At 61.1% G+C, this 57671-nt stretch carries 55 protein-coding genes (1 of these 55 running past the window's edge); 28 read left to right on the forward strand and 27 right to left on the reverse strand.

What is annotated here, in order from left to right; all coding sequences use genetic code 11:
• Nucleotides 1–623, forward strand: a 623-nt coding sequence (locus TU80_RS33145) for a DUF2515 family protein (RefSeq protein WP_057005693.1), incomplete at its 5' end; no start/stop codon positions are given.
• Nucleotides 620–1234, forward strand: a complete 615-nt coding sequence (locus TU80_RS25740; RefSeq protein WP_046486556.1) for a hypothetical protein — start codon at nt 620–622, stop codon at nt 1232–1234. The genes TU80_RS33145 and TU80_RS25740, both read left to right, overlap by 4 nt.
• 240 nt (nt 1235–1474) lie before the next feature.
• Here TU80_RS25740 and gspD read toward each other — a convergent pair whose 3' ends face one another.
• The 18 genes from gspD to TU80_RS25820 form a co-directional block, all read right to left on the reverse strand.
• Nucleotides 1475–3604 carry a type II secretion system secretin GspD gene (gspD, locus tag TU80_RS25745; protein WP_057005739.1) on the reverse strand — a complete coding sequence of 710 codons (2130 nt, stop codon included), beginning with the start codon at nt 3602–3604 and terminating at the stop codon, nt 1475–1477.
• Nucleotides 3605–3609: 5 nt separating this feature from the next.
• Complete coding sequence (locus tag TU80_RS25750; protein ID WP_046382760.1) at nt 3610–4128, reverse strand: general secretion pathway protein GspN; 519 nt, start codon at nt 4126–4128, stop codon at nt 3610–3612.
• Nucleotides 4125–4724 (reverse strand): type II secretion system protein GspM, encoded by a 600-nt coding sequence (gene gspM / locus TU80_RS25755; protein ID WP_017847564.1) that lies wholly within the window; start codon nt 4722–4724, stop codon nt 4125–4127. The genes TU80_RS25750 and gspM overlap by 4 nt, the downstream gene beginning before the upstream one ends.
• Nucleotides 4699–5697, reverse strand: coding sequence for a type II secretion system protein GspL (locus TU80_RS25760; RefSeq protein WP_057005694.1), 999 nt, complete (start codon nt 5695–5697; stop codon nt 4699–4701). The genes gspM and TU80_RS25760 overlap by 26 nt, the downstream gene beginning before the upstream one ends.
• Complete coding sequence (locus TU80_RS25765; RefSeq protein ID WP_057005695.1) at nt 5694–6395, reverse strand: hypothetical protein; 702 nt, start codon at nt 6393–6395, stop codon at nt 5694–5696. Before TU80_RS25765 ends, TU80_RS25760 begins: the two co-directional genes overlap by 4 nt.
• Nucleotides 6392–7000, reverse strand: a complete 609-nt coding sequence (locus TU80_RS25770) for a type II secretion system protein GspJ (protein ID WP_057005696.1) — start codon at nt 6998–7000, stop codon at nt 6392–6394. The genes TU80_RS25765 and TU80_RS25770 overlap by 4 nt, the downstream gene beginning before the upstream one ends.
• Nucleotides 6997–7329, reverse strand: coding sequence for a type II secretion system protein (locus TU80_RS25775; protein WP_017847568.1), 333 nt, complete (start codon nt 7327–7329; stop codon nt 6997–6999). The genes TU80_RS25770 and TU80_RS25775 overlap by 4 nt, the downstream gene beginning before the upstream one ends.
• The gene (locus TU80_RS25780; RefSeq protein ID WP_057005697.1) at nt 7326–7751 is read right to left on the reverse strand and encodes a prepilin-type N-terminal cleavage/methylation domain-containing protein; all 426 of its coding nucleotides are present in this window, start codon (nt 7749–7751) and stop codon (nt 7326–7328) included. Before TU80_RS25780 ends, TU80_RS25775 begins: the two co-directional genes overlap by 4 nt.
• A 7-nt stretch (nt 7752–7758) precedes the next feature.
• Nucleotides 7759–8169, reverse strand: a complete 411-nt coding sequence (gspG, locus tag TU80_RS25785; RefSeq protein WP_156422917.1) for a type II secretion system major pseudopilin GspG — start codon at nt 8167–8169, stop codon at nt 7759–7761.
• A 20-nt stretch (nt 8170–8189) separates the two neighbouring features.
• On the reverse strand, nt 8190–9392 hold the full coding sequence (gene gspF / locus TU80_RS25790; RefSeq protein ID WP_057005698.1) for a type II secretion system inner membrane protein GspF: 1203 nt from the start codon (nt 9390–9392) through the stop codon (nt 8190–8192).
• The gene (gene gspE / locus TU80_RS25795; protein ID WP_057005699.1) at nt 9389–11098 is read right to left on the reverse strand and encodes a type II secretion system ATPase GspE; all 1710 of its coding nucleotides are present in this window, start codon (nt 11096–11098) and stop codon (nt 9389–9391) included. The genes gspF and gspE overlap by 4 nt, the downstream gene beginning before the upstream one ends.
• A 387-nt stretch (nt 11099–11485) precedes the next feature.
• Nucleotides 11486–13876, reverse strand: coding sequence for a TonB-dependent receptor (locus TU80_RS25800; RefSeq protein ID WP_057005700.1), 2391 nt, complete (start codon nt 13874–13876; stop codon nt 11486–11488).
• Between the two features lie 176 nt (nt 13877–14052).
• Nucleotides 14053–14340 (reverse strand): cyd operon YbgE family protein, encoded by a 288-nt coding sequence (locus TU80_RS25805; RefSeq protein ID WP_057005701.1) that lies wholly within the window; start codon nt 14338–14340, stop codon nt 14053–14055.
• Complete coding sequence (gene cydX / locus TU80_RS32080) at nt 14337–14459, reverse strand: cytochrome bd-I oxidase subunit CydX (protein WP_017847575.1); 123 nt, start codon at nt 14457–14459, stop codon at nt 14337–14339. Before cydX ends, TU80_RS25805 begins: the two co-directional genes overlap by 4 nt.
• 22 nt (nt 14460–14481) lie before the next feature.
• On the reverse strand, nt 14482–15618 hold the full coding sequence (gene cydB, locus TU80_RS25810; protein WP_057005702.1) for a cytochrome d ubiquinol oxidase subunit II: 1137 nt from the start codon (nt 15616–15618) through the stop codon (nt 14482–14484).
• Nucleotides 15611–17182, reverse strand: coding sequence for a cytochrome ubiquinol oxidase subunit I (locus tag TU80_RS25815; protein ID WP_057005703.1), 1572 nt, complete (start codon nt 17180–17182; stop codon nt 15611–15613). Before TU80_RS25815 ends, cydB begins: the two co-directional genes overlap by 8 nt.
• A complete protein-coding gene (cydP, locus tag TU80_RS33150) occupies nt 17179–17355 on the reverse strand; it encodes a cytochrome oxidase putative small subunit CydP (RefSeq protein WP_017847578.1) in 177 nt (58 codons plus the stop codon). The genes TU80_RS25815 and cydP overlap by 4 nt, the downstream gene beginning before the upstream one ends.
• Before the next feature lie 159 nt (nt 17356–17514).
• The gene (locus tag TU80_RS25820) at nt 17515–18846 is read right to left on the reverse strand and encodes a sigma-54 interaction domain-containing protein (RefSeq protein ID WP_057005704.1); all 1332 of its coding nucleotides are present in this window, start codon (nt 18844–18846) and stop codon (nt 17515–17517) included.
• A gap of 242 nt (nt 18847–19088) precedes the next feature.
• On the opposite strand from TU80_RS25820, the gene TU80_RS25825 reads away from it, so the two are divergent.
• The 5 genes from TU80_RS25825 (at nt 19089) to TU80_RS25845 (ending at nt 25068) form a co-directional block, all read left to right on the forward strand.
• Nucleotides 19089–19967, forward strand: coding sequence for an MBL fold metallo-hydrolase (locus tag TU80_RS25825; RefSeq protein ID WP_057005705.1), 879 nt, complete (start codon nt 19089–19091; stop codon nt 19965–19967).
• Nucleotides 19968–20022: 55 nt separating this feature from the next.
• Entirely contained in the window at nt 20023–21693 is a 1671-nt protein-coding gene (locus TU80_RS25830; RefSeq protein WP_057005706.1) for a bifunctional protein tyrosine phosphatase family protein/NAD(P)/FAD-dependent oxidoreductase, read from the forward strand.
• Between the two features lie 28 nt (nt 21694–21721).
• Nucleotides 21722–22528 (forward strand): sulfite exporter TauE/SafE family protein, encoded by an 807-nt coding sequence (locus TU80_RS25835; RefSeq protein ID WP_057005707.1) that lies wholly within the window; start codon nt 21722–21724, stop codon nt 22526–22528.
• 397 nt (nt 22529–22925) lie between these two features.
• The gene (locus TU80_RS25840; RefSeq protein WP_026140102.1) at nt 22926–23159 is read left to right on the forward strand and encodes a hypothetical protein; all 234 of its coding nucleotides are present in this window, start codon (nt 22926–22928) and stop codon (nt 23157–23159) included.
• A gap of 352 nt (nt 23160–23511) precedes the next feature.
• Nucleotides 23512–25068 carry a methyl-accepting chemotaxis protein gene (locus tag TU80_RS25845; RefSeq protein ID WP_057005708.1) on the forward strand — a complete coding sequence of 519 codons (1557 nt, stop codon included), beginning with the start codon at nt 23512–23514 and terminating at the stop codon, nt 25066–25068.
• Nucleotides 25069–25094: 26 nt separating this feature from the next.
• Here the strand turns inward: TU80_RS25845 and TU80_RS25850 are convergent, their stop codons facing one another.
• The 4 genes from TU80_RS25850 to TU80_RS25865 form a co-directional block, all read right to left on the reverse strand.
• The gene (locus TU80_RS25850) at nt 25095–26468 is read right to left on the reverse strand and encodes an MFS transporter (RefSeq protein ID WP_057005709.1); all 1374 of its coding nucleotides are present in this window, start codon (nt 26466–26468) and stop codon (nt 25095–25097) included.
• Between the two features lie 83 nt (nt 26469–26551).
• Complete coding sequence (locus tag TU80_RS25855) at nt 26552–26884, reverse strand: NIPSNAP family protein (RefSeq protein WP_057005710.1); 333 nt, start codon at nt 26882–26884, stop codon at nt 26552–26554.
• Nucleotides 26884–28632 carry an FAD-dependent oxidoreductase gene (locus TU80_RS25860; protein WP_057005711.1) on the reverse strand — a complete coding sequence of 583 codons (1749 nt, stop codon included), beginning with the start codon at nt 28630–28632 and terminating at the stop codon, nt 26884–26886. The genes TU80_RS25855 and TU80_RS25860 overlap by 1 nt, the downstream gene beginning before the upstream one ends.
• 115 nt (nt 28633–28747) lie before the next feature.
• The gene (locus tag TU80_RS25865) at nt 28748–29587 is read right to left on the reverse strand and encodes an SDR family NAD(P)-dependent oxidoreductase (protein WP_079444311.1); all 840 of its coding nucleotides are present in this window, start codon (nt 29585–29587) and stop codon (nt 28748–28750) included.
• Nucleotides 29588–29791: 204 nt separating this feature from the next.
• Here TU80_RS25865 and TU80_RS25870 point away from each other — a divergent pair, with 204 nt between their 5' ends.
• From TU80_RS25870 to TU80_RS25945, 16 genes are all read left to right on the forward strand, one after another.
• On the forward strand, nt 29792–30685 hold the full coding sequence (locus TU80_RS25870; protein ID WP_057005712.1) for a helix-turn-helix domain-containing protein: 894 nt from the start codon (nt 29792–29794) through the stop codon (nt 30683–30685).
• A 114-nt stretch (nt 30686–30799) separates the two neighbouring features.
• Complete coding sequence (locus tag TU80_RS25875; protein WP_057005713.1) at nt 30800–31792, forward strand: SphA family protein; 993 nt, start codon at nt 30800–30802, stop codon at nt 31790–31792.
• A 15-nt stretch (nt 31793–31807) separates the two neighbouring features.
• Nucleotides 31808–32989 carry an MFS transporter gene (locus TU80_RS25880; RefSeq protein WP_057005714.1) on the forward strand — a complete coding sequence of 394 codons (1182 nt, stop codon included), beginning with the start codon at nt 31808–31810 and terminating at the stop codon, nt 32987–32989.
• 45 nt (nt 32990–33034) lie between these two features.
• Nucleotides 33035–34480: a carotenoid oxygenase family protein gene (locus TU80_RS25885; RefSeq protein WP_057005715.1), complete on the forward strand. Its 1446-nt coding sequence runs from the start codon at nt 33035–33037 to the stop codon at nt 34478–34480.
• Nucleotides 34481–34712: 232 nt separating this feature from the next.
• Nucleotides 34713–35564 carry a fumarylacetoacetate hydrolase family protein gene (locus TU80_RS25890; protein ID WP_057005716.1) on the forward strand — a complete coding sequence of 284 codons (852 nt, stop codon included), beginning with the start codon at nt 34713–34715 and terminating at the stop codon, nt 35562–35564.
• A 3-nt stretch (nt 35565–35567) separates the two neighbouring features.
• The gene (locus TU80_RS25895) at nt 35568–36380 is read left to right on the forward strand and encodes an IclR family transcriptional regulator (RefSeq protein WP_057005717.1); all 813 of its coding nucleotides are present in this window, start codon (nt 35568–35570) and stop codon (nt 36378–36380) included.
• 30 nt (nt 36381–36410) lie between these two features.
• Nucleotides 36411–38057 carry a bifunctional 3-(3-hydroxy-phenyl)propionate/3-hydroxycinnamic acid hydroxylase gene (locus TU80_RS25900; protein ID WP_057005718.1) on the forward strand — a complete coding sequence of 549 codons (1647 nt, stop codon included), beginning with the start codon at nt 36411–36413 and terminating at the stop codon, nt 38055–38057.
• A gap of 22 nt (nt 38058–38079) precedes the next feature.
• Entirely contained in the window at nt 38080–38928 is an 849-nt protein-coding gene (locus TU80_RS25905; protein ID WP_057005719.1) for a VOC family protein, read from the forward strand.
• 71 nt (nt 38929–38999) lie between these two features.
• A complete protein-coding gene (locus TU80_RS25910; RefSeq protein ID WP_057005720.1) occupies nt 39000–40478 on the forward strand; it encodes an aldehyde dehydrogenase family protein in 1479 nt (492 codons plus the stop codon).
• Nucleotides 40479–40549: 71 nt separating this feature from the next.
• Nucleotides 40550–41548 carry a helix-turn-helix domain-containing protein gene (locus TU80_RS25915; protein WP_057005721.1) on the forward strand — a complete coding sequence of 333 codons (999 nt, stop codon included), beginning with the start codon at nt 40550–40552 and terminating at the stop codon, nt 41546–41548.
• Between the two features lie 453 nt (nt 41549–42001).
• On the forward strand, nt 42002–43033 hold the full coding sequence (gene pstS / locus TU80_RS25920; RefSeq protein ID WP_057005722.1) for a phosphate ABC transporter substrate-binding protein PstS: 1032 nt from the start codon (nt 42002–42004) through the stop codon (nt 43031–43033).
• 74 nt (nt 43034–43107) lie between these two features.
• A complete protein-coding gene (gene pstC, locus TU80_RS25925) occupies nt 43108–44073 on the forward strand; it encodes a phosphate ABC transporter permease subunit PstC (protein WP_046382745.1) in 966 nt (321 codons plus the stop codon).
• Nucleotides 44073–44966 carry a phosphate ABC transporter permease PstA gene (gene pstA, locus TU80_RS25930; protein WP_026140105.1) on the forward strand — a complete coding sequence of 298 codons (894 nt, stop codon included), beginning with the start codon at nt 44073–44075 and terminating at the stop codon, nt 44964–44966. Before pstC ends, pstA begins: the two co-directional genes overlap by 1 nt.
• A gap of 76 nt (nt 44967–45042) precedes the next feature.
• Nucleotides 45043–45804, forward strand: a complete 762-nt coding sequence (gene pstB, locus TU80_RS25935; protein WP_017847588.1) for a phosphate ABC transporter ATP-binding protein PstB — start codon at nt 45043–45045, stop codon at nt 45802–45804.
• A 104-nt stretch (nt 45805–45908) separates the two neighbouring features.
• A complete protein-coding gene (locus TU80_RS25940) occupies nt 45909–46610 on the forward strand; it encodes a hypothetical protein (RefSeq protein ID WP_057005723.1) in 702 nt (233 codons plus the stop codon).
• Nucleotides 46607–47242: a hypothetical protein gene (locus TU80_RS25945; protein ID WP_169850792.1), complete on the forward strand. Its 636-nt coding sequence runs from the start codon at nt 46607–46609 to the stop codon at nt 47240–47242. Before TU80_RS25940 ends, TU80_RS25945 begins: the two co-directional genes overlap by 4 nt.
• A gap of 232 nt (nt 47243–47474) precedes the next feature.
• On the opposite strand, the gene TU80_RS25950 is transcribed toward TU80_RS25945, so the two are convergent.
• The gene (locus TU80_RS25950) at nt 47475–48374 is read right to left on the reverse strand and encodes a LysR family transcriptional regulator (RefSeq protein ID WP_046382743.1); all 900 of its coding nucleotides are present in this window, start codon (nt 48372–48374) and stop codon (nt 47475–47477) included.
• 277 nt (nt 48375–48651) lie between these two features.
• Here TU80_RS25950 and TU80_RS25955 point away from each other — a divergent pair, with 277 nt between their 5' ends.
• Nucleotides 48652–49773 carry an amidohydrolase family protein gene (locus TU80_RS25955; RefSeq protein WP_057005724.1) on the forward strand — a complete coding sequence of 374 codons (1122 nt, stop codon included), beginning with the start codon at nt 48652–48654 and terminating at the stop codon, nt 49771–49773.
• Between the two features lie 406 nt (nt 49774–50179).
• On the forward strand, nt 50180–50449 hold the full coding sequence (locus TU80_RS25960; RefSeq protein WP_046382741.1) for a DUF2790 domain-containing protein: 270 nt from the start codon (nt 50180–50182) through the stop codon (nt 50447–50449).
• Between the two features lie 167 nt (nt 50450–50616).
• On the opposite strand, the gene TU80_RS25965 is transcribed toward TU80_RS25960, so the two are convergent.
• The 4 genes from TU80_RS25965 to TU80_RS25980 all read right to left on the reverse strand — a co-directional run bounded on the left by TU80_RS25965 (nt 50617) and on the right by TU80_RS25980 (nt 54635).
• Nucleotides 50617–51759, reverse strand: a complete 1143-nt coding sequence (locus TU80_RS25965; protein WP_046382740.1) for an FAD binding domain-containing protein — start codon at nt 51757–51759, stop codon at nt 50617–50619.
• Nucleotides 51760–51811: 52 nt separating this feature from the next.
• Nucleotides 51812–52924: an alkene reductase gene (locus TU80_RS25970; protein ID WP_057005725.1), complete on the reverse strand. Its 1113-nt coding sequence runs from the start codon at nt 52922–52924 to the stop codon at nt 51812–51814.
• A 37-nt stretch (nt 52925–52961) separates the two neighbouring features.
• On the reverse strand, nt 52962–53606 hold the full coding sequence (locus tag TU80_RS25975) for a DsbA family oxidoreductase (protein ID WP_057005726.1): 645 nt from the start codon (nt 53604–53606) through the stop codon (nt 52962–52964).
• Nucleotides 53607–53717: 111 nt separating this feature from the next.
• The gene (locus tag TU80_RS25980) at nt 53718–54635 is read right to left on the reverse strand and encodes a LysR family transcriptional regulator (protein WP_057005727.1); all 918 of its coding nucleotides are present in this window, start codon (nt 54633–54635) and stop codon (nt 53718–53720) included.
• Between the two features lie 235 nt (nt 54636–54870).
• On the opposite strand from TU80_RS25980, the gene TU80_RS25985 reads away from it, so the two are divergent.
• The 3 genes in view from TU80_RS25985 to TU80_RS25995 are tightly spaced (each overlapping or abutting the next) and all read left to right on the forward strand, a layout consistent with a single transcriptional unit that may run on beyond the window.
• Complete coding sequence (locus TU80_RS25985; protein ID WP_057005728.1) at nt 54871–56145, forward strand: c-type cytochrome; 1275 nt, start codon at nt 54871–54873, stop codon at nt 56143–56145.
• Entirely contained in the window at nt 56142–56606 is a 465-nt protein-coding gene (locus TU80_RS25990; RefSeq protein ID WP_017847599.1) for a (2Fe-2S)-binding protein, read from the forward strand. The genes TU80_RS25985 and TU80_RS25990 overlap by 4 nt, the downstream gene beginning before the upstream one ends.
• A protein-coding gene (locus tag TU80_RS25995) for a xanthine dehydrogenase family protein molybdopterin-binding subunit (protein WP_057005729.1) crosses the window boundary here: on the forward strand, nt 56603–57671 show its 5' portion. 1187 nt of this gene lie beyond the right edge of the window; the window shows 1069 of its 2256 coding nt (coding positions 1–1069); it begins with the start codon at nt 56603–56605; its stop codon lies beyond the right edge, outside the window. The genes TU80_RS25990 and TU80_RS25995 overlap by 4 nt, the downstream gene beginning before the upstream one ends.

A 57671-nucleotide genomic window follows, 5' to 3' on the forward strand; every position in this document is an offset into this window, starting at 1 on the left:
CGAGCGTGCAACAGCTTTATCAACATGTGTACGAGATGATGGCGATGGGCAATACCACGCTGTTTTTGGATGTGTTTCCGTTGCATGCGTTTTATAAGGAGCGGGGGTTGGGGTTGCTTGAGACCTGTCTTCGGTCGCGCAAGAATATTTATGACAAGGCTCAGCCACCCGTGCTATGGCCCATCGGAAACGAGACACTAGAGTTTGGTACGAATCACAGTGAAATCCTGAAAGCTTTCGAGGCAATTGAAGCTGGCAATATCGCCAAAAGTGTTGAGTATCTCGCTGACCACGAACAAAGAAACATCCTTCAGCCAGCCATGTATACCGACCAAAAGCTGGTAGCCCTGCTGCGTAGTAACCATCTTTCCTATGTCACAGGCATACCGTCCGGGGCCGCGCAAGCCATTGAGCTAACGCTGGCAAATCAATGCCGCCCCGTCGAAGATGATCGAACCATTGAATTCAGCAACAGCCCTATCGCTAACCTGGCCGATATCGATCAACGCATGGCCTTCGTGCTCAAGGCTGCGGCGAAATTTGATGCACTGCTGCGTAGCAATGAGCGGCAGCGAATCGAACAGGCGCTAGAAGACATCGCTGAAGACCGGGGTGTCCGATGAGCCGGATCACGCAGATCGGTTGGCGACGTGTTGGGCTAGGACTGATCGCTGTCGTACTTTTCTTAGGGTTAGCGATACGTCTCGGCACCGATGAACCGGAGATTGCATTGACGCCTGGCGAACCCTGGGAAGATATGCGCCAGCGCTCCAGCGCAAAGATTGGCCCAGCCATTCCGGGGCATCACTGGTTCAGGGCGCCCAAATCCGATGCCCGACTGCGGCTCGTAGACCCTCAATATGGATTCATAACTCCTTTGGCCCGTTTCTTCACGATAGGCTTCGATGATGAGCAAATCGATGGCATCCGCATGTCCCCTCAAATCGAACCGCTATTGCTCGATGACACGCTTGAAATCGTGCTGGACTTACAGGAACAGTGGCGCAAAGGTGGCTGGACCCCCATCCATATAAAAGACGACCCACCCTTCGCCGACACCCCTCAATGGCGTGCCCGCTTGCGGAACGTGAACCTGGGCGGTACGTCCTATTGGCAAGCGGCGGACAAATACCAAGTGATGATGGTGGTCAATCGCTTCAAGGACGTTCGACATCCCACTGAAGAACGCTATCTCATCAAGCTGCACCTGGCCGCGCCGTGGATACCGCAATGATCAGATACCCACTTTGGCGCCGGCGAACCGAGGGTTGCTTAGACGCCCGGCTGCGGCTCGTAAAGCCTGAATATGGATTCGTGCCCCCAGGCTCGCTTCTTCACAGTGAGCTTCGAGAGTAATGGAAGGGTCAGCAGTGTCCGCATTTCCCCTCAGGTCGAACCGCTTTTTGCTCGATGACACGCTTGAAGTCGTACCGGATTTACAAGAGCAATGAAGCGGCATTTTGACCGCGCGCCTTCAGTTCGCTGGCCGCAGCAGCTGCATCTGCTGGCGATAGTCATCCGTCACCTGCCGCGCCTGGCTGCTGCTGGTGATCACCTTCGGCGTAATCAGCACAATCAACTCAGTGCGGTCCTTGGATTTGCTGGTGTTGCCGAACAACCAGCGCAGGCCGGGGATTTTCCCCAGGTACGGCACGGCACTGCCGCTCTCGCTGTTGTCCTGTTTGATCAACCCGCCGAGCAATACGGTCTGCCCGCTCTGCACGGCGACTTGCGTCGAGACTGAACGCGTGGAGATACGCGGATTCACCGGCGTGTCGCTGCTGCCGGTCTGGTTCTCGGCATCGCTGACCTGCTGCTGGATATCCATGTACACCAGGCCGCCCGGATTGATGCGCGGCACCACGTCCAGAATCACCCCGGTCTGCACGTATTCGACGCTGCTCAGGGTGGTGTCGGCATTGCCGGTGTTCACCGTGGTCTGGCTGATAGGAATGTTGTCGCCCACCTGGATCTGCGCCGGCTGGTTGTTCATCACCACCAGCGACGGCGCCGACAGCACCTGGGTGCGGCCGTTGGTTTCCAGGGCATGCAAGGCCACTTGCAGGTTGGAACTGACGAAGGAATAGAACAACGAATCCGACGCCCCCAACCCTGCCCCGCCACCGCCCAACGCGCCCTGGCTGCCGGAGGCGTTGGCGACTGTGGTGCTGGTGGAATTGCCGGCCAGGCGACCGAGGTACCACTGCACGCCAAGGTCCAGTTCACCGGTGAGTTTGACTTCGAGGATGCGCGTCTCGATCTGCACTTGCAGCGGCGGATTGTCGAGGCGTTTGATCGCGGTTTCGATCTCTTTCCATTGCGCCGGGCGGGTACGCACCAGCAGTTGGTTACTGCTTTTTTGCGCGGTGATGCGGGTGCCGGCTTCGAGGCTTTTATCCGGTGCCGGTTCGGACGCTTCGGCGACGGGCTCGGGCTCGGGCTCGTCGGCAGGCGGCGGCGTGTTCTGCAGGCCACCGGTATTGTTGTTGAGCGATGACAACGTGGTGGTGCGCAACCCCGGCGCGACCTTGGCCGGCGTATCGTCCTTGATCGCGCCGTTGCCGTAGATCTGCCGCAGGTACTTGGCCAGGTCCGAGGCCTTCATGTTGCGCACGTCGTACACATACATCTGCGGCTCGTTGCCGCCGCCTTCGTCGATGGTGCGAATCCAGTCACCCACCTCGCTGAGGTACTGCGGCTGGGAAGAAATCGCCACCACCGAGTTGGTCCGCTCGATCGGCAGAAAGCGCAGCATGCCCGCCAGCGGCATGCCGCTGTCCGGGCCGAACATGGCTTGCAGCTCGGGCATCAGCTCGGCCACCGACGCGCGTTGCAAGCCAAATACGCCCACCGACATGCCCTTGAGCCAGTCCACATCGAAGGTGTCGATGGTGGCCTGGTAGTTGGCCAGTTCTTCCGGGGTGCCGGCCAGACTCAGCACATTGCGCGCCGGGTCCACCAGCAGAAAAGCGTTTTCGCGGGCGAACGGCTTGAGCAGTTTCTGCATCTCGGTGGCGGAGATATAGCGCAACGGAAACAGCCGCGCCGACAGGCCGTTGGACGGTGGCGCCAGGTTCATCTGCGGCACCAGCTTGCCCGCCACCGCCTGGTTGGCCGGCAGGATCACGTAGCGGTTGCCCTGTTTGATCATGGCGTTGTCGGTCCAGGACAACAGGGTTTCCAGGATCGACAGCGCCTGCTGTTTGTCCACCGGCTTGGAGGTGGAAAAGCTGACATTGCCTTTCACGCCTTGGGCGATGCTGTAGTTCTCGTGCAACAGGTCGCCCATCACGCTGTTGATCACCGCTTCGATCGGCTGGTCGGCGAAGTTGAACACGATATCGCCGCCCTGCTCTTTCGCCGGCAGGCTGGCGCTGGGTGGGCGCACGAATTGCTGGCTGCCCCGTCTCATCTGGCGTTGGGGCGCTACCTTCGCCGCGGGCTGCGGGCTTTGCGCGGCGGGCACCTCACTCGGCGGGCGTTGCACGCCGGTGCCTTGCATGGCTTCGTGGAGTAACGCGTCGTCCGCGTCGAGGCGGTCGGGCAGTGAGCCACAGCCGCCCAGGGAGACGGCGGTAGTCAGGCAAAACAACGAGGTGCGCAGATCGATCAAGGGAAGGGCTCGCGAGGCAGAGAAATCGGTGGCCGGGTCGACGGCGGCGGCAAACGCTTGGCGTACAGGTTCAAGGTTTGCGTGCGGCCGTCCAGGGTGAAACGGGCGGATTGCGGCGTGAGGTGGTCCAGGCGCCAGCCGTTGGGCAGCACCTGGCCCAGGCGTACCGTCAGCGGGCGGCCGTCGGCCTGCTTGAGCATCGCCATTTGCAGATTGCCGGTGATCAGGATGCCGCTCAGGGTCAGGTTGGCCAGGCTGCTGGCCTGGGTGTTGCCGACGGCGCGATCGGGGCTGCGATCCGCGCTGAACAACGGGGTTTGCCAGGTGCCGGCGAGGCTGTCCAACGTCACGCTGGGGGCGACTTGCACCCGCGCAGAGGAATGCCCGCGCACCGCCGGTTCGGGCAGCCACTGCGGCTCGTCGCCGATGCTGCTCAGGATGAACGCCATCAACAGGCCCAATGCCCCGACCAGGCCGAGCAAGCCCCATTCCAAGGGGCGCAAGACACCGATCATCGGGCCACCTGCGGTTGCAGGTAACCGCGCACCAGCACCTGCACCACCAACTGCCCCGCCCCGCCGCTGGCCGGCGCCTGTTTGCCACGGCGGATGCGCAGCTCATCGACGAACAGAAACGGCGGCTGGTATTCCAGCTCATGCAGGATCGCGGTCAGCGGTTCGATGGCGCAATCGAGGGTCAGGCTGACCTGCACCTGTCGATACGGTTCGCCGTCGTCCTGCTCCGGGGTGATGGGTTTGCGCTGGGTCAGGCTGCAGCCGCCGCCGAGGTTGGCGTGGCGGCTGATCAGATCGGCGAGGCGTTGCATCAGGTCGGCGGCGACCCCATCCGGGTCATCCCCCGGCAGCAGGCTGGTTTGGCTGGCCGGGTCCTGGCGAGCCTGCTCCAGTTGCTCGCGCAGCGCATCACCCTGGCGCAACACGCCGGCATAGCGTTGCTGCTGTTCGCGCAGTTGTTCGGCCTGTTCGCCCATGGCACGCAAGGGCCCGGCGAACCAGCTGTCGATCAGCAGCCAGTACGCCGCGCCGAGCACCACGGCCAGGATCAGCAACGCCGTGCCACGGCGTTCACGGGGTGTGAGGGGTCGGCGCATCGGCGGCCTCCGGGCGAAGGTGGGCACGCAAGGCAAACTGATCCTTGCCGCTGCGCGCATCGGGTTGAATCACGCCTTCGAACTGCGCATTGTCCAGGCGGTGACAGCCTTTGATCCGGGTGATCAGGGCGCTGGCCTTGGCGCTTTGGCCGGAGAAGGCAATCTCGCTGCCCTTGATGTCCAACTGGTCGAGCCAGGTGTCGGCGGGCAGGCATCGGGTGAGGTCGTCGAGCAGCGCCACCAGCGGCGGCTGGGCCACCTTGCGCCGGGTCAGGTACTGCACCGCGCCACGGGTGGCGAGCAGTTGCTGACGCAGCGCATGCACCTCGGCGACCTGGGCCTTTTGCTGCTGGACGCTGTCGTACATGGTGTCGAGCACGCGCTGGCGGTCGTTGAGCCACAGCAACATCGCCGCAATCAGCAACGCGCCGCACAGCCACGGCAAGCTGCGTTGCAAACCCTTGCCCGGCGGACGCGGACGCGGGCGCAAAGGCGCGGGCAGCAAGTCGATGCCCAGGTCGCCGACATCCACGCGATGCGGCTGCAGGCCGAGGGCGGCGCAGTCGCTGAGGATCTGATCGAGGCGCTCGCGCAGGATCGCCACCAGCGTCACCTGCAGTTGGGTCGGCGTGCGCCGTTCCTGGCGCGCGACGAAGTACAGCCGGTCGGCCTCGAACGGCGTGTAGCGATCCAGTTCATAGCCGACCACGGCGCTGAGGTTGCGCGCAGCGGCTACGGGCAAGTGGATGGTTTGCAGCAGCACCGCGTCGGCCGCGAGCACCAACACATGCCGCGCATTGCCCGGCGCCGACGCGACCGGCTCGCTCAACGGCCAGTGCCAGCGCTGCTCGGGCGGCTCGCGCAACGCCAGCCACGCCGGCACACACACGCGCAGCTCCGTGAGCCACAGGCGCCAACCTTGTTGCAGCAGGCTGCCACGCCAATAACGGGCGATGGGTTCCAGTCGATTCATTCTTGCCAACGCAACACCCGGTAGGGTTGTGCGCCGTCCTCCGTTGGGCTCAATAAAACCGTGACTTGCAGGCGTGCTTCATAGCCGCCGGGGCGTTGTGCGCGGCTGTCGACCACCAGCACCTCGCCAGGGTCGGCGCCCTGTGCGCTCTGCTGCGGCAGGTTGAGGGCCTGGCGCATCAGCGCGCTGGCGAACGCCGGAGCGGGCCGATCCAGGTCGCTCCACAAGGTGAGCTCGGGCAGCAATTGGCGGTACAGCGCCTGGCTCATGCCGGGCAATTGGCGCACTTCTTCGAGCACGCGAAACGGCGCCAGCCCCTGCTTGCGCCGTGCGTCCAAGGCCTTGGCCACCTGCGCGGCCTGGGCCGGGCTGGCGCCGCAGGCCAGGGCCAGACGCGTGAGGTCGTGCGCCTCGGCGTTGACCAGGTACAGCTTGCCGCGCTCACTGCGCAGGCTGACGTGCAACTGCGCGTCATCGAAGGTCAGGAGCCTTTCACGGCCGTCGGCGATCCAGTGCCGATCGGCCATCGCCAGGGCGACGCCGGCTTGCGCTGCGAGCTCCGTCTGGGTGTGCTGGCGATGCCACAGCGCCTGGCGACTTTCCAGCTGCACCCAACCGGCCAATCCACCCAGCAACACACTGAGCAAGGCCAGCACCCACAGCACCAGCAGCAGCGCCGCCCCGCGTTGCCGCCTCATTCGCCCGACGCTCCGCTGGCCAGGTTCAAGCGCAAGGCAATCACCTGAGTGACCCACGGCACCGGCCCGTCGACATGCGCGGCGATCCGCACCGCAGCGGGCAAGCGCCGGGGCCACGGCCACTGGTCGATCCATCCGGTGGGTTGGCCCAGGGGCGATACGCCGCGATAACTGAAGCGCAGCGCCGCAAGGTTCGTCAGCAGCACTTGCGGCGCATCGCGGGAAGCATCGGCCTGCCGTTCCAACCGCGAGAACCCCACCTGCAAATCCTCGGCGACCCGTTGCAGGGTGAAGCGCTGAATCCCGCCGCCGAGCACACCGGGCAGGGTCGCGACAAACTGCAGACGCTCGGGCTCCCCTAAGAAAAACCCGGCGCTCTGGCGGTCGTCTTCGCTGACATCCAGCGGCAACGCCTCACTGATCGCGGTGCGCAGGAACTGCTGGGCGGCGCGCATTTCGTCCAGGCTCACGGTGTACTGTTGGGCCTTGACCACCGCGCGATTGGCGCCGAGCAACGCACCGCTGAGCAGCACCAGCAGCACCGCGAGCAAGCTCAGCACCACGAGGATTTCCAGCAGAGTGAAGCCCTGCTCGCGGCGCCTCACTGGCGCACCTTCAGAGTGCTGAACCGGGCCTGGCGCGGCCCCTCGCTGACGATCAGGTCGAGACGATACAGATGGGCTTGCTGACGCACGCAGGTCAGTTGCCAGTGGATGCCGTCCAGCGCGCCCTGGCTGACACCTTCGACCAGGCGCCCCGCTGCTTCCTGGTCCAGCACACTGAGGGCGGCATGGGTCAGGCGGTCGCTGTGAGCCGCTTGCGCCAACGAGCGCGCGCTCTGGCCGAAGGCGACCAGCAGCACCGTGCTGCACACCGCCATCAACGTCAGGGCGGCGAGCATTTCCAGTAACGTGAAACCGGCCTGGCGCTTCATGGCAGCGCCTTGGACTGCACGCTGCCGGTCAGCCAGCCAACGTCGATGCGCCAACGCCGGCTGCCGTTGGCCAGCAGCAGATGGCCGCCGGTGGAACTGCCGTCGGGATAGAACTCTACGGCGGCGCCGACCTGTTCGGCGGTATGCACGGTGACCTGCAGCTGCGGCGGCCAGGCGTGCGGGGCGCGGCCCGGGGCCTGGAAGGTCAGGCGCTGCAGATCGAATTCGGTCCTGGCCACACGCGCCTCGACAATCGCCGCGGCCCGCGTGGCGCGCAGGGCGTCGACCATCTGCCCGACCACGCGGCGCTCGTTCGCCGCCTGCACGGCCTGGCGCACACCGAGCCCCAACAAGCCGACAGCGAGGCTGATCAACAGGATGACCACCAGCATCTCCAGCAAGGTAAAGCCGCGTTGGGGCATCGGCGGGTTATTCCCAGTTACCCAGGTCGGCGCTGTAGCCGTCGCCACCCGGTTGGCCGTCCTGGCCGTAGAAGATCAGGTCGAAGGCGCCGTGTTCGCCCGGGAAGCGATAGCCGAATGCATGGCCGAACGGGTCTTTCAGCTCCGACAGCTTGGCATACGGCCCGGCCCAACTGCTGGCGTTGCCGGGCTTGTCCACCAACTGCTGCAGGCTGTTGGGCGGTGAGCCGACATCCAGGGCGTAGCTGTCGATTTTCATGCTCAGGCTGGCCAGTTGCGCCTTGCCCGCACCGTACTTGCCCTTGTCCACATTGCCACCGACCTGGCGCACCACGATGGTCGCGACAATGCCCAGCAGCACGATTACCGCGAGCATTTCCAGCAGGGTGAAACCGCTTTGACGGCGTTGAGTTCTCATCGATCGGGTTCCTTGAAGGTTCATATATGGCTGGTCAGGCTCATCAGCGGCAGCATGATCGCCAGCATGATCACGGCCACCAGCAGCGCCATGACCACGGTGAGGGACGGCACCAGCGCGGCGAGCAGGCGCTCGATGCCGCGCCTGGCTTCGATGTCGAAGATGTCGGCGACTTTGAGCAGCATGCTGTCCAGCTCACCGGCCTGTTCGCCGACGTCAATCATTTGCAGGGCCAGGTCGGGCAGCAGCGGTTGCGCACCGAACGCACTGGCCAGGGTGCCGCCGCCTTTCACCGACTCGGCGGCCTCGGCCACTTGGGCTTGTAACGCGCGGTTGGTGCAGACCTGCCGGGCGATGACCAACGCAGGCAACAAGGCCACGCCGTTGCTCAGCAAGGTGCCCAGGGTGCGTGTCAGGCGCGCCGCTTCGACCCGCTGCAACAGCGGGCCGAGCACGCGCAGGCCGAGCAGGCGGCGGTCGTAGCGGTCGCGGCGCCGGGGGTCGCGCAGGCGTGCCGCCAGGGTGCCCAGCGCGACGCTCGACCCGGCCAACAGCAGCAGGCCGTAGGCGCCGAGGAATTGGCCGAGGGCCAGAATCACTTCGGTGATCAGCGGAATCGGCACGTCCAGGTCCTGGAAGATCGGCACGAACTGCGGCACCACATACGCCAGCAACAACGCCAGGGAGCCGAGCACGCCGACCACCAGGAACGCCGGGTAGATCAGCGCATTGATCACCTCGCCGCGCAGCCGCTGGCTGCGTTCGAGGTAGTCGCTGAGTTGGCGCAGGGTGCTTTCCAGCGCGCCGCCGGCTTCACCGGCACGCACCATGCTCAGGTACAGCGGGGAAAAGGTGCTGCCCTCTTCTTCCAGCGCGGCGGATAACGGTTTACCCGCCTTGACGTGGTCACGGATACGCTCGATCAGTACACGCACTTGAGGCTGGCCGGGCTGCTTGAGCAGCAAGCCCAGGGAACGTTCCAGCGGCTGACCGGCGCCGAGCAACGTCGCCAACTGCTGGGTGAAACTCACCAACGCCGCGCCCGTCAACGGCCCCCGCCGCAAGGCATGGCGCAGGCCCTGGCGGCCGGCGGCGTCGATCTGCAACAGCAGCCAGCCGCGCTTGTGCAGGATCGCGATGGCGGCGCTCTGATCCTTGGCTTGCAGCGTGCCGCGCTGGGTCACGCCCTGGCTGTCGAGGGCACGGAAGGTGAACAGACTCACGCGCCCTCACCACGGGTGACGCGCAGCACTTCTTCCAGCGAGGTGACGCCCGCCACCGCCTGGCGCAGGCCTTCCTCATGCAAGGTGCGCAGGCCCGCACGTCGGGCGGCCTGCTCCAACGTCGCGGCATCGGCGTGGCGCATCAGCAGGCCGCGCAGTTCGTCGTTCATCACCAGCAATTCGGTGATCGCGCTGCGGCCGTGGTAGCCGCCTTCGGCGCCGGGGCGATAGAGCAAGATCGGGCGCTCATCGGTGAAACGCTGCAGGCCATGTTCCTCGATCAACTCCGGCGGCGCTTCGAAGGCGACACGGGTCGCCGGGTCCAGGCGCCGCACCAGGCGCTGCGCGAGGATGCCGCTGACGGTCGAGGCGATCAGGTAACTTTCCACGCCCATGTCCAGCAGGCGCGTGATGCTCGCGGCGGCGCTGTTGGTGTGCAGGGTGGAAAGCACGAGGTGGCCGGTGAGCGACGACTGGATCGCGATGCGGCAGGTTTCCAGGTCGCGGATCTCGCCGATCATGATCACGTCCGGGTCCTGGCGCACGATGGAGCGCAGCGCGCCGGCGAAGTCCAGGCCAATGGCCGGCTTGACCTGGATCTGGTTGATGCCTTCGAGCTGGTATTCCACCGGGTCTTCGACGGTGATGATCTTGCGCTCGGCGCTGTTGAGCCGCGCCAGTGCGGTGTAGAGCGTGGTGGTCTTGCCGGAGCCGGTGGGCCCGGTGACCAGCAGGATGCCGTGGGGCCGTTCGAGCACGTCGAGGAAGGCGGCCAGGCGCTCGCCGTCGAAGCCCAGGCTGGGGAAGTCGAACTGCACGGTTTGCCGGTCGAGCAGGCGCATGACCACCGACTCGCCGAAGCTGGTCGGCACCGTGGACACCCGCAAGTCCAGCGCCTTGCCCTGGATGCGCAGCATGATCCGCCCGTCCTGGGGCAAGCGCCGCTCGGCGATGTCCAGGCGCGCCATGATCTTCACCCGCGAGATCACCGCCGCCGACGAACTGGCCGGCGGCGCTTCGGCGTCGTGCAGCACGCCGTCGATGCGGTAGCGCACCTTGAGTTGGTTTTCGAAGGGTTCGATATGGATGTCCGACGCACGCTGCTCCACCGCCCGCTGCAGGATCAGGTTGACCAGGCGGATCACCGGCGCTTCGGAAGCCATGTCCTTGAGGTGTTCGATATCTTCCAGCGCGCCGCCCTGCTCATCGAGGTTCTCGATCAGGGTGCCCATGGCGGAACGGCCCTGGCCGTAATAGCGCTCGATCAGCGTCTCGACTTCAGTGCGCGGGCCGATGGCCAACCACACCGGCACATCACAGGCGTAGGCCAGGGCCTGGAAGGGATAATGCTGCGTCGGGTTGGCCGCAAGCACGCGCAGCCCGCCGTGGGCCCAGCCCATGGGCACCACTTGGTAATGGCGCATGAAGCGCTCGGTGAGCGCGGGCAACGGGTCGAGCAACGGCGGCGCGGCATCGGCGAGCAACAGCGGCGCGCCGAGCAACTCGGCCCAGGCGCGCGCCAGTTCGACTTCGGACACCAGCCCCAGGCGCGTGAGCAGGCCGAGCAGGTCGCTGCCGTCCGGGGACAAGCGTCGGGCGCGCTCCAGGTCGACGGTTTTCAGCCCGGCGTGCTGCATCAGCCACACGCACACGCGGTCGGTGTGCGGTATCTGCGTATGGCAGGCATCGATGGGCATTGACGACATAGTGGGGTGTCTAGTTGCGAGAAAGTATGGCTATTTGGAACTACTGGATATAAAAATAAAATGCCATTAGTTCGCCACGCCGCAGTCGGAGTTAACTGGGTTAATCGACTGGAAGTTCCAGCGCTAGTTCCTGAAGCGGGGAAACAAACTGAAAAGAATAACCTGCGACCGGCTTGAAACAGCCGCGAAATCCTTGATTTAAAGCCTCCAAGCCGACACCCAAGGATTCAGCTAATTGCAATTAGCCACTTCGCTAATCAGAGCCAGGCGCCGAAGTTTTTCCTCGACGCGCATCAAGCTCAAACTTTCAAACAACCTTGTTGTTGATCTTCATTGCCGCTGAGCGCTGGGTTTGCCGCGTGGTAGCAAACACAGACGATCTGCCCGTCAGAAGTCGACCGTCGCCGACAACAGGTAGGTCCGCGGTGTCGACAAGGTCAGCCCCGGTTCGCTGTCGTCCGACGCACCCGCCGAGCTCCAGTAGCGTTTATCGGCGACGTTTTCCACATTCGCGCGCAGGGTGATGTGTTTGTCATCGACCTTGAACGCATACCGCGCGCCCACGTCGATGCGGTTCCAGGCGTCGATTTCCTTGACGTTGGCCTGGTCCAGGTATTGCGAGCTGGAGTAGATGCCGCGCGTGGTCAGGGTCAGGCCTTCGAGGCGCGGCACGTCCCATTCCGCGCCGAGGTTGACGTTGTACTTGGGCGTGGCCGGGGCGCGGTTGCCGTCGAACGTGCCGTTGGTGGTGTGGGTCAATTCGCTGTCGATGTACATCACGCCGCCCAGCAGGCGCAGGCCCTTGAGCGGTTCGCCGAACAGGCTGAGTTCCACGCCGTCGTTCTGGCGCTTGCCGTTGGGGCCGAACACCCGCGAGGTCGCGTTGGTTTCATAGGCCGGTTGCTTGATGCGGAACACCGCGGCGGTCACGGCGAACGCACCGGCGTCGTATTTGGCGCCGACTTCCACCTGGCGGCTGATGAACGGCGGGAAGATTTCATCTTCGTTGACCGAGGTGGAAGGCGCGACCTTGCCCTGGCTCAGGCCTTCCAGGTAGTTGGCGTACAGCGACAGCGCGTCGGTGGCCTTGAACAGGATGCCGCCGGACGGCGAGATTTTTTCTTCGTCGTAGGCGGTGTCGCCTTTGACGTTGTTGGTCCAGTCATCCACCTTCACCCGCTGCCAGCGTGCGCCGAGGGTCAGCAGCAGGCGATCGTCGAAAAAGCCCAGGGTGTCGGACAACGCCACGCCGCTGAATTTATTCTCGGTGTATACCTGCGCATCCTGGCGGATGGCGGTGGACGGCGTCGGTGTTTGCACCGGGTTGTAAAGATTGCTCGGCGCCGCCGCATAGCGTGCGCCGCCGTTGGTGAAGTCCATGTAGAAGTAGCTGGCCGCCAGGTTGACCTCGTGGCTCACCGGCCCGGTATGGAACCCGCTGCGCACGCCTGCCGTGGCGGTACGCACATTTTCATCGCGGCTGAAGTCGCGCGGCTGCACGCTGAAATCCCCTGCACTGTTGCTGACGGAAACGGCGTGACGCAGGAAGTCGTGGTTGCTTTTGCGCGCGCCGACACCGCCGTAGAGCATCAGGTTATCGCTGAGGTCGAACTCGGCGTTGAGCGTGCCGAACGTGTCGTTGGTGCTGGCCTTGCTCCACGACTGCGCGTAGTTGCGGCGTACATCGTTGGCGCTTGGCACCGGGGCCGCGGCGGCCACCTGCACGCGCTCCTGCGGGGCGTTGGTGTCGCGCTCGGTGTGGCCGATATCGCTGGAAAGGCGCAGGCGCTCACCGCGAAAGTCCAGGCCCAGCACGGCCATTTCACGGTCGACACGCTGATGGTCCCACTCGGTATCACCGGCCTGTTTCACGCCGTTGAAGCGCAGGCCGAACTTGTTGTCCTCGCCGAAACGCCGGCCCACGTCCACCGCGCCGCCAGCCTGGCTGTCGGAGGCCCAGGTGCCGGTGAACGAGTTGATGTCCTTGTCGGTGGCGCGCTTGGGCACCACGTTGATCCCGCCGCCCACACTGCCGCGCGGCGAGATGCCGTTGATCAATTGGCTGGGGCCTTTGACGATGTCGACGCGGTCGGCCATTTCCATGTCGATGGTGTAGGTCGGCAACACGCCGTACAGGCCGTTGTAGGCCACATCACTGTTGAACAGGCTGAACCCGCGAATGGTGAACTGTTCATAGCGCCCACCGGCCGGGTTGGTGGCGCGCACCGACGGGTCGCTGGCGATCAGGTCGCCGAGGGTCCGCGCCTGCTGGTTCTTCACCGCCTCCTGGGTGTAGGTGGTCATGCTGAAGGGCGTGTCCATGAAGTCCCGCGAGCCCAGCAGGCCCTGCGAACCGCGTCGCGCCACTTGCCCACCGGCGTAGATATCGCCGTCGGCTTCGCTGCGGGTCCCGAGGATGGCGGTCGGAGCCAGTTGCAGGCTGCTGCCCTGCGGCACCGGCACCAGCATGTAGGCCTGCTCCCCCATCGGCTGCAGTTGCAGGCCGGAACCTTGCAGCAGGCGGGCAAAACCTTCTTCCACCGCGTACTCGCCGGATAAACCACTGCTACCGCGGCCACTGACCAGCGCCGGGTCCACCGCCAGGTTGACCCCCGACAACCCGGCGAAACGGGTCAACGCGGCACCCAGGCTACCGGCCGGCACTTGGTAGCTGCGGCGGGTGGCGGTGTCTTCGGCATAGCTGATCGGGGTAAACAGTGGGCTGGCGCTGAGGCTCAGCATCAGGCTCAGTTTGAGCAAGGGGCGGACGGCGGGCATGGGCGGAAGCTCTCGATTTTGTTCACTTACCTGGAATGACAGGCGAGGTGAAAAAAAGGGACAGGCTTCCGCGCTTTTTCTAGCAAATAACCACTAAGGCTCAATCAACCGACAGGTTGACTCGACGATCCCGGCGCCGCGCAGTACCGCCACGGTGGCGTCGGGATCGTCCGTTTTCAGTGCAGGAACTTCAACCAGCCAGCCAGTGCCAGCGCGGCAAAGCAGGTCCAGCCCGAGAACAGCCAGCGCCACACGCGCGCACGCGGCACGAACCCCACGCCCCGCACAAAGGCCACACTCATCGCCGCGAACAAGGCCATTGCCAGCCCATGATCAGCTTTGCCGTCCGGGGTGGCCATCAGGGGCGGATAGAGCGTACACACCAGCATGATCGCGATCGCGATAAGCAAGCTCAGCGAGTGAATGCGTGAGGGCGCCGGAGCCTCGGCGACACGCGGCATCATGGCCGCGGCTCCTCACGGTCGCTCAGGGCGCGCCCCGCTTCGTTCTCGCCCCACATCGCATTCAATATGGCCAGCAACAAGGCGAAACCGACTCCCAGCATCCAGGCGAAATACCACATAGTCTTTGCTCCTCTGATGGCGTTAGTAGGCCGAATGTTCGTTGGCTTTGATCTGTGCCACGGTGACCTTGCCGCGCATGACGCGATAGGCCCACGAGGTGTAGATCACGATCAGCGGCATGAAGATCAACGTGGCCCAGAACATGATGGACAGGCTGAGATGACTGGACACGCTGTCCCACACAGTCAGGCTGGCCGCAGGCACGGTCGACGACGGCATGACGAAGGGGAACATGGACACGCCGGCCGTGCTGATCACCCCGATCACCGCGAGCGACGAGGCGACAAACGCGGCCAGTGTGCGGCGCATCATCATCAACAACGCAGCACCAGCGGCGCCCGCCAGGCCCAGCGCAGGCAGCAGCCACAGCAGAGGGTAATGGCCATAGTTGGCCATCCAGGCGCCCGCTTCGCGTACCACGGTTTTGTTGAGAATGTCCGGCAGCCCGGCGGTATCCACCACCGAGGTGATGCGATAGCCGTCAATCGATTGCAACCACACACCAGCAATAACGAATGTACACAGCAGCACCAGCGCCGCGCCCACCCCGCCCTTGATGGCACGGGCCTGGATCACGCCTTCAGTGCGGTGCGCCAGATAGGTACCGCCTTGCAGGGTGATCATTGCACTGCTCACCACACCGGTCAGCAGCGCAAAGGGGTTCAGCAGTTGCCAGAAACTCCCGGTGTAAGTCGATACCAGCATGTTGTTGAAGTGGAACGGTACGCCTTGCAACAGGTTGCCGAACGCGATGCCGAACACCAGCGGCGGCACGGCCCCACCGACAAACAGCCCCCAGTCCCAGGTGCTGCGCCATTTGGCGTTGTGAATCTTGCTGCGATAGTCAAACCCCACCGGGCGGAAGAACAGCGCCCACAGGACCAGAATCATCGCCCAATAAAACCCGCTGAACGCGGTGGCATACACCACCGGCCACGCTGCGAACAGCGCGCCGCCCGCGGTGATGAACCACACTTGGTTGCCGTCCCAGTGCGGCCCTACGGTGTTGATCGCGACGCGGCGTTCCACGTCCGAGCGGCCCACGAAGGGCAGCAAGGTGCCGACGCCCATATCGTGGCCGTCCATGATGGCGAAGCCGATCAGCAGTATGCCGACCAGTGCCCACCAGATAATTTTCAGAGTGAAGTAATCAAGCATGGTGGAGTTCCTTCAGGTTGGCATCGTAAGCGTAACGGCCGGTTCCGAGGCTGCCGGGCCCTTGGCGGGCGAACTTGACCATCAGGAACATTTCAACCACCAGCAGCACGGTGTAGAACGCGACGAAGCCTGCCAGCGAGCCATAGAGGTTATTGACGCTAAGGGTGGAGACACTCATGTGAGTGGGCAGCACGCCGTAGATGGTCCAGGGTTGACGGCCGTATTCAGCGACGAACCAGCCCAGCTCGCAGGCCAGCCAAGGCGCCGGCAGCATGCAGAGTGCCCAACGCAGCAACCAGCGGCGGCGTGTGCAGACCGACTTCAAGGTGCTCCAGAAGGCCAGCCCGAACAGCAACAGCATGGCGAAACCCAGCGCGACCATGACCCGGAACGCCCAGAACATCGGGGTCACGCGCGGTACGGTGTCGTTCATCGCCTTGTCGATGATCTCCGGCGTGGCCTGGTTGACGTCTTCAACATACTTTTTCAGCAGCAGGCCAAAGCCGAGGTCCGCTTTGTACTCTTCGAAGGTATCGAACGCCGCCTTATCGGTGCGATCGGCCCGCAGGGCTTCAAGCGCATTGACGGCGGTAATGCCACGCAGGATGCGCGCGCGGTTTTTCGCTTTGATGTCATGAATGCCCGGGATCTGCTTGCTCACCGAGCGCGTGCCGATCAAGCCCATCACCCACGGCACATCGACTTCCCAGTTATTCCTGGACTCGGCTTCATTGATGCTGGCCAGCAAGGTCAGGCCGGCCGGCGCGGGTTTGGTTTCCCACATGGCTTCCATGGCCGCCAGCTTGGTTTGCTGCGCCTCACCCACGGTGTAACCCGACTCATCCCCCAGCACGATGACGCTCAGCACCGAGGCCAGGCCGAACGCCGCCGCCACCCGGAAACTGCGCTTGGCGAATTCGACATCGCGATTTTTGAGCAAGTACCAGCTGGAAATCGACAACACAAACATCGAACCGGTGACGTAACCGGCAGACACGGTGTGTACGAACTTGGCCTGGGCCACCGGGTTGAACAACACCGCCCAGAAATCGACCATCTCCATACGCATGGTGATGTAGCTGAATTCCGAGCCGACCGGGTTCTGCATCCAGCCATTGGCGATCAGAATCCACAGCGCCGACAGGTTGGTACCGATGGCCATCAGCAACGTGACCAGCAAGTGGTGCTCTTTCTTCAGGCGATCCCAGCCAAAAAAGAACAGACCGATCATGGTCGATTCGAGAAAGAACGCCATCAAGCCCTCGATGGCCAGCGGGGCACCGAAGATGTCGCCCACGTAGTGCGAGTAGTACGCCCAGTTGGTGCCGAACTGAAATTCCAGGGTGATGCCGGTTGTCACCCCCAGGGCGAAGTTGATACCGAATAACTTGCCCCAAAAGCGCGTCATGTCCTTCCAGATGACGTTCCCGGTCATCACATAGACGCTTTCCATGATGACCAGTAGCCACACCATGCCAACCGTCAGCGGTACGAATAGAAAGTGGTAAAGCGCAGTGGCTGCGAACTGCAGCCGTGACAAATCCACCAGTTGTTCTGAGATCACTTGCTTGCCCCTTGAGTCGAGGTGGGTACACCGAAACGGTTGCCGACGATGTTCGGGTCGACACTGACGTGCGAATCCCGGATGAACAGCCACCACAGCACGCTCAGCAGCACGAGCTTGATCAGCACCGCGGTGAGTAGATGGCGTAGTAGGCGTTTGTCGGAAATAGTCATGTCTATGCACTAAGCACAGGGCATGCCAAAGCCAGATCTTCTATTTTTATCGTTATAAAACAATTTGTTATGAGTTTTTTAGCGGTAGCCCTGGCGCACCGCTGCTGGTCAATGCGCTGCCAGTCTGGCAGCTTGGCAGTCACTGGCAGTCGTAGAGGGCTAGGCCAGGCCTTGTTCCTTCAGGCGCCGGTACAAGGTCCGGTCGCTGATCCCCAGGTGCTTGGCCAGTTCGCTGCGGGTGCCTTTGAATGTGGCCAGGGCCTGCGCCAGCGTGCTGCCGTCGAACGGCGTCGAAGCCGCAGGCGCAGCCTGAGGTGGCGGCGCCACGGAGGCCTGGGGTAAATGGATGGCGCGGATGACCCCATCGTCAGCAAACAGGCTCGCCCTTTCCAGGACGTTGCGTAACTCACGCACATTGCCTGGCCATGAGTACTGCTGCAGGGCTGCCAGGGCTTCGGCATCGATGGTCAGTCGACGTTTGCCGGCACCACGCCGTTGCAGGAATGAATTCACCAGCAAGGCGATGTCTTCTACCCGGTTGCGCAAGGGCGGCAAATGAATGGGGAAGGCGCTGATGCGGTAGTACAGGTCCTGCCTGAACTCGCCTTTTTCCATCATTTTTTCCAGCGGCTTGTGGGTGGCGGCAATCAACCTGAAATTGGCGTGGAAGGTCTCGACACTGCCGACCCGGCGATAGGTGCCCGATTCGATCAGGCGCAACAGTTTGACCTGCATGGCCAACGGCACATCGCCAATCTCATCCAGGAACAATGTGCCGCCCTGGGCGGTTTCGACCAAGCCGGGCTTGCGGGTGATGGCGCCGGTGAAGGCGCCTTTTTCATGGCCGAACAGCTCGCTCTCAAAGAGTGTTTCGGTCAAGCCCGAGCAATCCACCACGACAAACGGCCCGCTGGCCCGTTCGCTGGTTTCATGGACGGCGCGCGCGAACAGCTCCTTGCCGGTACCCGACTCGCCCAGGAGCAGCACCGGCAGCATGGACGGCGCCACCCGCTGCAGTTCCGACAGGGCAAGGTTGAAGGCCGGTGAACAGCCGACCAGCCCTTCGTTGCTCGGCCGCGCCGAGGCGCTGCGCACCAGCGTCAGGCGCTCAACATAAGCGGTGATCACCCCATGTTCGTCGAGGATCGGCCGTAATTCGACGTCGACATGCTCAGGCCCCCGAGGCGTGTGGTGGATGTGCAAGACACGATCCGGCCCGCGCTTTTCCTGGGCCTTCTTCATCGGGCAATTCTCACCCGCCTGGTCACAAGGGACGTCGTAATGGTGTGAGATCTGATAACACTTATGGCCGATAAAGGGTTTGTCAGCGCTGCCGAACTGGCGCTGATAGGCCGTGTTGGCTGCCAGGATGTTGTAGTCCGGATCGAGCACGATCATCGGATTGGGTTCGTGTTCCAGAAACGAAACAAGCGACTGCACTTGATCCGGGTGTGGAACGGCGTTGGCTGGGGTAGGCAGAAAAGTCTTCATCATGGCTCCTGGAATCCATTTTTCCATCCTGTTGTGGCACTGCCACCTCTGTCAAGGCACTGCCAATGGCAGAAGAATCCCCCAGATACAGGCCTGAATACCCCTATACAGAAACACAAAGCCCAATAAAATCAATTGGATATTAGGCTATTTCGGCAAAACCATGGCCTGGCAAACTTATTGCTATGTCAGTCCTTAGTCTAAGCGGCTCGAAAAAAAAGCCCCCCCTAAGGAGACAGTTCATGCGCGTCAAACTTCACGTCGAAGGCTTCTTCGACTCTGCCACCAACACCGTCAGCTATCTGGTACTGGACGAGACCACCCTCCACTGCGCGATCATCGACAGCGTATTGGATTACGACCCTAAATCCGGCCACACCGCCACCACGTCCGCCGACCGCCTGATCACCCGGGTGAGCGAGCTGAATGCGCAGGTCGAGTGGATTCTCGAGACCCACGTCCACGCCGACCACCTGACCGCCGCGCCCTACCTGAAAGAAAAGCTCGGCGGGAAGATCGGCATCGGCAGCCAGATTTCGACGGTACAAAAGGTCTTCGGCACGCTGTTCAATGCCGGTAGCGATATGCCCCGCGACGGCAGTCAGTTCGATCACCTGTTCGTCAACGACGAGTCGTTCAGCATTGGCACGCTGCACTGCACCGCACTGCATACACCCGGCCATACGCCGGCCTGCATGACTTATGTCGTCAGCGATGGCAGCGAAACGGCGGCCTTCGTCGGCGACACGCTGTTCATGCCCGACTACGGCACCGCCCGCTGTGACTTCCCCGGCGGCAATGCGCGCACGCTGTTCCAGTCAATCAACAAAGTGTTGAGCCTGCCGGCGGATACATTGCTGTATATGTGCCACGACTACCAGCCGGGCGGCCGCGAGGTGCAATTCGTCAGCACCGTTGCCGAACAGCGCGAGCAGAACGTGCATGTGCGTAATGGCATCAGTGAGGAGGAGTTCGTGGCGATGCGTACCAAGCGGGATGCCTCGATGGACATGCCGACCCTGATCCTGCCCTCGGTCCAGGTCAACATGCGAGCCGGGCATTTGCCCGAGCCTGAATCGAACGGGATTCGCTACCTGAAAATCCCACTCAACGTCGCCTGACATTCCCCCCACCCTAAAAAAAATCATAAGAAAAATACCCATAACGGAGACACTTATGGATATCCGCCGCCTTGCGCCTGCTTTATCAGTATCAGAACAGATTTTCCCCAGCCAATTGGCCGAACTGAAAGCCGCCGGCTTTCGTGCCGTCATCTGCAACCGCCCCGATGGCGAAGGCAGTGACCAACCGTTGTTTGCCGAAATCAAACGCGCCGCCGACGCGGTCGGCATCGAAGCGCACTACCTTCCCGCCGAGTCGGGCAAAGTCACCGACGAGCAGGGGATTGCCTTCGGCGAGTTGCTGGAAACGCTGCCCAAACCGGTGTTGGCTTATTGCCGGTCCGGGATGCGCTCGACAACGATGTGGGCGCTGTCGCAAGCAGGTCAGCACGACCTGCCGCACATCGTCGAAAGCGCCAAAAAAGCCGGCTTCGATATGAAAGGCGTGATCCGGCGGATCGCGAACCAGGGCCGCACGCCGGTCGAAGTGGCCGAAGCACAACATACCGTGGTCATCATCGGTGCCGGCGCGGCGGGTATCGCCACCGCCTCCAGCCTGCTGGCCCGCGCGCCGGGGCTCGACATTGCGATCGTCGACCCGGCCGATGTGCATTACTACCAACCCGGCTGGACGCTGGTCGGTGGCGGTGTGTTCGATGCGCGCCAAACGGCGCACACCATGGGCACCACCCTGCCCCGCGGCGTGCATTGGATCAAGGCGGCGGTGGCGGCTTTCGAACCCGAGCGAAATGCGGTGATTCTGGATGGCTGCCGGGTCGTCAAATACGAGCAACTGATTGTGTGCCCCGGCCTGAAGCTCGATTGGCATGCCATCGAGGGGTTGTCGGAGACCCTCGGCCGCAACGGCGTGACCTCCAATTACCTGTATCACCTGGCACCTTATACCTGGGAAAAGGTCCAGCAACTGCGGGGTGGCCGGGCGATTTTCACGCAGCCGCCGATGCCGATCAAATGCGCCGGGGCGCCGCAAAAAGCCATGTACTTATCGGCCGACCACTGGAAACGCAGCGGTGTGCTGGATGCCGTCGAGATCGAGTTCTACAGCGCCGGCGCGGCGCTGTTCGGGGTTCCCGACTATGTGCCCGCGCTGATGGAATACGTCACCGCTTACGGCATCGACCTGAATTTCGGCAACACCCTCACCCGCGTCGATGGCCCGGCGCGGACGGCCACGTTCAGCGGCGTGAACCCGGATGGCAGCCCCCGTGTGCTGACCCGTGAGTTTGATTTGCTGCACGTGGTGCCACCGCAGGTCGCGCCGGACTTCATTCGGGTCAGCCCGCTGGCTGACGCGGCCGGCTGGATCGATGTCGACCCCGCCACGCTGCGTCACAAAACCTTTGCCAATATCCATGCGCTGGGCGACGCGGCCAACACGAGCAACGCCAAGACCGCGGCCGCTGCGCGCAAGCAGGCGCCGGTGGTGGCGCATAACGTGCTGGCGGCCATGGGCAAGGCCAACGGTTGCGCGCAGTACGACGGTTACGGCTCCTGCCCGCTGACGGTGGAGCGCGGCAAGATCGTCCTGGCGGAGTTCACCTATGGCGGCAAGGTCGCCCCCAGCTTCCCGTCATGGCTGATCGACGGCACCCGCCCTTCCCGGCTGGCGTGGCTGCTCAAAGAGCGGATTCTTCCGCCGCTGTATTGGAAGGGTATGCTCAAGGGCCGCGAATGGCTGGCGAAACCCGAGTTGACCGACCAATGAAATCAGCGCTGAACGCAAGGAGACTGAGATGATCATCGTCTTACTGCTCGGGCTGACAGTCGGCGTGATTCTGGCCCTGACCGGCGCCGGCGGCGGCATACTCGCGGTGCCGTTGCTGGTGTTTGGGGCGGGCTTGAGCATGGCCGAGGCCGGGCCCATCGGGTTGTTGGCGGTGGGCCTGGCCGCGACGCTGGGCGCGGTGATGGGCCTGAAAAACGGCACCGTCCGCTACAAGGCGGCGCTGTTGATCGCCACCGCCGGGATCATCTGCTCGCCCCTGGGCCTGTGGTTGGCGCAGCGCACGCCGAATCGCCCGTTGACGATCCTGTTTGCCTGCGTGCTGATGTACGTGGCGCTCCGGGTATTCAAACGGTCGTTGCCGCCGTCCCCGGCGTCGAAGGCCGCCGTCGCGACCAAACCGCCGCCCTGCGTATTGGACGCCCAACGCGGCAAGCTGAACTGGACGGCGCCGTGCGCCTGGGCGCTCACGGTGTCGGGCGTGATCGCGGGCGGGCTTTCGGGGTTGCTCGGCGTGGGTGGCGGCTTTGTGATGGTGCCGGCGCTGCAGCGCTACACCAATTTGACCGCGCAGTCGGTGCTGGCGACGTCGCTGGCGGTGATTGCGCTGGTGTCGATGGCTGGCGTGGCCGCCAGCTCGGCGGCCGGGCATTTGCAGTGGGCCGTGGCCCTGCCGTTCTCCGTGGGCGCCTTGTTTGGAATGGCCGGCGGGCGCCTGATCGCGGCGCGGCTGGCAGGCCCGCACTTGCAACGCGGATTTGCCGCCGTGTCGATGCTGGTGGCGGTGGCCCTGCTGGTCAAAGCGCTTGGATCATGAGCGCGGATTCCCGACTTTCCAGGCGTGCGTGAAACACGCCTGTCAGGGTTCAACGTCACGCTTCGGTCGTGCCTGGCAGGCGTGGGCATTGGCGCGCCATCGTGGCAGCCGTTGATCACCCGGGCCGCCAAGATACAAGTACCCGCGCGATACGTTATTAGATAAAGGCTAAATAAATATCCAACTTATCGGCTGAATCGAATCACTGGCTTAATCCGAGAAAATACTATAAGTGCGCGCGCAACATTATAAATCGCATGAATATGCACCCCAAAGGAATTGAACTTTACCGCCTCACCCCGTTAGCCATTAGTCGAATACTGCCTTTCGCGGACAGCGTTTTATAGTGTGTAATAGAAAAATCACCCACTATTAAAATCGACTCCCGGTACTTTGAATGTCGCCCATCCCCTCTTCACCGAATACCCTTCCGATAAATGAGGAACTGTTGCAATTACTCCAAGCGACGGCTAACGCCCAAACCGCCTGGATGACAACCGTCAATCATTTGGAAGCGGCCTGTGATGAGGTATGGCTGGCTCGCATGTGGGAAGTGGAACACCTTGAAAATCAATACAGGGCCTGCCAGGACCAGCTGTTTTCCTATCTGAAAAAAGCGATCAAGATCTAGACTTATCAGTACGGCCCTGCACTCTTTTCGGTCGTTCGCGCGCCGAAAACAGCGCCCGCCAGAACTCGGGCCGGCTGAATATTCGACTAAAGTACAAAGCCGCACTACGCGTGTCGAAAAAGCCACCTTAGTTGAATAACCGACAACTCCGCCAACGCCCGACAGACGTGGAGCTGTATCCTTTCAGTCGCACCGCCAATCAATCTCCCTCGCATCCTGATATTTTTCATACATGGCCCGATTTGCCATCTGGATCAGCCTGACCGTCACACTAGTGCTAAAGCATTAAGAGGGATGGTCGACATTCAGGTGATAAAGGATCAATCAACCTGAGTTACTCACTGGAGTCCATATGTTCGGCTGGATCAGCAATATCCGAGTCAGTGCTAAATTAAGTTGGGGATTCGGCCTGGTACTGGGGCTTGCGTTGTTGCTGGCCGCGACCGGCTGGTACGCCGTGGTGGCATTGACCGACCGCGGGCTCAAGGTTGAGGAAATTGCGCAGGTCAGCGATTACACCAAAGACTTGCGGATCATTCGCTTGCGCATCGGTACGAACACCCAACCGGATGCCTATCAACCGCTGCAGCAAACCCTGGATCGCCTCGCAACCCACTTGGACAGCATCAGGGAAAAATTCATCGACCCGCAGGATCAAGACCTGATTCAACAGCAGGAAAATGCAGTCAAAGGGTACGGGCAACTGCTGCATGACCTGGCCACGCCCAATATTGACCAGGCGGCCTTGTTTAAACGGATGGGTCAGTTGGGCGACGTGTTGCTCGACACCACGCAAAAGCTGATTGAGTCGCAAAACACCAAACGCGATTCGGATGCCGCGTCCGCCAAGGCCTCGCTGGGCCTCGTTGCGGCCCTGGCGCTGCTGCTGGGCGCGCTCGCCGCATGGGTGATCACACGGCAAATCGTCAATCCACTGCAGCACACGCTCCAGGCGGTGAACCGCATTGCCCGGGGTGATTTGACCGAGCATGTGGCGGTGACCCGGCGCGATGAGCTGGGCCAACTGCAGTCGGGCCTTCAGCAGATGATGCTCAACCTTCATGAGCTGATCGATGGCATTCGATCCGGCGTTATTCAGGTTGCCAGCGCGGCCGAACAACTGTCGGCGGTGACCGAGCAAACGAATTCGGGGATCAGCACCCAGAAAGCCGAAACAGATCATGTCGCCACCGCAATGAACGAGATGACCGCCACCGTCCACAACGTCGCACGCAACGCCGAGGAAGCTTCCGTCGCTGCGTCGGCCGCCGATCAGCAAGCCAGCGAGGGCGAGCAGATCGTGGGTGAAGCCATCGAGCAGATCCAGCGCCTGGCGACAGAACTCAACCAGTCGGCAGACGCTGTGCGCCACCTCCAGGAACAGAGCGATAAAATCGGCGGTGTCCTGGACGTGATCAAAGCCGTCGCCCAGCAAACCAACCTGCTGGCGCTGAACGCCGCGATTGAAGCCGCCCGCGCCGGAGAGGCCGGCCGTGGTTTTGCGGTGGTGGCCGACGAAGTGCGCAACCTCGCCCTGCGCACCCAGCGCTCCACCGAAGAAATCGAGAGCCTGGTCGCCGGTGTGCAAAGCGGCACCCAAGCCGTGGCCTCGGGCATGGAAAGCAGCCTGTTGCTGAGCGAAAGCAGCGTGGAATGCACCCACCGTGCCGTCAGCGCGCTGGAGAACATCACCAGCAAGGTCTCGATCATTCAGGCCATGAATCAGCAGATTGCAACGGCGGCGGAACAGCAAAGCGCCGTCACCGAGGAGATCAATCGCAGCGTGATCAACGTTCGCGACATCTCCGACCAGACGGCCAACACCTGCGAGGAAACCGCCGCGTCGAGTAACGAACTGGCGCGGCTGGGACATGAGCTGGAACGGCTGGTGGAGCGTTTCAAGGTCTAGGTGCGGCGGATCGCCAATATCGGTGCTTACAGATTCGTCCGGCGCGGTGGCACAGACACCACCGGTCGATCGGTAAACACCCTGTTGGCGCTGCGGCCCAGCCCATAAATCGCCAGGGCCGCCAGACCGGAAGGCACCACAAGCGCGGCAAACACTTGCGCGAAGGTCCAGCCCCAACTCAGCATCTGCGCGCCGGCAAAGGCGCTGAGGATCGCGCCAACACGACCGATACCGCTCATCCAACTGGCGCCGGTTGCTCGCGCCTGCGTGGGGTAGAACGTGGCGGCCAGCGCATTCATGCCGACGCTCGCGCCATTGAGGCAAAACCCCACCATCCAGGCAATCGAGCACAGCAGCACAAAGTGCCCCGTGGCCTGGCCGATCGCATAGATCACCGCACCGCTCAACATGAACACCGCCATCAGCACCCGGTATTTGTTCCAGCGATCCATTACCCAACCGACGCACAGCGCGCCTGCGGGTCCGCCGATCTGGAACATCGCGGTCACGATGGCCGCGTCCGCGACGCTATAACCGCCGCCTTCTTTCACCAGGGTCGGTAACCAGCCGCTGAACAGGTAGACCAGAAACAACGCAAGGACATAACCGCTCCACAACATCAACGTGCCGAAGCGATAGGACGGGGACAATACGATCTGCATCGCCGAAGCGCGCATCAGCGGATGAGCCGGCAGGCAGAAGGTCGATTTCGCGTCGCTGACGCCCGGCGCGAGTTTTTCCACAATGGCGCGGATAGACGCGTTCGGCGCCTGCCTGGCGACCAGGAAGGCCACCGATTCAGGCAGTTTGAAATACAGCAGCGGCGCCACCAGCAGGGGCAAGACACCGCCCAGGATCAGCATGCTTTTCCAGCCGAAGGCCGGAATCATCCAGGCTGACAGAAAGCCGCCTGCCGCGGCGCCCAAGGAAAACCCGCAAAACGCCACCGTGATCAGGAACGAACGACTGCGCTGCGGCGCGTACTCCGACACCAGGGTGCTGGCATTCGGCATGGCCGCGCCGAGCCCCAAGCCCGTCATGAAGCGCAGTACGACCATGGTATTGATGTCCGGGGAAAACGTCGTCGCCAGCGTCCACAGACCAAACATGAACACACTGCTCACCAGCACGATCTTGCGTCCGTAACGGTCGGCCAGCGGCCCCGCGACCAGCGCACCGACAGCCAGGCCAATCAGCGCCGCACTCAACACCGGGCCCAACTGCTGGTGGCTCAAGCCCCAGTCCATTTTCAATTGCGGTGCGATAAAGCCCATGATTGCCACATCGAAGCCATCCAGGCCGATGATCAGGAAACCGAGAAATACGACCCACTTCTGAAAGCCGCCAATGGCGCGACTGTTGATCAGCGCCTGGATGTCGATGGGTTGAGTTGTCAGCATGAAAGTCACCTCTGTGTTGTGGGGGCGCCCAACCACTGCGCCCGCTTTTTTATTGGGGTGAAACGAGGATCGCGACCGGCGGCTCAAGCGCTGCCGAGACTGTTGAACCGTACCGGACGGATAATCCGGGTTTCCTGAGCCAGGATCAGATGCGCCGATGCTTGCAGGTAGGCCGGGAAGCGGGGGTCGCCATCCCGCGCCTGGCTGCGGCGCTCGAAGTCATCGAGACTGTCGTAGCCCCAGAGGTGAACGACTTGGTTCAATGGGCCGATGCTGCTGGTATAAAAACCCAGCGGCGCGCCCAGATGCTCCAGCAAAATCGGCATTGCCAGACGATCGAATACCTCGATGAACTCGCTCATGCCGCGTGGACGGATGGTGTAGATGCGGTGATCGATGACCGGTTTGTGAATCATCAGGCCACCTCCTGCTGGGGGGTGCCCGAAGCTTTTTCTGCAGCCACGCGAGCCAGGTGCAGGCCGGTGAGATAAGCGAAGGTCATGATCGGCCCGAGCGTGATCCCGGCAGCGGGATAGTTGCCGCCCATGATGCTCGCCCGGTCGTTGCCCACCGCGTAAAGCCCATCGATCGCCTGGCCTTGTCGGTTGAGCACTTCGCCGCGCACGCTGGTGTTGATGCCATCGAAGGTGCCGAGGTCGCCCATGATCACTTTGAGGGCGTAGTAAGGGCCTTCGCCAATCGGCGCCACGCACGGATTCGGCAGGTTCTGCGGGTCGGCGAGGTAGCGGTTGAAGGTGGTGCTGCCACGGCCGAACTGCTGATCCACGCCCTGCCCCGCCGTGCGATTGTAGTCACGCACGGTCTGTTCCAAGCCGGCCGCGTCGAGCCCGGCGTTGCGCGCCAATTCAGCCAGGGTGCTGCCGCTGTGCAAGTAACCGTTGCGCAGCAATGGCGCGAGGGGCATCGGTGCCGGCTTGGCATAACCCAGCCCGTACTTGGCCATGGTCCGGCGGTCGCAGATCAACCACATGGCGGTTTCAGCCTGGTGGGCGCAGGCGTCAATCATTGCCGCGCCCACGTCGTGATACGAGTTGGACTCGTTGGTGAACCGTTGGCCATTGCGGGTCACGCCGATCACTCCGGGCTTGTAGCGATCGAGCAGATGCGGGAAGGCGGTGAACCTGCCGTTACCCATCGGCACTTTCGAGACGGGCATCCAGGCAGCAGGCGCCTTGAGCCGTATATCGACGGTGCCACCCAAGGCCTCGGCCATGCGTGCGCCATCTCCGGTGTTGGTCTGCGGCACCGGGGAGAAATGCTCGCCACCGCGGCGCACATGGGGATAGGCCTGCTTCAACCGTTGCAGATCATGGGAAAACCCACCGCTGGCCAGCACCACACCGTAGCGGGCTTCAAACCGCACTTCACCGCCCGCGGTCTGAGCGACCACGCCATTGACCCGGTCTGCGCTTTTCAACAATTGCTGCGCGCTGGTTTGCGTCAGAATCGGAATCCCCAGGTCCAGTGCCGATTTCGCCAGCCGCGCGGCCAAGGCATTGCCGCTGGTCACCTGAATGCCGCGCCGGTAAAGCAGCAACTCCTTGGCATGCGTCATCAAGCGCTTTGCGACATAGAGGAATGAGGTCAGGGATTTGGTGGCATTGAAGAAATGCTTGAGGTCGGCATTCGACGAATTGAACATCATCCCAATGAACGTGATGGTTTTGAGCGGCGGCCGCAGGCGTGCCATGTCGGCCCCAAGCTTGCGGATGTCGAAAGGCGCGGCGAGGATCGAACGGCCAATATCGACGCCACCGGCCACGTCCGGGTGATAGTCCGGATAGAGGGTGGGGACGAACTGGACCTCGGTCTCTCGCTGGAAAAAGTCGATCATCCGCGGCGCGTTATCGAGAAATGCATCGACGGCCTCGGCATCGTAGAAATCGCCCGTTTCGTGCTTCATATAGGTCAGCGCGGCCTCGCGGCTGTCCGGGATGCCGTTGGCCTGGGACAAGGCATTGCCGGGAATCCACAGCACCCCACCCGAGAAGGCGGTGGTGCCGCCGAAGAACGCATCCTTTTCAATCACAATGACTTCCAGCCCCTGCTTGCGCGCCGTAATGGCGGTCGCCAGGCCACCGGCACCGGCGCCGATCACCAGTACGTCGCACCGGCGGATCGCCGCGGTTGTTGTCGTCGTCATAGTCAGTCTCACTCGGTAAAAGCCAGCCGAACGGCAGCCGTCGTCGCCATCGACAGCACGACAGGCGAGGGTTCGCTGGGGGATTCGGAGTCGACCGTCATCGGCCGAACGGAGGTCAGGCCTGGCGGCTGATCGTGGGTGATTCGTAGCCGGGGCGAGGGATCAACGCCATCAACATACTTTCCAGGCCTCCATCGACGGTCAACTCGGCAGCGTTGACATAACCTGCCCGCGGGCTCGCAAGGAACAGGACGGCATCGGCTATGTCCTGCGGCTCGCCGATCCGCTGGTTGGCGGTCATCGCCTTGCGCTCTTGCTCGACCTTGGGATCGGCGTAGAACGCTGCCGACAGCGGCGTGCGGATCAGGCCCGGGCAGATGGCATTGCTGCGGATGCCCCGCGGCCCCCACTCCGCCGCTATCTGCCGAGAAAGCATGGCGACCCCGGCCTTGGCTGTACTGTAGGCACCGCTGAAGGTTTGCGGGTAATGCGCGGCGATTGACGCGATATGCACGATGCTGCCGCTTTGTCGGGCCAGCATCAGGCGCCCGAACGCCTGGGCACACAGCAGATAGCCCGTCAGGTTGACCGACAGCACCTGGTTCCATTCGTCCAGGGTCAGCGTTTCAAGGGCCCCGGCCTGCAGCACGCTGGCGTTGTTGATCAGCACATCGCAACGCCCATGGAGCGCCTGCACTTGCTCCGCGGCCTGTTGCACGCTAAAGGGATCGGCAATATCGCAGTGCAACACCGAGACATCCGCTTCACTGTTTTTCGCCAGCTCGGCGGCCAGTTCACGGCATTTCCGTTCGTCGCGATCGAGCAGCACCACATGGGCATTCTGGCTAACCAGCGCGGCGGCGATCGCAGCGCCGATACCGCCAGCCGCGCCAGTGAGGACACAGACTTTGGCCTCGAGGTTCAGCCAGTTTTTCGGCAGGTCGTTATTATTCATTGTTATCTCCAACACGCATTTCAAGACAGTTCGCCCACTGCATGGCAAGCAGCAGGCGAGGCTCAGCATAGAAGCGTGGGACGACTCACAAGAATGGACAAAACCTTCAACCGTAGAGACTTTTACGACAAATCAGCGGCAAATTGCCCTACGCGCGGATTCTTCGCTAAGGTAGAAAACACGTGCCTGTAGACCATAAGAATAATGAACAAGATTCCCAGCTATGCCCTGTACGGCGAGGCGGCGGCGCCGATATGGCACGACTCCCTGCATGTCGAGTCAATCTCCCTGCGCTCCGGCGCCTATAACTGGGAGATCGCCGCTCATCGCCACGATGGGTTGTTGCAGATGCTGTACCTGCAAAGCGGCGAAGGCGAGGTGCTGCTGGACAACCAGCGGGTCGAGGTCAAGGCCCCGTGCCTGCTGTTCATCCCTGAGCAGATCGTGCATGGCTTCGCCTGGCACGGCCGGGTCGAAGGGCATGTGATCACCGCCGTCCAACACCCGCTGGAAAGCATCGTCCAAGTGCTCTCCCCTGGCCTGTTACCGCAGATCCAGAAACCCTGCGTAGTCGCCCTGCCGCACTGGGCGCCGGCCGATGATCCGCTGGAGCCTCTGTATCGGGCGTTGTACGGCGAATACCACGGACGCGGTCGGGAACACATCGCGTGCAGCATGTCGTTATTGTTGGCGCTGGTGATTCAGATGCTGCGCCTGAGCGAGTACAGCCACGACCTGCATGCACACCGTCATGATCGACGCAGCCAGCAGGTCATTGCCTTTCGCGAGCTGGTGAACAGGCACTTTCGCGAGCATCTTTCGCTGCATGACTATGCCGGTTTCCTGGGGGTCACCGTCGTCACATTGGGCCGGCTGTGCCACGAACAACTCGGCATGACCCCCATGACCCTGATCAACGCCCGGCTGATCCTCGAAGCCAAACGCGAGCTGGCCCATTCGGCCCAAAGCGTGAAGCAGATTGCCCATGGCATGGGCTTTTCCGATGTCGGTTACTTCAGCCGTTTTTTCCGCAAGCACGCCCAGTGCAGCCCGAGTGAATTCCGCCTTCAAACCCAAGCCACACGTCACGCAACGTGACGCTCTCAGTCAACTCTGACCGTTGTGTTCAAGCAACCCGAAAGCTCGAGAATTAAAGTTGAAGCGCCAGGGGAAGCTACCCCAGCTCACAACTCCAATAATAGAGCGACGTCAATGAGACTGACACAATCCTTGCCAGCGTGCCTGACACTCAGCTTCGTATCACTTGCCGTCTTTGCGGCAGAGGGCCCTCCTCCCCCCTCCGTGAGCCAACCCAGCGGTATCAACCTGGGCGGTACCAGCTTTTATGATGGGTTCGCAGGCCCCCCCGGGCTAACGCATCAGACCTATCTGAAGTTCAGTACATCCAGCAGCGTTCGTGACAATGGCGGCAAGGACAACCGCAACTTCGATAACCCGAAGATCAACGTCATTACCCTGATCAACCAATTCAGCTATTACTCGCCCGACACCATCGGCGGCGGCGCGCACTTGGGCTGGAGCCTTTTGGTGCCCGTGGTCTCCCTGGACGGCGACTTTGGCGACAACGGCGTAAAGCTCAAGGACAACGGCGTCGGCCTGGGCGACGTCACTGTCGGCCCGCAGATCCAGTTCGATCCGATCGTCAACGCCGAAGGCCGGCCGGTGTTTGTGCAGCGCGTGGCCTTCGATACGATCCTGCCCACCGGCAAGTACGACAAACACAAGGACTTGAATCCCGGCTCCAATTACTTCTCCTTCAACCCCTACTGGGCCGCGACCCTGATGCCGGCGCCGCGCTGGGAAGTGAGTTGGCGCTTGAATTACTTGTACAACTTCAAGAACAACGACCCGGCAAGCAGTTCGGCGCAGTTCTTTGAAGGGCGGCCGGTGCACGACACCCAATCGGGTCAATCGGCGTGGGCCAACTTTACGGCTTCGTATGAGGTGTTCCCGAAGGTTTCAGTCGGGATCAACGGCTATTACTTCAGGCAGATTTCCGATGACCAGGTCAACGGCGACCGCCTGAGCAATTCTCGGGAAAAAGTACTGGGCATTGGCCCCGGCCTCTTCTGGAAAATGACCGAAGACCAGGCCTTTTGGCTCAATACCTATAAAGAGACCGGCGTGGAAAACCGCAGCAAGACGGATTACGCCGTGCAGGTCCGCTACGTTCACAAGTTCTGACTGAGGTGATATGCGATGAATGCGCTCGACTCCATCGACAGCAAGAAATCACTGGGCGCTATTTGCCTGATGATGGTCATTTCCCTGGGAACGCTGCAGATCCAGCCGATCCTGGGCGGCGCGTTGATTGATCAACTGGGGCTGCCGCTCAATGCCATCGGCGCGATCTTCGCCGCCGAGTTGATTGCGATGGCCATCGCCTGCGGCGTCTGTGCTCTGTTCATGGCACGGGTCGACCGCCGCCGCTTTGCGCTGGTGGCCTTGCTGATCCTGGCCGCCGGCAACCTGGCGAGCACACAACTGCACAGCCAGGCCTGGCTGATGGTGTTCAGGATCATCTGCGGCGCCAGCGGTGGCGCGGTCATGGCGGTGGTGTATGCGACTGCGGCGCTGCGCAGGTCGAAAGACGCGACATTCGCCGTGATCAATATCGGCAACCTGCTCTGGGGCATGCTGCTGGTGACGTCCATGCCCATGCTCTTGCAGGCGTTTGGCGTGCAGGGCGCGTTTTCCTTGCTGGCCATCACCAGCCTGTTCGCGGCGCTGGGTTGCTGGAAAATCCCCAGGCACTACCCTGACGCCCATCGCATCGCCCAGGGTGCGGCTCAGCCGTTCGGGCTGACTGCCGTACTGCTGATCCTGTTGTTTGCACTGTTGTTTTTTGGGCACTCCGCGCTGTGGGTGTATCAGGAACGAATTGGCAAAAGTATTGGCCTGGAACCCCAGCAGATCGGCGCCATCCTCGGCGGCAGCATCCTTGCCGGCGCCCTGGGCGCCGGGCTCTCCGGGCTGTTGGGGCGCCGCCTGGGTTTGCTGTTTCCGCAACTGCTGAGCTTTGGCACCGCGTTGCTGGCGACCCTGGTGATGGTCTATGGCGACAGCACCGTCGCGTTCGCCGCCACGGCGTGCCTGATCCATATGGTGTGGTTTTTCAGCCTGCCCTACCTGCTGTCGATGGCGGCCGAACTGGACCCTTCCGGTCGATTGGCCGGCCTGGGCAACGCGGCGATTTTTGTCGGCCAAGGGCTGGGCCCGTTCGGTGCCGCGCTGGTGGTCGGCGAAGGGCATTTCCGGGCCGTGGGGTGGCTGGCAGCCTCGGCGTATGGAGTGGCCTTGATCATTTCGTGCCTGGTGGTGGCGCGCTTTCGTCGAGGCCTCAAACCGCGCGCGCCGGCCCTGTCGCCACAATCTGCCTGAATACCCTGCCCTGACGTGAACCCACTGGATCAATGAGATGACGCGATGAATATTCCATTTCCCAAAACCCCCGAGTTTTCCGGCGCGCTGTATACCCCCAGCCGCGTAGAAGCCGACGTATTCGACCTGGAGATCGAAGGCGCTGTGCCTGAGGCGATCCGCGGGACCTTTTATCAAGTCTCGCCGGACCCGCAATACCCGCCCATGCTGGGCACGGATATCTTCTTCAACGGCGACGCCATGGTCAGCGGCTTCTATTTTGCCGATGGCAAGGTCTCGTTGCGTCGGCGCTATGTGCTCACCGATCGCCTGGTCGCCCAGCGCCGTGAAGGGCGTTCGCTCAACGGCGTCTATCGCAATGCCTACACCAACGACGCGCTCGCGGCAAAAAACAACACCACGGCCAACACCTCGGTGATCCCGCATAACAACGTCCTGCTGGCACTCAAGGAAGATGCCATGCCGTGGGCACTGGACCCGCAGACGCTGGAGACCCTCGGCGAGTGGAATTTCGACGGGCAGATCGACTCAGCCACCTTCACCGCCCATCCCAAGCTCGACCCGGTGACCGGAAACCTGCTGGCCTTCAGCTACGAAGCCAAAGGCGACGGCACACCCGACATGGCGTATTTCGAAATTTCGCCGCAGGGCAAACTGCTGCACCAGATCTGGTTCCAGGCGCCCTACGCCGCCATGGTCCACGACTTCGCGGTCACCGAGCATTATGTGGTGTTCCCGCTGATCCCCCTGACGGTGGACGTCGAGCGCATGAAACAAGGCGGCCAGCATTTCCAGTGGCAGCCCGAACTGCCCCAGCTGTTTGCCGTGGTGCCCCGCCACGGGGACGCGCGCGAGGTGCGTTGGTTCAAAGGGCCCAAGGACGGCTTCCAGGGCCATACCCTGAACGCGTTCGACGAAGACGGTAAAGTCTATGTGGACATGCCGGTCACCGGCGGCAACGTCTTTTACTTCTTTCCCCAGGCGGACGGTTTCGTACCGCCGCCGGAAACCCTGGCGGCCAGCCTGATGCGCTGGGTCTTTGACCTGAGCAGCGCACAGGACGAACTGCAACCGCAGGCGCTGACGGACTATCCCTGTGAATTTCCCCGCTGCGATGACCGTTACATAGGCCGCAAATATGAACACGGATTCCTGCTCGCCTTTGATCCGCAGCGGCCGTATAACTCGGCGAATGGCCCGATGCCGTTTCAGTTCTTCAACCTGCTGGCTCACATCAACCTGACAACCGGTGTCACCGACGCATGGTTTCCCGGTGACAGCGGGTGCTTTCAGGAACCCATTTTCATTCCACGCTCCGCCGCGGCAGCGGAAGGCGATGGCTACGTGGTCTGCCTGCTCAACCTGATTGTCGAAGGGCGCAGTGAACTGGTGGTGCTGGACTCCACTGACATGGCGGCCGGCCCCATCGCCCGCATCAAAGTCCCATTCCGTATGCGGATGTCGCTGCACGGCTGCTGGGCACCGCGCTAAATCGGCATAGCGTTCCCCTCCCCTCCAATAGCCACGCCCGTAGCCATCCACATACTGGAATGGCACGGGCTGCTTGGCGTTTCAGGCAGCAATCCGATCACCGAACAGAAAAATAACATTTATTCCGAAATGCAGGATTTATACAAAAATCCCACTTTACAGGATTAATTCGCAAGACTAGATTGAGCCCATTGCAGCCCATCTCACGCTCCCCTTTCCGAGAGGACACTTCATGAAATTCGCGAGCTTTATCGTTCAAGGCCGTACCACCTACGGGGTGGTCGAGGGCGCTCAGGTGATTGACCTGGAATCGGTCAAATCCACCTTTGGCACCGACCTCAAGCAAGCCATCGCCATCAATCGCCTGGGTGAACTGACGCCGACCATCCTGGCCGCGCTGCCACGCGTAGCGTTGGCGGACGTGACGTTCCTGCCGGTGATCGCAAACCCGGGCAAAGTGCTGTGCATTGGCATCAACTACGCCACCCATGTGCGTGAAACCGGTCGGGAGATGCCGACCTACCCAATGATTTTCACGCGTTTCGCCGACAGCCAGGTTGCACACCTGCAACCGATCATTCGCCCAAAGGTTTCGCATAAGCTGGATTTCGAAGGCGAACTTGCAGTGGTCATCGGCAAAACCGCGCGCCACGTCAAGGCTTCGCAGGCGCTGGAGTATGTGGCCGGTTATGCCTGCTACAACGATGGCAGCGTCCGCGACTGGCAGAAGCACACCATCCAGTTCGTACCGGGCAAGAATTTCCCGGACACCGGCGGCTTCGGTCCCTGGCTGGTGACTTGCGATGAGATCGGCGACCCGCAGGACCTGGAATTGACCACGCGCCTGAACGGCCAAGTGATGCAACACACCCGCACCAGCGACATGATTTTCGACGTGCGCCACCTGATCGAATACTGCTCCACCTTCACCGAACTGGCGCCCGGCGATGTGATTGTCAGCGGCACCACCGGTGGCGTCGGCGCATTCCGTGAACCGCCGGTATGGATGAAGCCCGGCGATACCGTCGAGGTCGAGATATCGGGCATCGGCATCCTGCGCAACAGCATCGCCGATGAACAATAAGCCATGAAGCCATTACCTGAATCAGAACACCTGCCGGAGCAGGACGCCGACAGCAAAGGCTCAAGCCTGGAGCGCATGCTGCGGGTGCTGGATCTGTTTACCGAGGCCAGCCCGATCTGGGCGGTCGACGAGATGGGCGCTGCGCTGGGTTACACGCGGTCGACCATCTACCGCTACGTGCGCGAACTGGCCGAGGCGAACCTGTTGTTTCAGGTCGAAGCCGGCCGCTACGCGTTGGGCGCACGGATTATCACCTGGGACCGCCAACTGCGCCTGAGCGACCCGCTGGTACGCGCAGCGCAAGCCCTGGAACAAGACCTGCCGCGTTGGAGCGAGCAACAGGTGTGGCTGATCTGCCGGCTGTTCAAGAACCAGGTGGTGTGTATCCACCAGCATGGCGACTTGTTCAGCGAGGTCAGCTACTCCCGCGGCTCACCCAGGCCGCTGTTCCTCGGCGCGACCTCGAAGGCGATCCTCGCCAACATGACGTCGCGCCAACACAGTCAGCTGTTTCTGGAAAACCCCGATGAAGTGCGCGCCAGCCATCTGGGACAGACCTGGGAACAATTCCGCCGCTCACTGCAGCAACTGCGCCGCCAGGGCTATGTCGCCAGCGCGGCTGAAATTGACCCCGGCGTCTACGGCCTGGCGGCACCGATCTTCGACAACGACAGCAAGGTGGTCGGCAGCATCAGTTGCCTGCGTCCGATTCAGGAGCGCGACAACGCCCAGGAAGCGCAACAAGGGGCACAAATGCAGGCCCTCGCACAGGCGTTGTCGCAGCGCATGGCGACGCTCACCCACCGCCCCGCGTAGCCAGACTGAAAACTTTGGAAGGGAATAACAATGACAACCCTCAACAGCTTCAGCACCCAAGTCTTGATCATCGGGGCAGGCCCTACCGGACTGACCCTGGCCAACCTCCTCGGCCAGGCCAACGTGGACAGCCTGATCATCGACCGCAAACCCGGCACCGTGACCGAACCGCGTGCCGTCTCGATCGACGATGAATCCTTGCGCACCATGCAAGCCATCGGGCTGGATGACGCCGTGTTGCGCGATGTGGTGCCCGGTTATGGCGTGCATTACTTCACCCGCGCGGGCGGGCGTTGCTTCGGCAAGGTCGAGCCGACCGGCAGGTTATATGGGTTTCCCAAGCGTAACGCCTTCCGCCAGCCGCTGTTCGAAAGCACGCTGAAGACCGGCCTTGAGCGTTTTGCGAACCTGACCGCGCGCTTCAATCACGAGCTGCTCGAGTTCACCCAAGACCAGCATGGCGTGCACGCGTTGATCAAGGATGCCGATGGCCAGTTGCTCAACGTCAAGGCCAGCTACCTGATCGCCTGCGACGGCGGCCGCAGCCCGGTGCGCAAGCAACTGGGGATCGAGATGGTGGGGTCGAGCTTCTCCTCACGCTGGCTGGTGGTCGATACCGACCAGGATGACGACCCCTTCTGGCAGACCCGCGTGTACTGCGATGCCCGCCGCCCCGTGGTGGAAGTGCCCGGCCCACACCGCACGCGGCGCTTTGAATTCCTGCTCAAGCCGGACGAAACCGATGCGCAGGTGCTCAGCCCCGAATGCCTGCACACTCTGCTTCATCCGTTCAAAGGCGATGCCCCGGTGTCCATCGTGCGCAAGACGGTGTACACCTTTCATGCCCGCATCGCCGAACGTTGGCAGGTCGGCCGCGTATTTCTCGCCGGCGATGCCGCGCATTTGACCCCGCCCTACGCGGGGCAAGGGATGAACAGCGGCGTTCGCGATGCCCACAATCTGGGCTGGAAGCTGGTCGCCGTGCTCAAGGGCCAAATGGCGGCGAACGCCCTGCTGTCCTACGAAAGCGAGCGGCGCGACCATGCCTGGGCCTTGATCAAGCTGGCCCTGAACCTTGGTGTGGTCATGGCGCCAGCCACCGTGCTGCGGGCTCGCCTGATCAGCGCGGCATTCGCGGTCATCGGCCTGGTGCCGCCGCTGCGCGATTATTTCCTGCAAATGCGCTTCAAGCCCAAACCGCGCTTTACCAAAGGCCTGGTATTGCCCGAAGGCAAGGCCGGGAAACTGGCCTGCGGGCAAATGTTTCCTCAGCCATTGCTGACCGATGCCCAAGGCCGCGCTCACCTGCTGGACACGACCATCGGTGCCGGCTTCGCCCTGATCCAATATGGCGACCTGCCCCATCCACGTCTCGATGAACTGCGACACGGTCTGTGGGACCACCTGGAAGCCAAACGCATCCTGATCCTGCCCGCACACGTTCAGACGCTACCGTCGATCCCCGGCTGCACCGTGCTGCAAGACCGCGAGAATGCGCTCAAGGACCTGCTCGGCGACAGCCAGAAGTTTCTGCTGCTGCGTCCGGATCGCTATGTCGCCGCCATCTTCGAGATGGCCACGCAAGACCCGGTCGCCGACGCATTGCAATCGCTGTTCGGCATCACCCTGACGAACAACTGCGCGGATCAGCCGGGCATGGCGCCCGTCTACCCCTGAACCTTCAGCCCCAGAGGTGTTTATGCAAACCTTGCAGACTTCCACCCCCGCCCGCCTGTGTTACCTGCACCTGGCAAGCAAAGCTCCACAGCAGCAGGTCGACTTCTATCGGCGCCTGCTGGACATGGACGGCCTGGCGCAGGCTGACGGCAGCTGGCTGCTCCAGGGGCCCCAACGGGCCATGCTGATTTCACCCGCCGACCATAGCGGCCTGCTCGCGGCGGCGTATGACCTGGGCAGCCAAGCGCACTTGAGTGAACTGCGCGCGCGCCTGCTCGGCAACGGTTGTCAGGTCGAAGCGCTCGACTCGCCGCTGCTGGAAGCGGGCGCCTTTCAAATCCGTGACCCCCAGGGTCGGCAAACCCTATTTGGCGTGTCTCGCGGCGCGTCCACCATCGACCGCAAGGGCATGCCGGGGCGCCTGCAGCACGTGGTGTTCCAGACCACGGAGCTGGAAGCGATGATCGACTTCTACGTCAACACAGTGGGGTTCACCGTCTCGGACAATGTCGTCGACGAGCAAAGCGGCCAGCTCACCACCTGCTTCCTGCGTTCGGACGATGAACACCATTCGCTGGCGTTCTTCCGCGGGTCGAAAAACGAGTGGGATCACCACTGTTACGAAACCAACGAATGGAATGACATCCGCGACTGGGGCGACCGCTTCGCCAAGGAGCGGATCACCTTGTTCTTCGGCCCGGGACGACATGGCCCAGGCAACAACCTGTTCTTCATGGTGGTCGATGCCGATCGCAACCGCCTGGAATTCTCGGCCGAGCTGGAGATCACCGAAGCCTCCCGCCCGCCTGGCGTCTGGCCGCAGGAGGAATACACCCTCAACGCCTGGGGACGCGCCTGGATCCGAAGCTGAATACGCTCAACCTAAAGGGTCTGCCCTCACCACCCTCAATCGACGCGGCTACCTGCCTCTAAGGTAAGACTATGACAACTCCAATACTCGCGGCCTACGCCATCAACGGCGACCAATACATCAACGGCACCTGGCGTGCGGGTCGTTCTGCACGACGCCTGGACGACCGCAACCCCTTCAACGGCGAACCCTTGCTGGAAATGCCCCTGGCCTCGGTGGCCGACCTGGATGACGCCTACCAGGCCGCCCAGCGCGCGCAAACCGACTGGGCAGCGCTGCACCCGACCCAGCGCAGTGCGCAACTGGAAAAACTCGCCCAGGTCATCCAGAACCGCAGCGAAGAAATCATCGACTGGCTGATCCGCGAGTCCGGCAGTACCCGTATCAAAGCTGGCATGGAATGGCAGTTCACCCTCAACCTGGTTCGCGAATGCGCAACACTGCCGATGCAGGTTGAAGGCCGGATCCTGACCAGCTACAAGCCTGGCGAACAGAGTTTCGTGTTTCGCGAGCCGCTGGGGGTCGTCGGTGTGATCAGCCCGTGGAACTTCCCGCTGTACCTGAGCATGCGCTCGGTGGTGCCGGCCCTTGCGCTGGGCAATACCGTGGTGCTCAAGCCTGCCAGCGATACGGCGGTTACCGGCGGCCTGTTGATTGCCCATCTGTTCGAAGAGGCCGGGTTCCCGGCGGGCTCGCTGAACGTGGTGGTCGGCGCGGGTGCAGAGATCGGCGATGCGTTCGTCGAACACCCGATACCGAGCCTGATCTCCTTCACCGGCTCCACCGACGTGGGACGCAACGTCGGACGCATCGCCACTGGCGGCAAGCACATCAAGCGCGTGGCCCTGGAGCTGGGCGGTAACGCACCGCTGGTGGTGCTGGAGGATGCGGACATCGAGATAGCGGCGCATGCCGCCGTGGTCGGGCGCTTCCTGCATCAGGGCCAGATCTGCATGAGCGTCAACCGGGTCATTGTTGATCGTGCGCTGTATGCCGACTTCGCGGCGCTGGTGGTCGAGCGCGTGCGCAATCTCAAGACCGGTGACCCGGCCAAGGCCGATACGGTAATCGGGCCGGTGGTCAACCAGAGTCAGCTTGATGGCCTGCTTGGGAAGATCGACGCCGCCGAGCGTGCCGGTCTCAAGCAACTGTGTGGCGGCCAGGCGCGCGGGCTGGTGCTACCGGCCCATGTCTTCGGTGAAGTGGGCCCCGAGCAGGCCTTGGCCCGCGATGAAACGTTCGGCCCGTTGCTGCCGCTGATGATTGCGCAGAATCAGGCCCATGCCCTGGAGTTGGCCAATGCAAGCGAGTACGGTCTGTCCAGCGCGGTGTTTACCCGTGACATGGCACGCGGCCTGAGCTTTGCCCGGGGCATCGTAGCGGGCATGACCCATATCAACGACATCACCGTCGATGACCAGCCCAATGCGCCGTTCGGCGGCGAAAAGAACTCCGGTCTTGGACGCTTCAACGGCCACTATGCCTTGGATGAGTTTACCCGAGCCCATTGGGTCACCTGGCAAGCCGGGGGCCATCACTACCCGTTCTGATCGTCTGTCAGGAGCGGGCAAGGCTCACACCTTGCCCGCCAGCCCAAAACAAAAAAACAAAAGGCGAAACAATGAATAACCTAGCCTGCGTATCCACCGATCAAGTCGTTCGCTCTGATCGGCTGATGAAATGGAAAGAGTTCATGAGCGATCACCTGGGCCGCACGCCGGAGTATATAAAGCGCCTGGAGTCCACCAACATCGACCCGTTGCACAACGGCAACTTCCAGGGCCGCCTGGAATACGGCGACTTGGGCCAGTTGCGTTTCTGCCGCATGACCGCCAGTGCCCATCGCTATTCACGCCACCTGAGCAAGGCGCTTGATGTCGTCGACACACCGCGCATGTTGATACTGCAGGTCGCTGGTGTCAGTCATTTCGAGCAAGGCCAGCAAAACAGCACCGTCGCGCCGGACGAAATGCTCCTGGTCGACTGCGGCAAACCCTTCAGCGTCACCAGCACCCAGGGCTGCGAGCACTTTATCCTGCTATTCCAGGGCCCCGCCGGGCAACTGACGCAGACCGGCGACATGCACTTGAATGGCCGCAACGGGCTGGGGCGCATGCTGATGCACTTGATCAGCGACGCTTATCACCAATATCCCCTGCTCAACAGCCAATCGGCCGGGCTGATCGGCGACAGCATCACCGGGTTGCTGAACAATGCGCTGAAGAACAAACAAGATGAAAAGCAACTCGACCATGACTTCCGCTTTTTCAAACAGAATCGCCTCAAAGCGTATATCGAGCGTCACCTGGCCGACCGCGACCTCAGCATCGAGCGCATCGCCAACGCCGAGCAATGCTCAGTGCGCAGCTTGCATCGGGCATTTCAGGACGAACTGGGGTGCAGTGTCAGCGAGTACATCTGGCAGCGTCGGCTGTCCCGTTGCGCCGAGGACCTGCGCAACCATGAACAGGCCCATCGCTCCCTCACCGAGATCGCCTATGCCTGGGGCTATGGCAGCAGCTCGCATTTCAGCCGGCACTTCAAAGCGACATTCGGCATGTCGCCCCGGTTGTTTCGTGACACCGCCAGCGACACCCGTGCCAACGCCACTGCGGCGTAACCCCAGGCGCCGTCCGCCAGCGCCAAGGCGTTGATGGACGGCCCCTGCGATCAATGCGCCTCACCGCCCGGCAAGGGCTGGTAACGCACCGATCAACCGTCATCCTGTACGTCGCCCCAGCGAAACCGTCAAAGGCACCCGGGGACAAGAAACCGGCCCCCCTGTTTTTCTCTCCCGCGTTGCCTTGCATGTCTTTCAGGAACTCAAGACCCGCACCGGAGAGTCTCAGTGCGCTGACTGATGCCTCGAACGGCTGCTGGGTTCTGGTGGTACTGGTTTTACCTTCACGGTAATGACCTGACCTCGACGTTTCGCAAAGGCTGGACGACCTAATGCACAACGGCCAGCCCCTAGCGCCTGGCGCGGTTGGCGCGACCCGCCATTCAACTTTCATAAAAGCTTAACGAAAGTGCTGCAAAGTTCGGGAGCCCGTTATCACAATGAGTTCCTTCGATGAAAAATTTGATGAAGTCTGCTGCACTCGCCGTTGCGGTTTCTCTTTGTGCAAGTTCCATGGCTTTTGCTGAGGAAAGCGTTCGTCTGAGCGGCTCAGGCGCTAGTTTCCCGGCACCGATCTACCTGACCTGGTTCAAGGATTTCAGCAAGAAAACCGCAGGCGTCACTGTGGATTATCAATCCAAGGGCAGCGGCGCCGGTGTGCAGGACTTCCTGAACAAAACCGTCGATTTCGCCGCCAGTGACTCGGCAATGAAAGACGAAGATATCGCCAAGGTTGCCGAAGGCGTGCAGTTGCTGCCGATGACAGCAGGTGAAATCGTGTTGGCTTTTAACCTGCCGGGCAATCCTAAAGAACTCAAATTGCCACGCGACGTTTACTCCAACATCTTCTTGGGCAAGATCACCAAGTGGAACGACCCGCAAATCGTTGCAGCCAACCCGGGCCTGAAACTGCCTGATATGCCGATCACCGTGGTCGTGCGTGCAGACTCCAGCGGTACCACTGCGGTATTCACAAAGCATCTGGCGACGATCAACCCACAGTTCCAGAAAGATTTGGGTGAAGGCAACACCGTCAACTGGCCTGCCAGCGACAAATTCATCAAATCGCCGAAGAACGATGGTGTGACAGCGACCGTGCGCCAGACTCCGGGCGCTATCGGCTACATCGAATACGGTTTCGCCAAGCTGGCCAAGGTTGACTTTGCCCAACTGCAGAACAAGGCCGGCAAGTACGTTGTCCCTAACGCAGAAAGCGGTGCCGAGGCCCTCGCGGCTGTGAAAATGCCGGAAAGCCTGGTGGCCTGGCTGCCGGATCCGGACGGCGCCAAGTCCTACCCGATCACGTCCTACACCTGGATGATCTTCCGCAAGCACAACGAGAACCCGGCCAAGGCCAAGGCGATGCGCGAAATGGTCGAATACAGCCTGACCGAAGGGCAGAAAATCGCCGACTCGATGGGTTACATCCCGCTGCCGAAATCGGTTGTCGATGAGGTTCGCAAAGCGTCCGCCAACATCCAGTAACGCACGTGAGGCCTCTCTCGGTATGCGCGCTCAGCCATACCGGGAGCGTTTCCCCCTTGTTCCGGAGTTAGCCTATGAGCACACCTTTTGTCGTACCGGTTAACCAGGATTCTGCCTGCCAGCCACCCTCTGCAAAGGATTTCCTGGTTGATCGCACCTTCCGTGCGCTCGCACGAATAGGGGTGATTCTGATTCTGGCGTTGGTCTTCGCCTTGGTATTCGAGGTGGGACGCAAGGCCCTTCCAGGCATGGAAAAGCACGGTTTTGATGTGCTTCTCGGCAGCGTCTGGGACGTTAACCAAGGCAAGTACGGCATTTTGCCGGCCATTTGGGGCACGCTCTACAGCGCCCTGATCGCGCTGCTGATCGCAGGCTTTTTCGGCGTCAGCATGGCGATTTTCCTGACCCAGGATTTCCTGCCGGCGAAGCTGGCAGCCGTGTTTCGAACCATCGTCGAATTACTCGCGGCCATCCCCAGCGTCGTTTATGGCCTGTGGGGGATTTACGTGGTGATCCCGACGATTCGCCCGCTTACGGCGTGGCTGAACAGCGAACTGGGCTGGATACCTTTTTTTGGCACAACCTTGAGCGGGCCGGGGCTGCTTCCTGCGGCGTTGGTACTGGCCATCATGATTCTGCCGACCATTGCGGCCGTGTCGCAGGACGCCCTCACCGGTGTCCCGATGAAAACCAAACAGGCCGCCTACGGCATGGGGACGACCCATTGGGAAGCGATTCTGAAGGTGATGGTGCCATCCGCTGCCACCGGTATTTTCGGCTCCCTGGTCCTCGGCCTGGGTCGCGCGCTGGGTGAAACCATGGCGCTGGCCATGCTGGTGGGCAACGCGAACAACATCTCGCTTTCTCTGTTTGCCCCGGCCAATACGCTAGCGGCCTTGTTGGCGCTGAACTTCCCCGAAGCCGGGCCGAACGAAATCGAAGTATTGATGTACGCCGCACTGGTACTGATGTTTATCACGCTCCTGGTGAACGTCATCGGTTCCATGATCATGGTCTATGCCCAACGTGGTACTAAATGATGACTGACATCACTTCCTCTACAGCCGCTTTACCAAGCCTGCAGCGCAAGTTTGAAGGCCGCGCCCTGCGCAGCCTGGTGTTGACCACACTGGTCTGGGGTGGTGCTCTACTGGCCAGCGTGCCGCTGATTTCCGTGCTCTACATGCTGATCACGCGCGGAGGGGCACGCCTGAGCCTGGAGGTATTCACCGAACTGCCGCCAACCGGTTTCGAGACCGGCGGTGGCTTCGGCAACGCGATGGCAGGCACCTTCGTCATGGTCGGTATCGCGGCGGCAATCGCGGTGCCGGTCGGCATCATGGCGGCCATCTTTCTGGCGGAACTGGGGCCAGACAGCAAGCTGGCAAACGCCGCGCGCTTTGCCGCCAAGATGCTCACGGGCCTGCCATCCATTCTGGCCGGGGTATTTGCCTACGCGCTGGTGGTGATGACCACCGGTACCTATTCAGCACCGGCGGGTGGCGTGGCACTGGCGGTACTGATGTTGCCCATCGTCGTGCTGACGGCTGAAGAGTCGATGAGGATGGTGCCTAAAATCATGAAGGATGCGGCCTACGGCATGGGCTGTACCCGCTCGCAGGTCATCTGGAAAATCGTATTGCCTACCGGCATGCCGGCAATCCTGACGGGCGTCATGCTCGCCGTGGCCCGCGCCGCGGGCGAAACCGCGCCGTTGTTGTTTACCGCGCTGTTCAGCAACTACTGGATTTTTCACGACGGCAGCCTGGCAGTCATGAATCCGACTGCATCGCTTGCCGTGCTGATTTACAACTTCTCCGGCATGCCCTTCGACAACCAACTCGAGCTCGCATGGGCAGCCTCACTGGTGCTGGTGATGATCGTACTGGTCGTGAATATTGTCAGCCGCATTTTCGGCAAGCCCAAGTATTGAGAACGGGAGCATCTGAATTTTGAACGTATCAACTGCGCAAATAGCCGCTCCGTTTGTCACCCAGGCGCCTGTGGTCATGGACTGCAAGCTGGACAAAATTTTCTACGGCAACTTCATGGCGGTACGTGACAGCCATGTGCCGATCGAAAAAAACAAGATCACCGGTTTCATCGGCCCTTCTGGCTGCGGCAAAAGTACCGTGCTGCGTAGCCTCAATCGGATGAACGATCTGGTGAAAGGCTTTCGGTTTGAAGGGCACGTGCATTTCCTTGGGCAAGACGTCTATGGCAAGGGCGTTGACCCGGTGGTCGTGCGGCGTTACATCGGCATGGTTTTTCAGCAGCCGAACCCATTTTCGATGAGCATTTTCGACAACGTTGCGTTTGGCCTGCGCCTCAATCGCTACAAAGGCGACCTGGGAGACCGTGTAAAGCACGCCCTGCAAGGCGCGGCGCTGTGGGATGAGGTCAAGGACAAGCTCAAGGTCAGCGGCCTGTCACTCTCCGGCGGCCAGCAACAACGGCTTTGTATCGCTCGCGCCATCGCGACCGAACCTGAAGTGCTGTTGCTGGATGAGCCCTGTTCGGCACTCGACCCGATCGCGACGCGCCGGGTCGAGGAGTTGATGGTTGAGCTGAAGAAGGATTACACCATCGCCCTGGTCACCCACAATATGCAGCAAGCCATCCGTGTTGCGGACACGACGGCGTTTTTCTCGGTTGATATTTCTCAGGGCACGCGCACCGGTTATTTGGTTGAGATGGGCCCAACGGCGCAGATTTTCGATAACCCGCGCGAACAAATGACCGGGGATTACATCAGCGGCAAGTTCAGCTAAACAGCAAACGTCCAGTCAAGACCGCATACCGCTATAGTGCCAAAGGTGCTTTAGCGGGCATCCGGTCGTTTTACCTGCTTATCTACCGTTTCCCAGGATTGCCAATGCCTGCACCCCGTCGTCTTGATTTACCTGCAATCGAACGCGCGCTACGCGAGGTGCAGAGCCGCTTTTCCGAGCTCAGCAGGCACTTTACCGAGCCGCGCGACCCCTTGACCGACGAAGTGCTGCACAATGTACTTGAAGGTTATGCGTTGATTGACAGCTATGTCGCAAGCGGCGTAGACCTGTTCGACCTTCAGCAACTGAACCTGATGCTGGAGATCAACGCCACCGTGCTCTGTGGCCGGGACCCGGTACGCCGACGAGAATACGCTCAACATCTGGCGGCGACCGAGGAACACTTCTTCAACAACGTCGAGGGGGGGATAAAAGACTTGTTCAATTGGTACTGTGCGTATCGCAGCGAATCCGTCTGGAAACGTGCAGCCGGTGTCTACGTGCGAATCCTCAGCAAGCCGCAGTTGTTTATTGAAGGCAATAACCGCAGTGGGTCGCTCATCGTCAGCTATTTGCTCATGCGCGCAGGTTTGCCTCCGTTCGTGCTGACGCTGAAAAACGCCGAGGGCTACTTCAACCCGTCATCGGTCATACGCAACTCCGCCAAGCATGGCGTCAAGGCGTTGTATGAATTGCCCAAGATCAAGAAAAAGTATGCAGCCTTCCTGGAAGAACAGGCATCTGATTCAATGAAATTTTTTCTCAACGACAAGGCCTCGTCCCTCTACCAGGAGGGTCATCGATGAGCCGGTATCCCACGCTCGCTAAATGCCGAGCTTCCGGCAGCCGGGTATGGCACGCCATGCGGCGCGCCGTCCCGATGCACGGATTCAGGCGTCAGCGCATACGCATTTCGTTCGATATCGATGACACCCTGGCCTGCCAACTCCACCACTGCGCGGTCGAGCCAAGCCGGCTGCCGGCCTGTGTGCATCGTTGGCTGGGTGAACCATTGCGTATCGGCACACGCTCCCTGACCCAAGAGTTACGTCGCCAGGGCTGCAGTATCTGGGTCTACACCTCGTCCGGTCGCACTCCGTCCTACATCAGGCGTTGGCTTTTGCTGTACGGCATCCGCGTCGACGGGGTGGTCAACAGCATGCTGCATAACCGTGCCCTGACGGTGCATGGCCTGTCGAACGCGCCCTCGAAATTTCCGCCGGCATTCGATATCGACTTACATGTCGACGATTCCGAAGGCGTGCGGACTGAAGGGCGTGATCACGGTTTTCGCGTTGTTGTCGTGCATCCGGAGGATGAGCGCTGGGCACAGAAAGTCCTCGATGCCGTGGCGGAAGTCCAAGCACAGCTCGCTTGGCAACAACCGTTCAGGAACAAGAAGCCAGCACAACAATGCTCGGAAATTGTGCCCTCGTGAGTTTTAGTAACCCTGGCTTATCACCGCGGCCCATGGCTGCAAAAAAATCTTCACGGTCTGGACATTCTCTTGTGTGTTCATCGAAATCGCTCCATTGCCTTTACCCTAACCGGACACGTTGTGGGCCTGCGGGTGAGGAAGAGGGTATTCGCACGCCGCGCGGGTATTGGCTGGCAGTCAATTCGATCAAAAGCGACGCGCAACGCGATCTTGCCTGATGCGCAGGACGTGCTTAGGGCGCGAGTATTTCCTGAAGAAACGCGATGAATACACTGATGCGGCTGGAACCACGGTGGTTGGGCAGATACAGCGCATTGATGCAGGTGCTTGCACTGCCTGGGTTGACTTCATATTGCTCCAGCACCCGCGTCAGCCGACCTGCACTGACGTCCTCACGTACCAGCCAATCGGCCAATAGCGTCACCCCGCCACCGGCCAAGGCAGCCTCGCGCAGAATGTCGGCATTGTTGCTTTGCAGCCGTCCCTGCACGTTCACGCGGATGACGTCCTCATCGCCCAGGAATGTCCAGTCGTGGTGGCCCGTGTGGTAATCGAAACGCAAGCACGGGTGCTCGAGCAAGTCGCGAGGGTGTCGCGGCAGTCCGGTTCGTGTCAGGTATTCGGGACTCGCCACCACCCAACGCTGGAAATAGCCCAGCCGCTTGCTGACGATGTCATCACTGACAACCGATGAACCAAGACGTACTGACACATCGATTTGTTCGCTGAGCAGGTCACTGACCTCGTCGCTCAGCGAGAGACTGATTTCCAGACCGGGATGGCGTTCAAGCAACCGCCCCAAGTGCGGGGCGATGATTCGCCGGCCGAATTCCACCGGGACACTGACCCGCAAACGCCCCTGAGCTTCGCTGCCACGGTCGGCAACGACGGCATCCGCGCCATCGATGGCCTCAAGGATCGCCACGACTTTATCGAAATAGTGCTGCCCCGCCACCGTGACGCTCGTATTGCGCGTGGTGCGGTTGAGCAGGCTGGCGCCCAACTCACTTTCCAGCCCCGCGACCTGCCGTGTCACAGACGATGTGGAGATGCCGAGCTTACGCGCCGCAGATGAGTAACCCCCACAGCGCACCGTTTCGACAAACATTTTCAGCGCCAGCAACTTGTCCATGCACGGATTCCGAGATCGAAAGGTAAAGGTAGCGACTGTGCATGACCAGGCAATGGGAGTCTTGCATGGCTGTGCTCAATGGCTTGATTGGTTAAGGAGGCTTGCGATCTCCCTATTGATCGGATGATAATCAAAATTGATCAAATGATCGACCGATTAATAGAGCGACGTCTCGGAGCGGGTACATGCCACGGCGAGAACCGGTCGCTCTGAACCCGTGCAAGCACAAAGGCGCGCACTTGAACCCGTCAAGACAACAATAAAAAGGAGATCGACGATGCAATGCCCCTGCTGTCTTTCAAAGACCCGTCGCCAACTGCTGGGCATCATGGCAGCTACCGCCGGTGGTCTGCTGGTTACCCGTTTATCACCCGCCTCGGCGGCACCGATCAAGAAAGGTGCCGATGTCCCGGTGCGATCGGTGGACATCCATGCACATTACTACCCTGAAGAGTTCTTACACCTCCTGGGAAGTGAGGGCAAAACGTTCGGTGCAAGCTATACCCGCCAGGAGACTACTTTCAGCTTCTCCACCCCGGCCGGAGGATTGGGGCCATTGCCGTTGAAATTCATCGACGTGCAGGCGCGTTTGCTCGATATGGACCATTCCGGCGTCGACGTACAGGCGCTGTCCCTTAGCGTGCCAATGGTGTACTGGGCAGATCGACAACTCAATGCCCGCCTGGCACGTGCCTGGAACGATGCTGCGTCGATGGTCCATCGCCAACACCCACAACGTTTTGTGGTGCTGGCCACGTTGCCGATGCTAGAGGCTGACGATGCCATCGCCGAGCTGGAACGCGCCGCCGAATTGCCTGGGGTTCGTGGGGTGTACATGGGCACAAACATCAACGGCCTGGACCTGGACAATCCGCGCTTCGCGCCCGTCTTTGCCCGTATAGAACAGCTCGGACTCCCAGTATTCCTGCACCCGCAACAAACGGTCGGCGGCAACCGTCTGAGCAACTACTACTTGAGCAACTTGCTGGGCAACCCGTTCGATACCGCTATCGCGGCGTCACACCTGATCCTCGGCGGAGTATTGGATCAATACCCTCAACTGCATGTGTCATTGCCTCACGCCGGTGGGGCTTTGCCAATACTCGTGGGACGTCTCGATGCCGGATGGACCTCACGTCCTGAGACACGACGCCTGGCCCAAAAGCCGAGCAGCTACTTGACGCGATTCAGCTACGACACCGTGTCGCACTCCGGGCCGGTGCTGGACTATTTGATCGCCAACGTCGGTATCGACCATCTGGTCCTGGGCAGCGACTACTGCTTCGACATGGGCTATGAACAGCCGGTGCGTTTTGTCGAAAGCGTAGGCTTGGGCCCGCGCGAGAAAGCGGCAGTACTCGGCGCCAACGCGGCCAGAATCCTGAAACTCCCCGTATAGCGTTGGTGAAACTCTCGATTTCCCTTTGGCCGGTTTGACCGGCCTTTTTTTTGCGAACCGTTCAAGACTTCACCAGATCGTCTCTGCCGTTCGCTCGGGACCCCAGCCAAGATGATCGAACCGAATAAACAAATACTGATCAATCATAACCATGGGCCCATGCGACTTTAAATAAATCAGTCAAAAGACTATAAAAAACCAACCGACCCGCATTGCCGACAGAAAGCACTACACCCATTAAATTATATTGCCCCATCTGTTGACAAACATGGATAAACATCATTTTCGGTAATAATCAGTATCCCACCTGAGCATTTCTACAAACAACCTGGCGACAGCATAATCAGCTCCAGAAGCCAACAAAGAGATTTTGTTCCCTCTCTCATTCTTACTGGAAGACACCCTGATGAAATATGCAATGCTCGCCTCACTGATGATGTTTAGCGTATACGCTTCAGCCCATGATGGCGCCAACAACAATGCCTCTGCCCCTGAACCTGAGCAGTACAATTATTCCGAACACCTGGATATCGCCAAGGTCATCCACATCACTACAGCCGAGGACACAAACAACGCTTGTGGCCCAGTGGACGCGCACATGGTGTATGTGGATCACAAGGGTATAACGCACGACCTGCAATACAAAATACTCGGTGGCGCTTGCCAGAATGGTTAAAACTTCAAAGTTTACAGGTGCTAAAAAAGAGGAGACCGCTTCGATCTGAAGCTAATCTCCTCTTTTTATATTCAGTCTAGAAAGACTGCAACAGCCCAACGATCACACCCCACTTTCATCCCGCCAACGCAAGGCTCTCGCCAATAAGTCCGATGTGAGCCGCTCCATCAGGCTTGGGCGATCCCCATAATCCGATTGCCCATACTCACCCCCCAATCCGCCATACGCATGCCTTCTGCAAGTTGTTGGTGCTGCCAGGCAAGCAGGGCTTTATCGAGGTCGCCGATGTCGTCGATTGCTTGCGCCAGGGCCAGTGCATTGCGGGCTGCCTTGGCCGTGCTTCCGGCGGTATGAGGACGCGGCACAAAAGCGGCGTCGCCAGTCAACAGCACACGGCCAAACACCATCTGAGGAACTTTGAGATCAAGGATCGCTTGCACAAAAATATCTTGGGTCTGGCGAATCAGTTCCCGAAAAGCCGGGTTCGCCTGCCGCTCCCCCATTCCCCGTATGTAAGCATCCTGCCCAGCGGCCAAGGCTCCGGGTGGAATGGAGTGACTACGCCGACGGCCATCGCAGTCAGTGAGCACAGCGTCCAGTTCCGCCCCTTGTGCAGCTTTCAAATACCACAGCCAATTGAACCGACGCTCGCCCGGATTAACGGAGCCATTCACGCTCGGCACCATGTATTCCAACATCAGCGATTCAGGGTCTTGTTGAAAAACAAAGTCCTCGTAAAGCTGCATTTTGGCGAAGTCTGGAAGTTGCTCTTCATCGACCAGCCCGCGCCACACCACATACCCCGAATAGCTGGGTACTGTTCCAGGCAACACCACGCTTCGCACGGTTGAACCCGAGCCATCAGCGCCAATCAGCAGGTCTGCCTCGGCAGTGCTGCCGTCGGCAAAAATCGCAGTCACCCGGTGTTCATTCTGAGTCAGATCCACCAACGTCTTGCCACGGTGATAATGCTCAGCAGCAAATGCAGAAAATAATGAGCTGTACAGTGTGTTCCAGGACGTCTGGGTTTGCGGCATCGGCTCTTTATGCACGACGCTACCCTCTCGATCCAGATAGAGACGATCATGGGACCGGACGCCGAGCGCTCCTGCCGGATGAATGCCCGCATAACGAAAATGGTGCAGGACGTCCGCTTGCAGAACGATGCCCCCGCCACGACTATCCATCGCCGCAGGGGATCGCTCGTAAATATCGACCTGCCAACCAATCGCGCGTAACGCCGTGGCGGCGAACAGCCCGCCCAGGGAACCACCAATGACCAAGGCCTTTGGAACGCCTGAACTCTTCATTACCTTTCTCCTCGTTGCAGGGTGATTCCCGCAGCTGCGGTTTACCGTTGCGTTATGCCAACACCGGATAGTCGACGTACCCCTTGGCGTCGCCGCCAAAAAAGCTGTTGCCGTCAGCCACGTTGAGTTCGTTGCGACCACGCAAGCGAGCCGGTAAGTCGGGGTTGGCAATGAACGGGCGACCAAACGCAATGAGGTCTGCACGGCCCTGCGCAATGGCCTGTTCGGCCGTTTCGCCGGAGTAGCCACCCGCCAACATCAGAACGCCGTGGAAGTCAGTACGCAGTTGCTTGATGATCGCGTCCCAGCGTGGATCGTTACTTTCATCGAGCACTGTGCCGACCATCATCGGTTCTACCAGGTGCAGATAAGCGAGATGCCAGTGATTGAGCCGGGATGCGATGTAGCCAAAGGTTTGTTCCGGGGTGTCATCGCCCATTCCCATGAAACGTCCCATCGGTGTCAGGCGGACAGCAACGCGTTCGGCACCTACTTCCGCGGTCACGGCTTCCACGACTTCAAGCAGCAACCGCGCACGGTTTTCGATACTTCCCCCGTAGCGATCACTTCGCTGATTGCTGGCGCTGTTGATGAATTGGTCGAGCAGGTAGCCGTTGCCCGCGTGAATTTCCACACCATCCATACCGGCCAGAATCGCGTTGCGAGCGGCCCTGCGGAAGTCACCAACGATCGCTTCGATCCCAGGAATGTCCAGCGCCTGAGGGACAGGTACATCACCCCATACGCCCTCGCCCTCTTCATTCAGGATGAAGGTCTTGCCGGGCACTGGCTGCGCGGTCGGTGCCACCGGCAAGCCGCCGTTAGGCTGGAACACCGGGTGCGACACCCGCCCCACATGCCAGAGCTGCAGGAAAATGCGCCCGCCTTCTGCGTGCACGGCTTCGCTGACAGCCTTCCAGCCCTGAATCTGCTCGTCGCTATGGATGCCGGGCGTCCAGGCGTAACCCTGGCCCTGCTGCGAAATCTGTGTAGCCTCGGTAATGATCAATGCAGCACTGGCACGCTGACGGTAGTACTCGACGTTCATCGATGTCGGTACGTTGCCAGGTTGCCCCGCTCGCGAGCGAGTCAGAGGCGCCATGACGACGCGGTGATCGAGGGTGAATTGGCCGAGTTTGATAGGGCTGAACAAGTGATGAGTCATGATGATGTCCTGAATGGATTGGGATTGAAAAACCGCCTCAGGCGGCTTGGCTTCGCTTCAGTATCTGGATCATTATTTCGATGGGCTGCGCGCCACTGATCACGTCATCCGCGATCTGGATACTCGGCACCGAGCGCACACCGGACGCCTTGGTTTGGGCTTCGAGCTTCAAGACTTCAGCGGTGCCTTCATCGGCCTTGAGAAAGTCGACAATGACCTCTCGGTCCAGCCCGGTTTCGGCAGCGATGTCGGCCAGCACAGTGAGGTCGCCGATATCCCGCCCTTCGCTGAAGTACGCCTTGAAAATGGCCTTGACCAGCAAGGAAGCATCTCGACCCGCCTGTTGCTCGCGCCATACCAACCGATGCGCGGCCAGGGTGTTGGGGGTTTTTTCGACGCGCTCATAATCGAACTCAAGGCCGACGGCCTTACCGGCGTGAGTGACCTGTGCGTCCATGGCCTGGCTACGCGCCCAGCTGCCGAACTTGCCAGAGCGATAGGCTTTGCGATCCATGCCTCGAACCGGCATGTCCGGGTTCAACTGATAAGGCAGGAAACTGATTGGGCGGTCCGTTGAAAAACCCGAAGCGGCCAGCGCGCGTTCAAGATTTTCCTCACCGATCCAGCACCATGGGCAGATGAAGTCGTAAGTCACCTGAATTTTGGATGAATGCAAACTCATGACGGTCTCCGTGGTTGAATGTTTCACCTCCCCAAGGTAGGTGCCGGAGCGCCGACAGAGAATCCACCTGCTGCACAACGTTGCTTTTCGCAAAACGCAACGATGCACCGATCACGTCGTCGGCTGTGTTTGCGACTTGAGCAATTCGGTGAGGAAATCAATGAACGCATTGATACGTTTCGAGCCGCGATGATTGGGCAGGTACAAGGCCGAGATCGCTGAACTGGCGCTGTTCGGATTGACGACAAAAGCGTCGAACAAGGAAGTGAGTCGACCACTGTCGACGTCATCATTGACCAGCCAATCGGGTAACAGCGCCACCCCGCACCCGGCCAGCACCACTTCGCGCAGGACCTCGGCATTGTTGCTCTTGAATTGCCCTTCGACGGGCACGCGCAGCTCTTGGCCCTGCTCTGTAAATGTCCAGAACTGCTGTGGCGCGCCATAGTTGAAGCGCATGCACTCGTGCTGCATGAGGTCCATGGGTCGGTCGGGAAATCCTCGAGCGTTCAGGTACTCGGCGCTGGCGACTACGCGGCGGCGAAAGTTGCCGATGCAGCGGCTGACCAGCGTTTCCATCGCCGCTGGCGACCCCAGCCGGATCGATAGATCGATGCGTTCGCCGAGCAAATCGACGATGTCGTCCGATAGCGTCATATCCAGTACGAGCAGGGGATAGCGCGCTAAAAGCGCGCCGATATGAGGGGCAATAAGACGCTGTCCAAACGCCACGGGCACGGAGATACGCAACTGTCCCGCGGGCACTTCACCGCGGTCCGAAACTGACTCGTCAGCGTCAGCCATGGCGCTCAGAATATCCCGGCTTTTCAGGTAGTACACACTACCGGCATCGGTCAACGTGACTCGCCGGGTAGATCGATTCAGCAGCACGGCACCCAGGTCATCCTCAAGCCTGTCGATCATTCTGGTGACTGAAGAGGTCGCCAGATTGAGTTGCCTGGCGGCAGACGAAAAGCCTTTGGAATCTACTGACTGGATGAATATTTTCAGTGCGAGCAGCTTGTCCATGAAACCCCTTCCGTCATTACGCTCCTTGAGCGCCTATCTTTGGACATCGGCGCACCCTGCGCGAGTTAACGGTTGTTAATTCTGCCGCCGTTGCGCCTGGCGCAATGTAGCGTTGCGCCTTGATGGGGTACTCCATCACAAGCGCCCTCTCTAAGCTCACGACATGGAAAATCGCCGCCCATCGCACGCGGCGGATTGAAAAATCTGTCGTTAATTCAGCTCGAGAGGTAAGGCGATGAAGCGCAAGACGATCATCGGTGCCGTTCTGGCAATCGGCGTCGCGGGGTTAGGCTTTGCGTTCTGGATGATGTGGAGGCCGGAAATTGCCACTGTCAGCCAACACCTGAATGCTGATCGCGAGACGCTGGACAGAGGCCGCCGCGTGGTCGAAGCGGGCGACTGTGCGGTCTGTCACACACGGCCAGGGGGCGCCTACATGGCCGGTGGGTTGCCGCTGGTAACGCCCTTCGGAACCCTCTTCACCACCAACATCACCCCGGACCCGCAGTCCGGTATCGGTCAGTGGTCGCTGGACGCCTTTGAACGGGCCATGCGTGAAGGCATCGCGCGTGACGGCCACTTTCTCTATCCGGCCTTCCCCTACGTGCATTACCGGAAGCTGAGCGATGCCGATATTGCCGACGCCTATGCTTTCCTGATGAGCGTGGACCCGATCAAATACACCGCACCGGAAAATCATATGGTCTTCCCCATGAACTTCCGTCCGCTGGTGTCTTTCTGGAACTTACTGTTCCTGCATGGGGATCCGCTGGAACCACTTCCCAACCGATCAGCACAATGGAACCGCGGACGTTATCTGGTCGAGGGCGCGGGGCACTGTTCGTCGTGCCATTCGCCCCTGAATCTGATTGGTGGGGAGAAAGGCAGCGAACTGTTCAACGGTGGCGTCGTCGACGGCTGGACAGCTCCCGCCCTGCACGGAATGACCGAGGCACAACACCCCTGGAATGAAGCCCAGTTGGTCGCCTATCTGACGGGCGAGGTCGCCGAAGGACATGGCGCAGCGGCGGGCCCGATGTTGCCGGTCAGCCTGAGCATCGCGCAATTGCCGGCGGAAGACGCGCATGCCATCGCGCAGTACATTCTTGACCTCAAGAAAACTTCATCGGATGCCCCATCGCCGCCCTGCACCTCTGGGGTCAAGCCCAGCGCTACGGCGCTGCGGGGCGCCGCGTTGTTCGAGGGGGCCTGCGCGAGTTGCCATGGCCGCGCGGCGCCGATGCGCGTCATTGAATCGCGGCCGGCACTGGCGAACACCTCGGCGGTGAGGGCGGACTCGCCACGCAATTTGATCCAGACCATCCTGCAGGGCATCCCGATGTCCAGCGCCGCTTCCAGCCACTACATGCCTGCCTTCGCCCACAACCTGGACGACACCCATGTGGCCGCACTTGCCGAGTACTTGCGCAATGAAAGCTGTGCAAACCGACCCTGGACGGATCTCGACAAGACAATCAAAAGTATTCGGGCTCAGGAGCAGCAACCGTGATCACACTTGACATCAACGGCAAGACTCACGAACTGGACATCGCGGACGACATGCCCCTGCTATATGCCTTGCGCAACCAGGTGGGGCTCAATGGCGCCAAATACGGCTGCGGCCTGGGTCAGTGCGGCGCGTGCACCGTGTTAGTGAACGACAAGCCGGTGTTTTCCTGCCTGACGCCGTGCGGCGCACTGGCGGGCAAATCGGTACGCACCGTCGAGAGCCTGGGCAGCGTCGACCAACCGGGGCCGTTGCAGAAAGCCTTTATCGATGAACAGGCCGCCCAGTGTGGTTATTGCATCGCGGGAATGATCGTGAGGGCGCAGGCGCTGCTGGAGGCCAACCCTCATCCGGACGATGAAACGATCCGCCGCCACATGGCACCGAATTTATGCCGCTGCGGCACCCACGTGCGGATCTTCGCCGCGATCAAGTCGGTTGTCGCGCAGGGAGGCAAGGTATGAAAAACCCCACGCAAAACGTCAATCTGAGCCGCCGCGCCTTCGTGATAAACGGGGCTTTGGTGATGGGGTTCGCGATGCTTCCAGGTATTCCCCGAGCCTTCGCTGACACCGAGGTGGACACCTTGGGTACGACAATCCTGGCGCCTGATCTGCCCGGCAGCCTGCGGGCCACGCCCTATCTGGACGCCTGGATCCGCATCGATGCGAAAGATGGCATCACCGTCTACACCGGCAAAGTGGAGCTGGGCACGGGTGTTAAAACTGCGCTCCTGCAGATCGCCGCCGAACGCCTTGAAGTGTCACCTGGGCTCATCCGTTTTCTCACTGCCGACACTGCACTGACACCCAATGAAGGTTACACCGCCGGCAGCCATACGATCGTCGACAGCGGCACTGCACTGTTCAACGCCGCGGCCCAGGTGCGGCAGTTGTTACTCGAGTCCGCAGCACGGCAATGGCAGCGCAGCATCGACAGCCTGACCACGCGGGATGCGGTGATCTACGATACACAAGGCCGCAGCATGACCTACGCACAGGCAGTGGTGGGGGTTCAACTGCATCGCTTTGCGTCGGCCAACTCGCCCTTCAAGCCAGCTGGCAGCTTCACCCTGATCGGCAAATCGTTGCCTCGGCTGGACATCCCGGCCAAAGTCAGCGGCGGTGCGGCCTATGTGCAGGACATGCGGCTGCCCGATATGCTGCACGCCCGGGTGATACGCCCGCCCCGGCGCGGCAGTCAGCTTCTGGAGATCGACGAGGCCGCCCTCAGGCAACTTCCCGGCGAGGTGAAACTGGTCCGCAATGGCAGCTACCTCGCCGTGGTCGCCACCGATGAATGGCTGGCGGTCAAAGCGATGCGCGAAGGCTACGCCAAGGCCCGCTGGACAGAAGGTAACCCGCTGCCTGACTCGACACATATCCATCAACTCCTCACCGAATTACCGGCGCGGCGCTATCCGGTGAGCGCCAAGGGTGACCTCCCGCAACCGCTGCCGCGTGCTTACAAGGCCCGGGTGACCAAGCAATACCTGATGCACGGCTCCATCGGGCCCTCCTGCGCAGTGG

The sequence above is a fragment of the Pseudomonas veronii genome (genome assembly GCF_001439695.1).
Taxonomy (GTDB): Bacteria; Pseudomonadota; Gammaproteobacteria; order Pseudomonadales; family Pseudomonadaceae; genus Aquipseudomonas; species Aquipseudomonas veronii.

Coding starts and splice junctions, on each gene's coding strand:
- TU80_RS25740 (WP_046486556.1), top strand. CDS start 620: ATGAGCCGGATCACGCAGATCGGTTGGCGACGTGTTGGGCTAGGACTG.
- TU80_RS25750 (WP_046382760.1), bottom strand. CDS start 4,128: ATGATCGGTGTCTTGCGCCCCTTGGAATGGGGCTTGCTCGGCCTGGTC.
- gspM (WP_017847564.1), bottom strand. CDS start 4,724: ATGCGCCGACCCCTCACACCCCGTGAACGCCGTGGCACGGCGTTGCTG.
- TU80_RS25760 (WP_057005694.1), bottom strand. CDS start 5,697: ATGAATCGACTGGAACCCATCGCCCGTTATTGGCGTGGCAGCCTGCTG.
- TU80_RS25765 (WP_057005695.1), bottom strand. CDS start 6,395: ATGAGGCGGCAACGCGGGGCGGCGCTGCTGCTGGTGCTGTGGGTGCTG.
- TU80_RS25775 (WP_017847568.1), bottom strand. CDS start 7,329: ATGAAGCGCCAGGCCGGTTTCACGTTACTGGAAATGCTCGCCGCCCTG.
- TU80_RS25780 (WP_057005697.1), bottom strand. CDS start 7,751: ATGCCCCAACGCGGCTTTACCTTGCTGGAGATGCTGGTGGTCATCCTG.
- gspG (WP_156422917.1), bottom strand. CDS start 8,169: ATGAGAACTCAACGCCGTCAAAGCGGTTTCACCCTGCTGGAAATGCTC.
- gspE (WP_057005699.1), bottom strand. CDS start 11,098: ATGTCGTCAATGCCCATCGATGCCTGCCATACGCAGATACCGCACACC.
- TU80_RS25800 (WP_057005700.1), bottom strand. CDS start 13,876: ATGCCCGCCGTCCGCCCCTTGCTCAAACTGAGCCTGATGCTGAGCCTC.
- TU80_RS25805 (WP_057005701.1), bottom strand. CDS start 14,340: ATGATGCCGCGTGTCGCCGAGGCTCCGGCGCCCTCACGCATTCACTCG.
- cydX (WP_017847575.1), bottom strand. CDS start 14,459: ATGTGGTATTTCGCCTGGATGCTGGGAGTCGGTTTCGCCTTGTTGCTG.
- cydB (WP_057005702.1), bottom strand. CDS start 15,618: ATGCTTGATTACTTCACTCTGAAAATTATCTGGTGGGCACTGGTCGGC.
- cydP (WP_017847578.1), bottom strand. CDS start 17,355: ATGACTATTTCCGACAAACGCCTACTACGCCATCTACTCACCGCGGTG.
- TU80_RS25820 (WP_057005704.1), bottom strand. CDS start 18,846: ATGAAGACTTTTCTGCCTACCCCAGCCAACGCCGTTCCACACCCGGAT.
- TU80_RS25825 (WP_057005705.1), top strand. CDS start 19,089: ATGCGCGTCAAACTTCACGTCGAAGGCTTCTTCGACTCTGCCACCAAC.
- TU80_RS25830 (WP_057005706.1), top strand. CDS start 20,023: ATGGATATCCGCCGCCTTGCGCCTGCTTTATCAGTATCAGAACAGATT.
- TU80_RS25835 (WP_057005707.1), top strand. CDS start 21,722: ATGATCATCGTCTTACTGCTCGGGCTGACAGTCGGCGTGATTCTGGCC.
- TU80_RS25840 (WP_026140102.1), top strand. CDS start 22,926: ATGTCGCCCATCCCCTCTTCACCGAATACCCTTCCGATAAATGAGGAA.
- TU80_RS25845 (WP_057005708.1), top strand. CDS start 23,512: ATGTTCGGCTGGATCAGCAATATCCGAGTCAGTGCTAAATTAAGTTGG.
- TU80_RS25850 (WP_057005709.1), bottom strand. CDS start 26,468: ATGCTGACAACTCAACCCATCGACATCCAGGCGCTGATCAACAGTCGC.
- TU80_RS25855 (WP_057005710.1), bottom strand. CDS start 26,884: ATGATTCACAAACCGGTCATCGATCACCGCATCTACACCATCCGTCCA.
- TU80_RS25860 (WP_057005711.1), bottom strand. CDS start 28,632: ATGACGACGACAACAACCGCGGCGATCCGCCGGTGCGACGTACTGGTG.
- TU80_RS25865 (WP_079444311.1), bottom strand. CDS start 29,587: ATGAATAATAACGACCTGCCGAAAAACTGGCTGAACCTCGAGGCCAAA.
- TU80_RS25870 (WP_057005712.1), top strand. CDS start 29,792: ATGAACAAGATTCCCAGCTATGCCCTGTACGGCGAGGCGGCGGCGCCG.
- TU80_RS25875 (WP_057005713.1), top strand. CDS start 30,800: ATGAGACTGACACAATCCTTGCCAGCGTGCCTGACACTCAGCTTCGTA.
- TU80_RS25880 (WP_057005714.1), top strand. CDS start 31,808: ATGAATGCGCTCGACTCCATCGACAGCAAGAAATCACTGGGCGCTATT.
- TU80_RS25885 (WP_057005715.1), top strand. CDS start 33,035: ATGAATATTCCATTTCCCAAAACCCCCGAGTTTTCCGGCGCGCTGTAT.
- TU80_RS25890 (WP_057005716.1), top strand. CDS start 34,713: ATGAAATTCGCGAGCTTTATCGTTCAAGGCCGTACCACCTACGGGGTG.
- TU80_RS25895 (WP_057005717.1), top strand. CDS start 35,568: ATGAAGCCATTACCTGAATCAGAACACCTGCCGGAGCAGGACGCCGAC.
- TU80_RS25900 (WP_057005718.1), top strand. CDS start 36,411: ATGACAACCCTCAACAGCTTCAGCACCCAAGTCTTGATCATCGGGGCA.
- TU80_RS25905 (WP_057005719.1), top strand. CDS start 38,080: ATGCAAACCTTGCAGACTTCCACCCCCGCCCGCCTGTGTTACCTGCAC.
- TU80_RS25910 (WP_057005720.1), top strand. CDS start 39,000: ATGACAACTCCAATACTCGCGGCCTACGCCATCAACGGCGACCAATAC.
- TU80_RS25915 (WP_057005721.1), top strand. CDS start 40,550: ATGAATAACCTAGCCTGCGTATCCACCGATCAAGTCGTTCGCTCTGAT.
- pstS (WP_057005722.1), top strand. CDS start 42,002: ATGAAAAATTTGATGAAGTCTGCTGCACTCGCCGTTGCGGTTTCTCTT.
- pstC (WP_046382745.1), top strand. CDS start 43,108: ATGAGCACACCTTTTGTCGTACCGGTTAACCAGGATTCTGCCTGCCAG.
- pstA (WP_026140105.1), top strand. CDS start 44,073: ATGACTGACATCACTTCCTCTACAGCCGCTTTACCAAGCCTGCAGCGC.
- pstB (WP_017847588.1), top strand. CDS start 45,043: ATGGACTGCAAGCTGGACAAAATTTTCTACGGCAACTTCATGGCGGTA.
- TU80_RS25940 (WP_057005723.1), top strand. CDS start 45,909: ATGCCTGCACCCCGTCGTCTTGATTTACCTGCAATCGAACGCGCGCTA.
- TU80_RS25945 (WP_169850792.1), top strand. CDS start 46,607: ATGAGCCGGTATCCCACGCTCGCTAAATGCCGAGCTTCCGGCAGCCGG.
- TU80_RS25950 (WP_046382743.1), bottom strand. CDS start 48,374: ATGGACAAGTTGCTGGCGCTGAAAATGTTTGTCGAAACGGTGCGCTGT.
- TU80_RS25955 (WP_057005724.1), top strand. CDS start 48,652: ATGCAATGCCCCTGCTGTCTTTCAAAGACCCGTCGCCAACTGCTGGGC.
- TU80_RS25960 (WP_046382741.1), top strand. CDS start 50,180: ATGAAATATGCAATGCTCGCCTCACTGATGATGTTTAGCGTATACGCT.
- TU80_RS25965 (WP_046382740.1), bottom strand. CDS start 51,759: ATGAAGAGTTCAGGCGTTCCAAAGGCCTTGGTCATTGGTGGTTCCCTG.
- TU80_RS25970 (WP_057005725.1), bottom strand. CDS start 52,924: ATGACTCATCACTTGTTCAGCCCTATCAAACTCGGCCAATTCACCCTC.
- TU80_RS25975 (WP_057005726.1), bottom strand. CDS start 53,606: ATGAGTTTGCATTCATCCAAAATTCAGGTGACTTACGACTTCATCTGC.
- TU80_RS25980 (WP_057005727.1), bottom strand. CDS start 54,635: ATGGACAAGCTGCTCGCACTGAAAATATTCATCCAGTCAGTAGATTCC.
- TU80_RS25985 (WP_057005728.1), top strand. CDS start 54,871: ATGAAGCGCAAGACGATCATCGGTGCCGTTCTGGCAATCGGCGTCGCG.